This window comes from Streptomyces sp. AC627_RSS907, assembly GCF_019049165.1.
On the sequence record NZ_JAGMUE010000042.1, the window covers coordinates 1 to 55,603 of the forward strand.

Here is a 55,603-nt window from a genome sequence, read left to right on the forward strand (position 1 = left end):
GTGGCCATGTGCGCGGGTGGGCGGGGCGGGGCCTGGTCGGGCGCGGGCTGGTGGGGCGCGGGCTGGTGGGGCGCGGACAGGCGGAGCGCCGGCTGGTGGGGCGCGGACAGGCGGAGCGCGGACAGGCGGAGCGCGGGCTGGTGGGGCGCGGGCTGGTGGGTTTCGCCCCCGCCGCCCCTTCCCGTCCCTCCCGTCCCTGGGGGCTGCGTCCCCGGACCCCCGCTCTCGGCCCCGAGGGCCTCGTCCTCGAACGCCGGACGGGCTGGACGGATTGGACGGGCTGGACGGCGGGCCGGCTAGTCGGCCGTCGTCGCCTTCAGGGCCAGCCACAGCTCCATGCGCACGTCCGGGTCGTCCAGGGAGCGGCCGAGGATCTCCTCCACCCGCCGCATCCGGTAGCGCAGCGTGTGGCGGTGGACGCCGAGGTCGGCCGCCGCCGCGTCCCACTGGCCGTGGCGGGAGAGCCAGGCGCGCAGGGAGGCCACCAGGTCGCCCCGGCCGGTCGCGTCGTGGTCGCGCAGCGCCCGCAGCAGGCCGTCGGCGAAGGCGCGCACCGCGTCGTCCGCGAGCAGGGGCACGACCGATCCGGTCGCCAGCTGTTCGTGCTCCACGCAGACGCGTCCGCGTCGGCGGGCCACCGACAGTGCCTGTTCGGCCTGCTTGTAGGCGGCGGACGCGGCGATGGGTCCGGACGGGGCGGACAGGCCGACGACCAGTTCTTCCTCGTCCTGGCCCGGCGTCGGCTGCGGGGCCGGGCGGCGGCTCTCCAGCGCCGCCGCGTACTCGACGCAGGCCGCGACGGCCGCGCCCTGGTCCGTGGCCAGTACCACCAGCCGCTCCCCCTCGGGGACGACCAGCACCGCCTCGCCGGACCGGGACGCCGCCGACTCCACGACCTCGGCCAGCACGTCGAGCGGGTTCCCGCCAGGGTCGGCGGCGGGAGGCTTGGTCCTGGCGGCGCCCGCGTGCGCGGCGGCGCCCGCGTGCGCCCGGGCGGCGGACGCCGACGCCGGCTCGGCGACGATCATCCGGAAGGGCGCGTCCAACAGGCCGCCGTACAGGTCACCGGCGACCGCGCGCGCGTGGTCCGGCTCGCCGGCCAGCAGCATGCGCAGCACGGCGGCGTCGATGCGCTGGCCCGCCGCGTGCAGGGAGCGCGAGCGCTCCGTGGTGAGCGTCAGGAGGGCGATGGCGGAGTGGACGGCGTAGCGCTCGGCGGTGCCGAGGGCCGCGGCCGTGCCGACGGCGAGGGCCGAGCGGGGCCGGCGGGAGGTGCCGAGGGAGTGGAGTTCGACCCGGTCGGCGTTCTCGGCGGGCTCGGCGTTCTCGGCTCCGCCGACGACGGAGGAGGCCGGTGCGGGGCGTTCGCGCAGCCGCCGCACGTCCGCGGTGAGCCGTGCGGCCCTGCGGCCCGCCCACTCGGGCGCCGCGGCGACGACGGCGCCCGAGGCGTCGTACAGCGCCGCCCAGCCGTCGACCTGCGCGGCGAGCGCGGCCAGCAGGCCCTCCGGTCCGTCGGACAGCGCCCGCCTGGTCAGCTCGCGCTGGGCCGCGAACCCCGCCGTGACCGCCCGGTACTGGTCGGCGGCGATCGCGGCGGAGACGGCCTTGCTGATGGCGAGGAAGGGTGTGCGGCGCGGCACCTCCAGCAGCGGCAGGTCCTCCCGCCGGGCGGCTTCGACCAGCGCCTCGGGGATCTCGTCGTAGTTGACCCCGACGGCGAACCCCAGCCCCACCACCCCGGCGCCCGCCAGCCGCTTCACGTACCGGTGCATCGCCTCGGGGTCCTCGGCGTCCAGCTTGAGCGCGGTGATCAGCAGCAGCTCCCCGCCCTCCATGTAGGGCACGGGGTCGGCGAGCTCGCTGACGTGCGCCCAGCGCACCGGCACGTCGAGGCGGTCCTCGCCCGCGCGCACGGTCAGTTTGAGCGCGGAGTGGTGGACGAGCGAGGCGAGCGTGGGGGGCATGGGGGCCTGGGCCTTCGGATCTTCGTCAGGGGTGGGTGCGGTGTCTGCGGTGTGAGACGTCCGTGATCTTTTGGCCGCCGCGTATGAACGGCCTGTGTCGATTCTGCCTCACCGTAGGGTTCCGGGTGGCCGCCCCTGACGGGTCAGCCGCGCAGGTCCACCAGCAGCGGCGGGGCGTGCTCCCCCTTGACGGTCGTCAGCGACAGCACGGCGTGACCGGCGGGCACCGCGTGCGCCAGCTCGGAGGCCGACCAGCGCTCCCGTTCGACCTGCCGCACGGTCACCGCCCGCGCGGTGGGCGCCTTCCCGGTGATCACCCGGCGCAGCAGGTGCACGGCCTTGCCCGCCGGGGTCTCCGCGATGATCTGCCGGTCGGTGACGTCCCGGGCCTCGGTCCACTCCTTGCCCCACACCTCGGCGAAGTCCTGCCCGTCCCAGGGGGTGAGCCCGGACAGCGCCATCCGGCACCCGATGGCCCCGAGCAGCGGGCCGCGCAACGGGCGCGGTACGTCGTCCAGGGTGCGCAGGGTCAGGACGACGCCCGCGCCCGCGGAGCGCAGCCGCTGCACGCCCCGCACGGCCTGGGGTGTCACCACGCCGCTCGCGTCGTCCAGCACCAGGCAGGCGAACAGCGACCGGTCCTCCCGTACCGAGACGCTCGCCGTGAACTGGGCGAGCACCAGGCGGGCCAGCATCCGCGAGGCGTCCGCGTGGCCGCGTTCGGGCAGGTCGATGCGGACCCGCACCGGGTGGTCGAGGGCCTTGAGCGAGAAGGGCCGCGACTGGCCCGAGGTGTCGAAGAAGGAGGCGAAGGCGGGCCGGTCCAGCAGCGCCACCCGGTCGGCCAGCACGCCGCCCACGTCCCCGGGGTGCCCCATCTGCCGCTCGCGTGCGTCCAGCTCGCGCAGCAGCGACTCCTGTCCGGCCTCCCTCAGCCCCTGGCGCAGCTCCGCCAGGGGCTCGGGCGTACCGTCGAGCAGTCGGCGCAGCTCCGGCACGCCGGGGAAGCGTCCGTGCACCGCGCGGAAGGGGCCCAGGAGCTGGGCGAGGACGGTGGTGGAGCGGCGGGTGTCGCTGCCCGGGTGCGGGTCGGCCAGGTCGCCGACGAGGGCCTCGGCGAGCACGGCGGCGGCCTCGTCGGGGTCGGTCGTGCCGCCGTACAGGTCCAGGTCGTAGACGGAGTCCGGGTCGCCGATGCGTACGACGACGTCGTAGGCGTCGGCAGGGCCGATCCCGGCACCCGCCGCGCCGACGACGACGACCGCGGCCCGCCCGGCGAGGGCGTGCAGGCACAGCGACTCGGTGAGCGGCCGGACGAGGCTGCCGGTCTTGCCGGAGCCCGCCGGTCCCACGGCGAGCAGGGAGGTGCCGAGCAGGTCGGGGCCGAGGGCGAGGCCGGTGCCGCGGTAGGCGTAGGGGTTGCGGACGTCGTCGGCGGTGGTGCCGATCCGCACCTGACCGGTGACCAGGTCGTGCCGGGCCTGCCGGACGGGCAGGTCGCGGGCGCCGGAGGGGTGCGGGCAGGCACCCGCGCCGCGGCTGAGCACCGCACTTGTGAAGGTGGTGAGGCTGTGCCGGCCGCCCACGACGCCCTGCCAGGCACGGGTGATGCGGGCGTGGTCGACGTCCCGCATGAGCCCCGCGCGGGCGTCGGCGGCGAGCCGCTCGGCGGCGTCGACGGCACCGGCCGCGCGCAGCGCGGGCCAGGCGGCGGGGTCCTCCTCGGCGGCGGGCGGGGGCCCGCCGCCGGGGGCGGCGCGGCGCCAGGCGGGCGGGCCGTAGCGCCGCCAGACCTCACTCCAGCGGCCGAGCCGGCCGACACCGACCATGATGATGCCGGCGACCAGCACGTAGTAGGCGTAGACGACCACGACCGCGCCGATACTGTGCGGCTCGGCCCAGGAGCTGGGGACCATCGCGTAGAGGGGCAGCAGCCACCAGCCGCCCAGGTAGCCGTTCCACAGCAGGGACCAGATCAGCCAGCCGACGAGGAAGGCGATCAGCGCCCCGCTCAGCAGCTGCCGGCCGGGAATCCGTTCGGGCTCCTGCGCCGCCCGCGGCCGGTGTCCGAACCGCCACACGCCGGGCGGCGCCTGCGGGCGCGGGGTGCGCAGCCAGGACAGGAACGCCGAGCCGTCCGGCAGCGGCGGCACGCCCGGCGGCGCCGGTGTCCCGGGTGCCCGTGCCGGCCGCGGCGGCACCGGGGGCGCGTCCGCGGGCACCTCGAAAGGCCCCGCCGGACGCGGCACAGGATTCGCGTGCGTACCCCGCGTGTCCCGCATTCCGTCGCCGTCCATCGCCTGCCCCCTGACCAGCCGCTCCGTCCACCGTCAGCGAGTCAATCTAACGCCCTCCCCAGGGGAGTTCACCGCTTACGCGGCCGGGCACGCGTCGACGGGCCCCTGGGCCTGTCGTTCGGACCAGGCCGGCCGAGGGTGACTCCGCCTCTCGGCCGAGCCGCTCGGGTCGGCGTGATCGGGACGGCAGACCCCGGGCCGCCCCGTCCGCCACCTGTCCATGACGGACAACCGACGCCGCGGACAACGCCCACATGGAGCATGCCCACCCCACCCGGCCGGTCCTAGCCTGCGAGAAAAGAAGGCAAGCGTCCGCAAGATCCCGCAAGACCCAGGAGCCCTCATGACCGCACTTCCGCAGGAGCGCCGCGTCGTCACCGCCATCCCCGGCCCGAAGTCGCAGGAGCTGCAGGCCCGCCGCACGGCCGTGGTCGCCCAGGGCGTGGGCTCCGTCCTGCCCGTCTTCACCGCGCGCGCGGGCGGCGGGATCATCGAGGACGTCGACGGCAACCGCCTGATCGACTTCGGTTCCGGCATCGCCGTGACCTCTGTCGGCGCCTCCGCCGAGGCCGTCGTGCGCAAGGCCTCCGCGCAGCTCGCCGACTTCACCCACACCTGTTTCATGGTGACGCCGTACGAGGGGTACGTCGCCGTCGCCGAGGCGCTGGCCGAGCTGACGCCGGGCGACCACGCCAAGAAGTCGGCCCTGTTCAACAGCGGCGCCGAGGCCGTCGAGAACGCCGTCAAGATCGCCCGCGCGTACACCAAGCGGCAGGCGGTCGTCGTCTTCGACCACGGCTACCACGGCCGGACCAACCTGACGATGGCGCTGACCGCGAAGAACATGCCGTACAAGCACGGCTTCGGTCCCTTCGCCCCCGAGGTGTACCGCGTCCCGGTCGCCTACGGCTACCGCTGGCCGACCGGCCCGGAGAACGCCGGCCCGGAGGCCGCCGCCCAGGCGATCGACCAGATCACCAAGCAGATCGGCGCCGACAACGTGGCCGCGATCATCATCGAGCCGGTGCTCGGCGAGGGCGGCTTCATCGAGCCGGCCAAGGGTTTCCTGCCCGCGATCAGCCGGTTCGCCGAGGACAACGGCATCGTCTTCGTCGCCGACGAGATCCAGTCCGGCTTCTGCCGCACCGGCCAGTGGTTCGCCTGCGAGGACGAGGGCATCGTCCCGGACCTGATCACCACGGCGAAGGGCATCGCGGGCGGTCTGCCGCTCGCCGCCGTCACCGGTCGCGCCGAGATCATGGACGCCGCGCATTCCGGCGGCCTGGGCGGCACCTACGGCGGCAACCCGGTGGCCTGCGCGGGCGCGCTCGGTGCCATCGAGACGATGAAGGAGCTGGACCTCAACGCCAGGGCGAAGAACATCGAGGCGATCATGAAGTCGCGCCTCACCGCCATGGCCGAGAAGTTCGACATCATCGGCGACGTCCGCGGCCGCGGCGCGATGATCGCGATCGAGCTGGTCAAGGACCGTTCCACCAAGGAGCCGAACCCCGAGGCGACCGCCGCGCTCGCCAAGGCCTGCCACCAGGAGGGCCTGCTGGTGCTGACCTGCGGCACCTACGGCAACGTGCTGCGCTTCCTGCCCCCGCTGGTGATCGGCGAGGACCTGCTGAACGAGGGGCTCGACATCATCGAGCAGGGGTTCTCCAGCCTCTGACCACACCCGCCGGACGTACCCGGGCGAGCACCTGAACGCACGCCCGAACGCACGTCTGAGCTGCGGTTCGCACGCCTGGCGCAGCGAACCGCAGAGGGTGTGAAGAAGGTGTGCGGGGTGGATGTCAGGAAGCCGATGGCCCTGTCCTGAGCCCACCCCCTGCCGTAGGTTCTAGGCAGATGAGAGATACACCCCGCCCACAGGGGACTGTGGGCGGGATCTCAGGCCGGGGCCTCCCCAGCTTCGACCTGGTCGTGCCTCGCGCACACGACCGGAGCCCGTGGGTTCCGGTCACCTCACCGATCGGACGGTCGCTCGCCCCAAACCCCCCGGGGCGCGCGACGTTCCGGTCACGACGCCGCCTCGGTACCCGGGACGGTGATCATCGAAGGGCCGGCACACTCCCCCCCTTGTGCCGGCCCTTCGGTGTTCAGTCGCCGGGCCCCTCGCCGGTGACGCGGCCGAGCAGGGTGCGGGCCTCCCGGATCCGCGGATGGGCCGGATGCAGGTGCCGCTCGCAGTCGGCCAGCGCCCGCCGGACGGCCGCCTCCGCCTCGCCGCGACGCCCCAGGCCGTGCAGGGCCTCGGCCGTGACCAGATCCAGCAGTCCGCTGTCCCTGCGGTCCTGGTGCGGTGGGTCCCGGCGGGCCTCGGCCAGTGCCTCCTCGTGCCGGCCCTGACCGTTCAGACTGCGCACCAGCACGGCGTGCAGCCCGGCGAGGGCCGGTTCCGCGGCGCGGGGCAGGTTCCCGCGGGCGATGGCCTCCGCCTCCTCGTGGCGGTCCTGCCCGCACAGCGCGACGGCCAGGGCTCCCAGGGCACTCAGCTCCATCCGCCACAGCGGGGTGAGGTGGGCCAGCCGGGTCACGTCGCGCAGGATGCCGAGGGCCTCGGTCTCGGCATCCTCGTACCGCTCCTGGCCGTTGAGGACCGTCACGCGGTTGTTGCGGACGATCAGCCGCAGTACGTGCGCCTCGGGGTCGACCGGCTCCAGCTCGTCGATCAGCGCCTCCAGCTCGGGCAGCACCTCCGTCCCGCGCCCGTGTGCGACGGCCACCCCCGTGGCCAGGACCCTCGCCTGCCACTGCGGAAGGGGCCGCCGGCGCCGGGAGTGACGCCGGGAGGCCGCGGCGAGCGCGCGTGCCTCGGCCTCGACCTCCTCGTACTCACCGGCGCGGTACTTGCGTTCGAGCCTCGCGAAGGTCTCCCGCCGCCCGCGCTCCCGCGCCGCCCGTATGCTCATCACGGGCGATGAGACTACGCGACGGCGGGCCTGCGAAGCTGGGCGTCATGCCGCTCTCCCCTCCTCGCGCGCTCCCCGCCCCCGTGGGGCTCCTCGCCCTCGTCGGGCTGTCCGTCCTCCTCTTCGCGCTGATCACCTGGCAGGTCGTCACCGACGGTCCGCTGATCGGGGCGGACGAGCGGCTGAGCAGGGCGCTCGTCCACCCGGACCGGTTCTCGGAGCTGCTGGCCGACCTCGGCAACGTGCAGGTGGCGGTGCCCGTCCTCGTCGCCGCGCTGGCGTACGCCGCGTGGCACGGGCGTGCCGGAGGCGGGGCCCCCTGGTGGCCGGGGCCCCTCGCCGGGGGCCTGGCCATGGTGCTGGTGCCGGTGCTGGTCGTCCCGCTGAAGGAGTGGACCGACCGCCCCGGCACCCCGGCCGTGCCTCCGGCCGTCGGCTACTACCCCTCCGGCCACACCTGCACCGCGGTCGTCGCGTACGGCGCGGCGACGCTGCTGCTCCTCGGGTCGCTGCGTTCCCCGGCCGTCCGCCGCGTCCTCGTCGCGCTCTGCGCGGTACTCGTCCTCGGCGCCTCCTACGGGCTGGTGCGCCGGGGCTATCACTGGCCGCTGGACGTGGTGGCCGGCTGGTGCCTGGGGGCGGTGCTGCTGGCCGGGGTCCGGCTGGCGGTCAGCCGGAGCAGGGGGCGGCGTTCCTCCGGAACTCCCGGCCTCCGTACCGGTCCCGGCTGATCGCGACGGCACGGCACCGGGCCGCGCGGCGCCGGCCCGGTGCCATGGGTGGCCAGGCGTACGAGCCGGTGTCGGTCTTCCTGGCCGGGCGGTTCCGGGCCCGTGGAGGCCGGCCTGTCGATCGCCACCTCGATCGCGTCGTCCACGCCGCACGTGGGTCGAGCCCTCACGTGGGTCGACCTCCCGCGCGGGCCGACCTCCCGCGCGGGCCGACCTCCCGCGCGGGCCGACCTCCCGCGTGGGTCGACCTCCCGCGTGGGTCGACCTCCCGTGCGGGTCACCCCCTCGCGTGGATCACCCCCTCGCGTGGCCGGCTCGCCCCTCGTCCTCCTCCGCCGCGAGCCCCGCCGCCGCCTCGTGCATCGCCAGTTCGAGGAGCGCCGGATCGGTGAGGGTGCCGTTCCCGTCGGGCGGGACCAGCCAGCGGACCGGGCCCGACGACAGCCCTCCGGGGTGCGGCACCACGATCCAGGTCCCGAGACCGGCGGTCCGGACGCCGGTGCCCAGCCAGCGGGCCGCCGTGCCGGGCGGCACGAAGAACCCCGTACGCCCGTCGGCGGAGTCGGCGAGCACCGGGCCGGGCCGGTCCAGGACCCGGAACAGTACGTCGAGGGTCGGACAGCCGAGCCGGCTCGGCAGGACGAGCACGTCCCAGGCCTTGCCCGCGGGCAGCAGCACGACCCCCAGGGGGTCGCGCTCCCACTCCTGCAGGCAGGACCCGGGGTCCGGCGCTACGGATGCCAGCCACGCGACCGCCGTCTTCGCACCAGGCATGTGAAACCTCCCTCTCGCTCGTGGACGCGGGGTGCGTCACGGGGGAGAGGGAGGTCTCCCGGCGGGCATTACGCGGGTCGGTGCGCCTCGTTGGAGTGAACCGGGACGCACGACGCCGGCCCGGCAGTCACGCAGGCGGGCAGGCGGGCAGGCGGGCACCAGCTGGGTGCACCTAGCTGTCGAAGCCCAGCCCCAGCCGGTCCAAGGTCCTCAGCCACAGGTTGCGCCGGCCACCGTGCGCGTCCGCGTGGGCCAGTGACCACTTGGTGAGCGCGATGCCGGCCCAGGCGAAGGGCTCGGGCGGGAACGGCAGCGGCTTGCGGCGGACCATCTCCAGTTCGGTGCGCTCGGTGCGCTCCCCCGCCAGCAGGTCCAGCATCACCTCGGCGCCGAACCGGGTGGCGCCCACGCCGAGGCCGGTGTACCCGGCCGCGTAGGCGACCTTCCCCTGGTGCGCGGTGCCGAAGAACGCGGAGAAGCGGGAGCAGGTGTCGATCGCGCCGCCCCAGGCGTGGGTGAAGCGGACACCCTCCAGCTGCGGGAAGCAGGTGAAGAAGTGCCGGGCGAGCTTGGCGTAGGTCCGCGGGCGGTCGTCGTACTCGGCGCGCACCCGGCCGCCGTACGGGTAGATCGCGTCGTAGCCGCCCCACAGGATCCGGTTGTCGGCGGAGAGACGGAAGTAGTGGAACTGGTTGGCGCTGTCCCCGAGGCCCTGCCGGTTCCTCCAGCCGACCGACGCCAACTGCCCGGCGGTGAGCGGCTCGGTCATCAGGGCGTAGTCGTAGACCGGGACGGTGTACGAGCGCACCCGTCTGACCAGGTTCGGGAAGACGTTGGTGCCGAGCGCGACGGTGCGGGCGCGGACCCCGCCGTACGGCGTGCGCACGGCCATGCCGCCGCCGTACGGCCTCAGGGTGAGCGCCGGGGTGTGCTCGTGGACGCGTACGCCGAGGTCGAGGCAGGCGCGCTTGAGGCCCCAGGCGAGCCTGGCGGGGTTGACCATGGCCACGCCCCGGCGGTCGTGGAGGCCCGCCCGGAAGGTCGGGGAGTCGACCTGCGCGCGCACCGCCTCGGCGTCCAGGTACTCGACCCCGTCCGCGAGGCCCCTGGCGCGGATCTCCTCGTACCAGTCCCGGAGCGCACGGGCCTGGTAGGGCTCGGTCGCGACGTCGATCTCGCCGGTGCGTTCGAACTCGCAGTCGAGGCGGTGGCGGACGACCGCCGCCTCGATCGCGTCGAGGTTGCGGGCGCCGAGCTCCTCCAGCTTGTGGATCTCGTCCGGCCAGCGGGTGAGGCCGTTGGCCAGGCCGTGGGTGAGGGAGGCCGCGCAGAAGCCGCCGTTGCGGCCGGAGGCGGCCCAGCCCACCTCACGGCCCTCCAGCAGCACCACGTCCAGGCCCGGGTCGCGCTCCTTGGCGATCAGCGCGGTCCACAGTCCGCTGTAGCCGCCGCCGACGACCAGCAGGTCGCAGGTCGCGGCTTGGGTGAGGGCGGGCTCGGGCCGGGGTCGGCCGGGGTCGTCCAGCCAGTACGGGACCGGCTGGGCGTCGGAAAGGGATCTCGTCCAGTCGCTGCTGCGGCTCATGGCGCTCGGGGCCATGATCTCAACTCCCCACGAATGCACGACGTAGTGGCATTACGCCTTGCGGCGGTTGCGGCGGTTGCCTATGACCATGGAGGTCAGAACGAACAGCACGGCGATGACGAACATGGCCGTACCGACGACGTTGATCTGCACGGGCGTGCCGCGCTGGGCCGATCCCCAGACGAACATGGGAAAGGTGACGGTGGAACCCGCGTTGAAATTGGTGATGATGAAATCGTCGAAGGAGAGCGCGAAGGCGAGCAGCGCGCCGGCGGCGATTCCGGGGGCGGCGATCGGGAGCGTGACCCGGACGAAGGTCTGGAAGGGACCGGCGTACAGGTCCTGCGCCGCCTGTTCCAGCCTGGGGTCCATCGACAGCACGCGCGCCTTGACGGCCGTCACCACGAAGCTGAGGCAGAACGTGACGTGGGCGATGAGGATCGTCCAGAAGCCCAGCTGAGCGCCCATGTTGAGGAACAGGGTGAGCAGCGAGGCGGCCATCACGACCTCGGGCATCGCCATCGGCAGGAAGATCAGCGCGTTGACGGTACCGCGTGCGCGGAAGCGGTAGCGGGCGAGGGCGAAGGCGATCGCCGTGCCGAGGGCGGTGGCGCCGAGCGTCGCCCAGAAGGCGATCCGGAGGCTGAGCGACAGAGAGTCGCACAGTCCGGCGACGCCGCACGGGTCCTTCCAGGCGTCGGTGGAGAACTGCTGCCACGCGTAGTTGAAGCGCCCGTTCGGTTTGTTGAACGAGAACACCGTGACGACGACATTGGGAAGCAGGAGATAAGCGAGCGTCAGCAGTCCGGCGATCACGACCAGATTGCGCTTGAGCCAGTTGACGAAGGCCATTTACACCAGATCCTCCGTGCCGGACTTGCGGATGTAGACGGTGACCATGGCGAGAATCGCGGCCATGAGAAGGAACGAGAGCGCCGCCGCCGTCGGATAGTCCAGAACCCGCAGGAACTGGGACTGGATCACGTTGCCGATCATTCCGGTGTCGGCCGAGCCGAGCAGCGAGGCGTTGACGTAGTCGCCGGTCGCCGGGATGAAGGTCAGCAGCGTGCCGGAGACGACGCCCGGCATCGACAGCGGGAAGGTGACCTTGCGGAAGACGGTGGACGGCTTGGCGTACAGGTCGCCCGCCGCCTCGTGCAGCCGTCCGTCGATGCGCTCCAGCGACGTGTACAGCGGCAGGATCATGAAGGGGAGGAAGTTGTACGTCAGGCCGCACACCACCGCGAGCGGTGTGGCCAGCACGCGGTCGCCGGCCGTCCAGCCGAGCCAGCTGGTGACATCCAGGACGTGCAGCGTGTTCAGGGCGCCGACGACCGGGCCGCCGTCGGCGAGGATGGTCTTCCAGGCAAGGGTGCGGATCAGGAAGCTGGTGAAGAAGGGCGCGATCACCAGGACCATGATCAGGTTGCGCCAGCGGCCCGCGCGGAACGCGATCAGGTAGGCGAGCGGATAGCCCAGCAGCAGGCACAGCACGGTCGCGGAGGCGGCGTAGGCGACCGAGCGCAGGAACTGCGGCCAGTACTCGGACAGCGCGTCCCAGTAGGTGGCGACGTGCCAGGTGACCTCGTAGCCCTCCTCCAGCGAGCCCGTCTGCACGGAGGTGGAGGCCTGGTAGACCATCGGCGCCACGAAGAAGACGCCCAGCCACAGGAGGCCGGGCAGCAGCAGCCAGTACGGCGTGAGACGGCGCCTCCCGCGCGAGGGCTTCTGCTCCGGCGCGAGCGGGGTGAGCGGGGTGAGCGGCGGTGGCGCCTCGGTGGGGGCCTGCATCAGGCGCTCTCCTCCTCGGCCACGCCCGCGTCGTCCGTCGTCCCGGCGAGCGGGGACTGGGCGGCGTCCAGCCCGAAGGTGTGCGCCGGGTTCCAGTGCAGGACGACCTCGGCGCCGGGCACCAACCGGGCGTCACGGTCGATGTTCTGGGCGTAGACCTCGAACTCGGGGCAGGCCGCGCAGTCGACGACGTACTGCGTGGAGACGCCGATGAAGCTGGTGCCCGTGATCCGGCCGGTGATCCGGTTGCGTCCCCCGGGGACCGATCCGGCCTCGTCGGCGTGGGTGAGGCCGATCTTCTCCGGGCGCACCCCGACCAGCACCTTGCCGCCGGCCGCGGCCGGTGCCGGACACCGGGCGCGGGGCAGGCGCAGCCTGTCGCCGGCCGCCCTCACCACGATGTCGTCACCGCCGGTGGCCTCGACCTCGGCCTCGAAGAGGTTGGAGGTACCCAGGAAGTTGGCGACGAAGGTGGTCCGCGGGTTCTCGTACAGGTCGGCCGGGGCACCCAGCTGTTCCACGCGGCCCGCGTTCATCACGGCGACCTGGTCGGCCATCGTCATGGCCTCCTCCTGGTCGTGGGTGACGTGCACGAAGGTGATGCCGACCTCGGTCTGGATGCGCTTGAGCTCCAGCTGCATCTGGCGGCGCAGCTTGAGGTCGAGCGCGCCGAGCGGTTCGTCGAGGAGCAGCACCCTGGGGTGGTTGATCAGGGCGCGGGCGACCGCGACGCGCTGCTGCTGGCCGCCGGAGAGCTGGTGCGGTTTCCTGCGCGCCTGCTCGCCGAGCTGGACGAGGTCGAGCATCTCCCCGACCTGCTTCTTCACCGACTTGATGCCACGCCGGCGCAGACCGAAGGCGACGTTCTCGAAGATGTCGAGGTGCGGGAAGAGGGCGTAGGACTGGAAGACCGTGTTCACCGGCCGTTTGTACGGCGGGAGCGCGGTCACGTCCTGGTCGCCGAGGTGGACGGTGCCGGTACTGGGTTCCTCCAGCCCGGCGATCATGCGCAGGGTGGTCGTCTTGCCGCAGCCGGATGCGCCGAGCAGGGCGAAGAAGGAGCCCTGCGGCACGGTCAGGTCGAGCGGGTGCACGGCGGTGAAGGAGCCGTAGCTCTTGCTGATCCCGGCGAGGCGGACGTCACCGCCGCGGTCCGCCGCGTCCGTCTGCGCGTTCATCTTGTTCGTCGCATTCGTCGTGTTCTTCGTGGTCGGCGTGTTCTTCGTGGTCGGCGTGTTCTTCGTGTTCGGCGTGTTCTTCGTGTTCGGCGTGGTCGGCGTGTTCGGCGTCGTCATCGTCGTCACGCCCCCGTGAGCTTCGCGAACTTCTCTTCGTAGGCCGTCTCTTCCTTCGAGCTCAGCGAGCGGAAGGCGTGGGACCGGGCCTGCATGGCCTTGTCGGGAATGATCAGCGGGTTGTTCGCCGCGTCCTCGTCGATCTTCGCCAACTCCTCCTTCACCCCGTCGACGGGGCAGACGAAGTTGATGTAGGCGGCGAGTTCCGCGGCCGGGCCCGGCTCGTAGTAGTAGTCGATGAGCCGTTCGGCGTTCGTCTTGTGCCGGGCCTTGTTGGGGATCAGCATGCTGTCGCTCGACGTGACGTAGCCGCTGTCCGGGATGACGAAGTCGACGTCCGGGTTGTCGGCCTTGAGCTGGACGACGTCTCCGGCCCAGGCCAGACAGGCCGCGAAGTCGCCCTTGGTGAGGTCGGAGGTGTAGTCGTTGCCGGTGAAGCGGCGTATCTGGCCGCTGTCGACGCCCTTCTGGAGACGGGCGATCGCCGCGTCGTAGTCGTCGTCGGAGAAGCGCGCCGGGTCCTTGCCCATGTCGAGCAGCACCATGCCGACGGTGTCGCGCATCTCGGTGAGGAAGCCGACGCGCCCCTTGAGCTTCGGGGTGTCGAGCAGGTCGGAGACCGACTTCACCTCGGTGCCGTCCAGCGCCTTCCTGTTGTAGGCGATGACCGTCGAGATGCCCTGCCAGGGGTACGAGTAGGCGCGGCCCGGATCCCAGTCTGGGCTGCGGAACTGGGGGGACAGGTTGGCGAAGGCGTGCGGCAGGTTGGCCGGGTCCAGCTTCTGGACCCACCCGAGGCGGATCAGCCGGGCGGCCAGCCAGTCGGTGAGGACGACGATGTCACGGCCGGTCTCCTGGCCCGCGGCGAGCTGTGGCTGGATCTTGCCGAAGAACTCGGCGTTGTCGTTGATGTCCTCCGTGTACGTGACCTTGATGCCGGTGCGTTCGGTGAACGCCTCCAGCGTCGGGTGCCGCCGGCCGCTCTCGTCGACGTCCATGTACTCGGTCCAGTTGGAGAAGGCGACCCGCTTCTCCCGGGCCGACCGGTCCTCGGCCGAGACACCGCCCTCGGTCTTGCCGGCCGCCGGGATGCCGCAGGCGCTCAGCGTGCCGAGTCCGCCGAGGGCGAGCGCGCCGCCCGTGGAGGCACGCAGCAGCGAGCGGCGGGTGAGGGCGGCCCTGCCGTTGGTGTAACTGCGCCGCATGGCGGCCACTTGGGCCGGGGACAGGCGGTCGGGCTCGTACTGCTCCATGCGCGTGGTTGCCCTTTCGGGTGCGGTCGGCCGTGGTCGGCGGCCTGTCGTGATGGCTATCGGTCCCCGAAGACAGTGCGGTGCCAGTCCTTGCGGACCACCGCGGTGTTGTCGAACATGACGTGCTTGACCTGTGTGTACTCCTCGAAGGAGTAGGCGGACATGTCCTTGCCGAAGCCGGATGCCTTGTAGCCGCCGTGCGGCATCTCGCTGATGATCGGGATGTGGTCGTTGATCCACACGCAGCCCGCCTTGATCTCGCGGGTGGCGCGGTTCGCCCGGTACACGTCCCGGCTCCAGGCGGAGGCGGCGAGTCCGTACGGCGTGTCGTTGGCCAGCCGGATGCCCTCGTCGTCGCTGTCGAAGGGCAGCACGACCAGGACGGGCCCGAAGATCTCGGACTGGACGACCTCGCTGTCCTGCGGCGCGTCGGCGATGAGGGTGGGCCGGTAGTAGGCACCGTCCTCCAGGTCGCCCAGGGGAACCTCCCCGCCGGTCACCACGCGCGCGTAGGAGCGGGCCCGGTCGACGAAGCCGGCGACGCGGTCGCGCTGGACGTGCGAGACCAGCGGACCGAGGTCGGTGCCGGGGGCGAAGGGATCGCCGACCCGGACGGTGTCCATGAGGGCGGCGGTCCGCTCGACGAACGCCTCGTACAGGGGCCGCTGGACGTACGCGCGCGTGGCGGCCGTGCAGTCCTGGCCGGTGTTGATGAGCGCGCCCGCGACCGCGCCGTGGACGGCGGCGTCCAGGTCGGCGTCGTCGAAGACGAGGAAGGGTGCCTTGCCGCCGAGCTCCAGGTGCAGGCGTTTCACGGTGGCCGTGGCGACCTCGGCGACGCGCCTGCCGACGGCGGTGGAACCGGTGAAGGAGGTCATCGCCACGTCGGGGTGGCCGACGAGGTGCTCACCGGCCTCCCGCCCGGTGCCGCTGACGATGTTGACCACCCCGTCCGGGATGCCGGCCGCGGTCGCGGCCTGGGCGAACATCAGGGAGGTCAGCGGGGTGGTCTCGGCGGGCTTCAGCACGATGGTGTTGCCCGCGGCGATCGCCGGGAGGATCTTCCAGGCGGCCATCTGGAGCGGGTAGTTCCAGGGCGCGACGGACCCGACGACACCGATCGGCTCGCGGCGGACGTACGAGGTGTGGTCACCGGAGTACTCCCCCGCCGACTGCCCCTGCAGATGCCGGGCGGCACCGGCGAAGAACGCCGCGTTGTCGACCGTGCCCGGCACGTCGAACTCGCGGGTCAGCTTCAGCGGCTTCCCGCACTGGAGCGACTCGGCGCGGGCGAGGTCCTCGGCCTGCTCGGCGAGCACGGCGGCGAACCGGTGCAGGGCGTCGGAGCGCTCGCCCGGGGTGGCGGCCGACCAGCCGGGGAACGCCTCGCGGGCGGCGGCGACGGCCGCGTCGACGTCGTCCGGCCCGGCGAGCTCGTAGGTGAGGACGCCCTCGCCGGTCGCCGGGTCGACGACCGTGTGCGTGCGTCCCGAGGTGCCCTTCGTCGGACAGCCCGCGATGTACTGGGCCCCGTCCGCGAAGCGGTCCTGGGCCGGAAATCGGTCCGGGGTGGCGTTGCCCGGGATGTGCATGTCGGCTCTCCTCGGTCTCCCCGGGGTGGGGGCCGGTGTGGCTCGGGCTCGATGTGAGTGCCGATCCTGACAGAGCACTAGACCCCCAACAAGTGATTCCGTTGTTGCCATTTGGTTACGCGACGGAATCTGTCGACCAGTTGTCGAGTCGCCGCAGAAAAGGGCGGACGCGGTGTCAGTGGCGCGTGCCAGACTCGCGTGCATGGAGAGGATCACGGGGGCGATGGAGAGGATCACGGGGACGGCAGTGGGGACCGTCGACAGCAGGGAGGCACTGCTCGCGCGGATCCGGGAGGGTGCCCGGATCCGGTATCTGTACTTCTGGGGGCACCGGCCGAGGCCCGACGGCCGGATCGGGCCGAGTTGTCTGAGTCAGTGGTGGCCGTCGCCGTTCACCGTGGCAGGGGTGGAGTACGCGACGGCCGAGCACTGGATGATGGCGGGCAAGGCGAGGTTGTTCCGGGACGCGGAGGCCGAGCGGCTGGTGCTGGCCGCGGGTCATCCCGCCGAGGCCAAGAAGGCGGGGCGGCTGGTGCGCGGCTTCGACGAGGCGGTGTGGGAGCGGGAGCGGTTCCGGATCGTCGTCGAGGGCAGCGTCCACAAGTTCGCCTCGGATCCGGCTCTGCGCGCCTTCCTGCTGGGCACCGGTGACAGGGTGCTGGTGGAGGCGAGCCCCGTGGACCGTGTCTGGGGCATCGGCCTGGCCGCGGACGACGAGGCGGCGGCGGACCCGGAGCGGTGGCGGGGGCCGAACCTGCTGGGGTTCGCGCTGATGGCGGCGCGGGAGCGGCTGCGGGAGGGTGACTGAAGGGGGCGGCCTTCGAGGCCGCCCCCTGTGTCGCCGACTTGTCACCGGCGTTGTCACCGGCCTTGTCTCTGGCCTTGCCACCGGTCTTCTCGCTGGCCTTGATCGCTCCACAGCGCTCGGAGAGCGCTCGGACGGCTCTCGGAGGGCGCTCAGACGGCGCTCAGACGGCGCTCATGAGGCTCGCGAAGACGAGGAAGCCGAGCAGCGGCAGGATCACGGTGGCCACGATGCCGCAGACCAGTCCGGCGGTCGCCGCGCCCTTGTTGGTGGCCTCGCCCCGGGTGGCCTTGCCGCGGCCGATCGCGCCGAAGATTATGCCGAGGATGCCCAGGATGACTCCGAAGAACCACAGGAAGAAGGTCAGGCTGCAGACCACGCCGATGATGCCCAGCACCAGCCCCGTGGTCCCCATGCCGTTGCTCGGCTGCATCGGCATCGCGTACCCGGGCGCCTGGGGGTAGCCCACCGGCGGAGCGGCGGGGTACGACTGGCCGGGGCTCGGGTAGCCGTAGCCGGGGGGCGCGGACTGCGGGTACGCGTACCCTCCGGCGGGCGGCTGGGCGGGCTGCGGCGGCCCGAATCCGTCGGGACCGGGATTGGTGTGCGACATGAACTGCTCTCCCCTCGTTGAAGTTCGACATCGTAATCGCCCTGATCGCCGAGGACGAAGGGGAGTTCAGCTCCACGCCGCCGCGGAGGCCGGCACCGGGCGCGAGGCCCCGTAGTAGGGGTCGTCGTAGTCCGAGTCGTCGTTGACCGCCGCGGTGATCCCGATGGCGACCAGGGCGATCACGACGATGCCGAGGACGATGCCGACGATGCCCATGACGAAGCCGGCCTGCGCCTGGCCGTGGTTGGTGGCCTCGCCCCGCTCGGCCCTGCGGCGGCCCTTGATCCCGAAGACCAGGGCGAGGATGCCGAGCACCACGGAGACCACGCCGTACAGGCAGAACAGGCAGCAGGCGAGGATGCCCAGCACCATCGCCGCGGTGCCCATGCCGTTCTGCGGAGGCATCGCGCCCCCGGGCCAGCCGTAGCCCTGGGGGTAACCGGGGTAGCCGTACCCGACCTGGACACCCGGGCCACCGGGCGCGATCGGCGGGGGCGGCACCGCGAAGTCGGGAGCGGTGAACCCGGCGGCGGGCATCGAGGTGACCGTGGCCTGATCGTGCACGGACGGCGGCTGCTGCCCGGGCCACGCGTCGACGGCCGGCGGCCGGCCCTGCTCCCGCCCCGCACCGGCCCCGCGGCCCTTGTCCGGCGACGGCCTGCTCTCCGGGGGCGCCCAAGGGTCGTAACCGCCGGCGGAGTCCCCGCCCGGCCGTGGTGCGTCCGTCATCGCGTCCCCCTGGGTCGGTCGTCCCGCCATGCTACGGGCCCCGACCGCCCGGCGCGGGACCGGCCTACGATGATCCCCGAACCACCGATCAGCCGATCACCCGCGCTCCGCCGCCGCACCGCCGGCCCGGGACGCCGCTTTGGGGAGGAACCCTTGACCGAGCACCTCGTCGACCCCGCCGTCCCGCGCGACCTGCACGCCTTCATCGCGGGACTGCCCAAGGCCGAACTGCACGTCCACCACGTCGGCTCCGCCTCCCCGCGCATCGTCTCGGAACTGGCCGCGCGCCACCGCGACTCCAAGGTCCCCACCGACCCCGAGGCCCTGGCCGACTACTTCACGTTCACGGACTTCGCCCACTTCATCGAGGTGTACCTGTCCGTCGTCGACCTGATCCGCACCCCGGAGGACGTGCGGCTGCTGACCTACGAAGTGGCCCGGGACATGGCCCGGCAGCAGGTGCGGTACGCCGAGCTGACCGTCACCCCGTTCTCCTCCACCCGGCGCGGCATCGACGAGGGCGCCTTCATGGACGCCATCGAGGACGCCCGCAAGGCGGCCGAGGCCGAGTTCGGGACCGTGCTGCGCTGGTGCTTCGACATTCCGGGCGAGGCCGGCCTGGAGTCCGCCGAGGAGACGACGCGGCTCGCCACCGACGACCGGGTGCGTCCCGAGGGCCTGGTCTCCTTCGGGCTCGGCGGACCGGAGATCGGGGTGGCGCGACCGCAGTTCAAGCCGTACTTCGACCAGGCGATCGCCGCCGGACTGCACTCGGTGCCGCACGCCGGCGAGACCACCGGTCCGCAGACGGTGTGGGACGCGCTCACCCACCTGCGCGCCGAACGCATCGGGCACGGCACCAGCTCCGCGCAGGACCCGAAGCTTCTGGCGCACCTCGCCGAGCGGCGCATTCCGCTGGAGGTGTGCCCGACCTCGAACATCGCCACCCGCGCGGTGCGCACCCTGGACGAGCACCCGATCAAGGAGTTCACGCGGGCCGGCGTCCTGGTGACCATCAACTCCGACGACCCGCCGATGTTCGGCACCGACCTCAACAACGAGTACGCCGTCGCCGCCCGGCTCCTCGGCCTCGACGAGCGCGGGCTCGCCGACCTGGCGAAGAACGGGGTCGAGGCGTCCTTCCTCGACGCGCCGGGCAAGGCGCGGATCAGGGACGAGATCGACGCCTACACCGCCGCCTGGCTCGCCTCCTGAGACGGCCCGCGACCATGGCCCCCCTGCGCGACGTGACCGCCGTGGCCCACCGCGGCGACCCGTACCGTTTCCGCGAGAACACGATCCCGTCGCTGCGCTCCGCGCTCCGGTGCGGCGCGGACGCGGTCGAGACCGACGTACGCCTCACCCGGGACGGCGTACCGGTGCTGCTGCACGACGAGACGCTGAAGCGGCTGTGGCAGCGGGACCGGCCGCTGCGTGCCCTGTCGGTGGAAGAGGTACGCGGCCTGACGTCGGGCCGGGTGCCGACGCTCGCGGAGGCGCTCACCGCGACCGACGGCAGCCGGTTGATGCTCGACCTGCCCGGAACGCCGGACGAGCGGGCGGCCCGGCGCATCGTGGACGTCGTCCGCGAGTGCGGGGCGCGGGACCGTGTCTACTACTGCGCGGGGGCCGTCACCATGCTCGCCGTGCGCGCCGCCGACCCGGCCGCCGAGATCGCCCTGACCTGGACGACGGCGGCGCCACCCCGGCCCGCACTGCTGACGGCGGTGCGGCCGCGGTGGCTCAACTACCGCTTCGGGCTGGTGGACCGGGCGCTGGCCGAGCGCGTCCACCGCGACGGTCTGCTGCTGTCCGTGTGGACCCCCGACACCCGGCGCTCCATGCGCCGGCTGATCGCCCTGGGCGTCGACTCGATCACGACCAACCGCATCGACACGCTGTGCGCCCTGCGCGCCGGCGGCGGCCCGCTCCCGTAAGGGCGATCACGCACGGGTCCCGTCGCCTCGGCCGCCGGGCGGGGTCCTCGTCGTCGGTGTCGATGGAGAGCGGCCAGCTCGTAGAACGGCCGGTTCGCCCGGACCAGCCGCCTGTCCCGCGCGGAGCGGTCGGCGGCGGCCCGGTCCCCGGGTGCCACGTACGCGGCGGGCACCCCGCACCCGGCCGGCCCGCCGGGCAGCGCGGCCGTGCCGAGGAGGAGAGAACGACGGGACGGGGAGCGTGATCGCAACGGCATCCCGGCAGCATGCCGCCGTACCGGACGCCGTCACCATCGACGCCCCGCCGAGCGGGCCCCCACGCCGACACCCTGCCGGACTCCGCGAGGCAGACGCACCCGACGGGGCGGCGGGGAACCGCGCGACCGGCCACGACGGACCGGGCCGCCCACGGTCTCCCGCCGCCCGCGGCGGACCGGCGTATCAGGCGTCCAGCGACGTCATCACGTGCTTGATCCGCGTGTAGTCGTCGAAGCCGTACGACGACAGGTCCTTGCCGTAGCCGGACTTCTTGAAGCCGCCGTGCGGCATCTCGGCGACCAGCGGGATGTGGGTGTTGATCCACACACAGCCGAAGTCCAGCTTCTTGGACATCCGCATGGCCCGGCCGTGGTCCTTGGTCCACACCGAGGAGGCCAGCGCGTACTCGACGCCGTTGGCCCACTCCACCGCCTGGTCCTCGTCACGGAAGGACTGGACGGTGATGACGGGGCCGAAGACCTCCTTCTGGATGATCTCGTCGTCCTGCTTGAGGCCGGAGACGACCGTCGGGGCGTAGAAGTAGCCCTTGTCGCCGACCTGGTGGCCGCCGGCCTCGACCTTGGCGTGGGCGGGCAGGCGCTCGATGAAGCCCGCGACCTGCTTGAGCTGGTTGGGGTTGTTGAGCGGGCCGTACTTGACGTCCTCGTCGTCCGGCTGACCGGTCTTGATCTCGGACGCGGCCTTCGCGAGCGCGCTCACGAACTCGTCGTGGATCGACTCGTGGACCAGCACGCGGGTGGCCGCCGTACAGTCCTGGCCGGCGTTGAAGTAGCCCGCCTCCGAGATGCCCTCGACGGCCTTGGGGATGTCGGTGTCCTCGAAGACGACGACCGGCGCCTTGCCGCCCAGCTCCAGGTGCACCCGCTTGAGGTCCCTGGACGCCGACTCGGCGACCGACATGCCGGCCCGCACCGAGCCGGTGATGGAGGCCATCGCGGGGGTCGGGTGCTCGACCATCAGACGGCCGGTGTCGCGGTCGCCGCAGATGACGTTGAAGACGCCCTTGGGCACGATCGAGCCGATGATGTCGGCCATCAGGACGGTGGACGCCGGGGTGGTGTCGGACGGCTTCAGGACGACCGTGTTGCCCGCGGCGAGCGCCGGGGCGAACTTCCACACGGCCATCATCATCGGGTAGTTCCACGGCGCGACCTGCGCGCAGACGCCGATCGGCTCGCGGCGGACCATGGAGGTCAGGCCCTCCATGTACTCGCCCGCGCTGCGCCCGTCCAGCATCCGCGCCGCACCCGCGAAGAAGCGGATCTGGTCGACCATCGGCGGGATCTCCTCGGACCGGGCCAGCCCGACGGGCTTGCCCGTGTTCTCCACCTCGGCCGCGATCAGTTCCTCGGCCCGCTCCTCGAACGCGTCCGCGATCTTCAGCAGGGCCTTCTGCCGCTCGGCCGGGGTGGTGTCGCGCCAGGCCGGGAAGGCCGCGGCGGCGGCGGCCATGGCGGCGTCGACGTCCGCCTGCCCGGACAGGGGCGCGGTGGCGTAGGCCTCGCCCGTGGCGGGGTTGACCACCTCCGTGGTCCGTCCGTCGGCGGCGTCCCGGAACTCACCGTCGATGTAGTTGCGCAGACGACGCAGCTCGGTGCTCACTGCCGGCCCTCCAAGTTCGATGTCTACTTCGGATCTCTTGCGGATCTCTCGGGTTCGGACCGCTCAGCTGTCCAAACACTGAGACACCCACCCTAGACGGAGACCCGACGTTTTCAACACCCCCACTCCCCTCTCGATTGCGAAATCCGCAGCCTGAAAGGACGCGCACAACGGATTTCATCGGTTCGACCTTGCGAAACTGTCGATACGTCGTGCACAGTGGAGTCGTGGCCAGTCGAAGCGCAGACCAGAGGGACTCCCGCGAGTCCAGGAACGGCGGTCCCCAGTTGGACGCCGTCTCCCTCGCCATCATCGAGCAGCTCCAGGAGGACGGCCGCCGGCCGTACGCCGCCATCGGAAAGGCCGTCGGCCTGTCGGAGGCGGCCGTGCGCCAGCGCGTCCAGAAGCTCCTCGACCAGGGCGTGATGCAGATCGTCGCCGTCACGGACCCGCTCACCGTGGGCTTCCGCCGCCAGGCGATGGTCGGTGTCAATGTGGAAGGCGACGTGGAGTCCGTCGCCGACGCGCTGACGGCCATGTCCGAATGCGAGTACGTGGTGATGACCGCGGGCTCCTTCGACCTGATGGTGGAGGTCGTCTGCGAGGACGACGACCACCTTCTGGAGGTCATCAACCGACGCATCCGGGCCGTCCCCGGAGTGCGCTCCACCGAGAGCTTCGTCTACCTGAAGCTCAAGAAGCAGACCTACATGTGGGGAACCCGATAATCGTGAGTACCGACAACCCCAAGGACCTCAGCCGGACCGCGTACGACCACCTGTGGATGCACTTCACCCGCATGTCGTCGTACGAGAACGCCCCCGTCCCCACCATCGTCCGCGGTGAGGGCACCCACATCTACGACGACAAGGGCAAGCGCTACCTCGACGGCCTCGCCGGCCTCTTCGTGGTCCAGGCCGGACACGGCCGCCACGAGCTGGCCGAGACCGCCATGAAGCAGGCTCAGGAGCTCGCCTTCTTCCCGGTGTGGTCCTACGCCCACCCGAAGGCAGTCGAGCTGGCCGAGCGCCTCGCGAACGAGGCCCCCGGCGACCTCAACAAGGTCTTCTTCACCACCGGCGGCGGCGAGGCCGTCGAGACCGCCTGGAAGCTCGCCAAGCAGTACTTCAAGCTGACCGGCAAGCCCACCAAGCACAAGGTCATCTCCCGCGCGGTCGCCTACCACGGCACCCCGCAGGGCGCCCTGTCGATCACCGGTCTGCCGGCCCTGAAGGCCCCCTTCGAGCCGCTGGTCCCCGGCGCGCACAAGGTGCCGAACACCAACATCTACCGCGCCCCGCTCTTCGGCGACGACCCGGAGGCCTTCGGCCGCTGGGCCGCCGACCAGATCGAGCAGCAGATCCTGTTCGAGGGCCCGGAGACGGTCGCGGCCGTCTTCCTGGAGCCCGTGCAGAACGCCGGCGGCTGCTTCCCGCCCCCGCCCGGCTACTTCCAGCGGGTGCGCGAGATCTGCGACCAGTACGACGTCCTGCTCGTCTCGGACGAGGTCATCTGCGCCTTCGGCCGCCTCGGCACGACCTTCGCCTGCGACAAGTTCGGCTACGTCCCGGACATGATCACTTGCGCCAAGGGCATGACCTCGGGCTACTCCCCGATCGGCGCCTGCATCATCTCCGACCGCCTGGCCGAGCCGTTCTACAAGGGCGACAACACCTTCCTGCACGGCTACACCTTCGGCGGTCACCCGGTCTCCGCCGCGGTCGGCGTCGCCAACCTCGACCTGTTCGAGCGCGAGGGCCTCAACCAGCACGTGCTCGACAACGAGGGCGCCTTCCGCGCCACCCTGGAGAAGCTCCTCGACCTGCCGATCGTCGGCGACGTGCGCGGCAACGGCTTCTTCTACGGCATCGAGCTGGTCAAGGACAAGAACACCAAGGAATCCTTCAACGACGAGGAGACCGAGCGCGTCCTGTACGGCTTCCTGTCGAAGGCGCTCTTCGACAACGGCCTGTACTGCCGTGCCGACGACCGCGGCGACCCGGTCATCCAGCTCGCCCCGCCGCTGATCTCGAACCAGGAGACCTTCGACGAGATCGAGCAGATCCTGCGCGCGACGCTGACGGAGGCGTGGACGAAGCTCTGACCACGGCGAAGCCCCGATCATCCTTCTGGATGATCATCACCGGCCCCGGTGCCGTCCGTTCGAGTGAGAACGGCGGCCCGGGGCCGCGTGCTGTCCGGCTTCCCTCGCGGCGACTCCATACCGTGCCCGTGACTCCTCCTCTCTCGTCGGACGACAGGGATCCCTGTCGGAAAGCCCGGTCGGCACAAGTGCCCTGCAGGCAGCAACCAGGACCGTGACCGCCAGTCCTCGCCTTCGTTCCCCCGTACGGGGGAATCAGTACGGTATTTCTGATCAGAACCGAGGTGTACGCCCATGGAGGCTCCGCCGGACAACGACGTGCTCTGGGCCCGTGCCCTGCGCTTCCAGCACCACGACGGCTCCCCCGCGCTGCAAGGCGTGTCGATCGGCGTCCACGAGGGCGAGATCCTCGCCGTGACCGGCCCGCGCGGCAGCGGCAAGACCACGCTGCTGCGGTGTCTGGCCGGGCTGACCAAGCCGCAGGACGGTGAGGTGTGGTTCAACAGCGTGCCGGTGCACACCATGCGACCGCTCCGCCGGGAGCGACTGCGCCGCGACCGCTTCGGCTGGATCGACCCCGCCCCCGTCCTCGTCCCGGAACTCGACGTCTGGGAAAACGCCGCCCTCCCTCTGATGCTGCGCGGCACGGGCCGGCGCCGGGCCAAGACCTCCGCCCTGGAGTGGCTGGAGCGCCTCGACGTCGGGGACAAGGCCCGCCGACGCCCCCACGAACTCCAGCAGGCCGAGCGGCAGCGCGTCTGCATCGCCCGCGCGCTCGCCGTCGCCCCCGCGGTCCTCTTCGCCGACGAACCGACGGCCCCCCTGCACCTCGCCGACCGCGCCCACGTGCTGCGGACGCTCACCACGGCGGCCCGCTCGCACGGCATCACCGTCGTCCTCGCCACACACGACGCGCAGACCGCCGCCCTCGCGGACCGCACGGTGGCGCTGCTGGACGGACGGCGGGTGCGGACCGTGCACCTGCCCCCGGTCACCGGGGCCGCGCAGGACACGGGGGCCGCCGACACCTCCGGAACGGAAGGCCGGGCGGCGTGCTCGCTCTCCGCCTGATCCGCGCCGCCCACCTCGCCGTCCAACTGCGCCGCTTCCTCGTCACGGTGGCCTCGGCGGGCACGGGCTTCCTGCTGCTGTGCGCCCTCGGCCACGCGATGAGCCACCCCGACGCGCCCGGCCCCTCCGCCCTCCGGCTGGCCTGGTGCGCGGCCCCCCTCACCGCCACGGTGTACCTCGCCGTCGCGGTGGCCCGCGCCGATCCCGGCGCCCGGCCCCGCCCCGGTCTCTCGGCGGTCGGCCTGGGCCCCGGCCGGCTGATGGCCGTCTCGGCGACGGCCACGGCCCTGGCCGGCGCGCTCGGCTCGGCGTTGGCCCTGCTCCTCTTCCTCCACCTGCGCGGCGACCTGACGGGCAGGCCCCTCGACGGCACCGTGCCCGACGCCCTGGCCGTCGGCCTGCCCCTCCCCTTCCCCGCGGCTCTGACCCTGCTGGCCCTGGTACCGGCGACCGCGTCGGCAGCCGTGGCCCTCACCCTGCGCCCCCGAGAGGCCCGGCCCGTCCCCGCCACCCGGACCCGCGGCTACGGCCGCTTCGGCGCGTACGGCTGGAGCGCGGCCCGCGAGACCTTCGGCGCGTACGGCCGCTTCGGCGCCCGCCAGGCCCCGGCACCCGCGCGCGGCGAGGCCGCCCGGCCCGACGCCGGGGATGCCTCCCCCGAGGAAGGCACGCTGCGGACGCGGACCGACCGCCCCCCTGCCCGGGCCGCGACGGACGTGCCACGGCCCGCGCCGGACGCCGGGGCCGGCCCCCGGCCCACGACCCGCCCCCAGAACAGCACCACCCTCCCCTGGGGCATCGCCGTACTCACCGCGGGCCTGTCCGTGGAGAGCTGCGCCGGCAACACGGCCGCCCCCGCCCCCGGCACCACCGCTTCCGCCGGCGTCCTCATCGGCTGGGCGCTCACCGCCCTGGGCCTCGCCCTGGCCGGCCCCGGCCTCACCCACCTGTGCGGCCGCGTGCTCCAGGCAGGCCGCCCCGGCGCCCTGCGCCTGCTGGCCGGCCGGGTCCTCATGGAGGAGTCGAGCCGTATCGGCCGCCCGCTGGGCGTCGTCTGCGCCGTGGCGTCCGTGGCCTGCACGGCGGCCCTGCTGTACGAGTCGGACGGAGCGGCCCTCGGCCCGCTGAGCAGCCTCGGTGCCCTCCTCGTCGCGGGATGCGCGGTGGCCACCCTGCTCACGGCGGCCGTCGAGACCAAGCAGGCCCGCACCGACACCACTCAGGCCCTGCTGCGGCTGGGCGCACCCCGGGCCGTGCTGCGCGGCGCCGCCGCCGTACGCGCCGGGTCGCTGCTCGTCCTGTTCGGCCCCCTCACCCTGATCGTCGCGGCACTGGCCTCCCTGCCGCTGATCCACTGACGGCGCACCCGGCGCCGCGGTGCGGCGGTGCCCCGGTGCGGCGGGAAAAGAATTTCGAAGAAATCCCCGAACCCGCGATGAGTTCCGCGCGCCGCTCCCGTCCTACCTTGCGAACGGCGTCACACCAGCGTGACCCCGACGGGAGAGGCCCCCATGTACCAGCAGATGATCTTCGTGAACCTGGCCACCAACGACCTCGACGCCTCGAAGAAGTTCTTCACCGACCTCGGCTACGAGATCAACGCCGAGTTCAGCGACGACACCACCGCGTCGATCCCGCTCAGCGAGACCATCGTCGTGATGGTGCACACGCCCGAGAAGTACCGGATGTTCACGAAGAAGGAGATCGTGGACTCCACGAAGTCCAGCGAGGTGCTGATCGCGCTGAGCGCCGAGAGCCGCGAGAAGGTCGACGAGCTGGTGGAGAAGGCGGTCGCGGCCGGCGGCACGGTCAGCGGCGAGACCCAGGACCACGGCTTCATGTACGGCCGCGCCTTCGACGACCTCGACGGTCACACCTGGGAGGTCGTGTGGATGGACCCGGCGGCCGTCCAGGGCTGAGACGCGGGCACGCCCAGCACGGGCGGGGGACACGATGCCGGGGGAGTCCCGATCGCGCCGGTCGGCTCGAGGGGCTCCCGCATCGATGAAACGTATCGGCGGTTAATAAGACGGCAAAGTCAACGTCCTGGGCAGGCATATGCGTTGACACTGCTTATGCACCGCTTATAGACCGGAGTCTCGTGGGCGTGCTGACGCCACATCACCACGCGTCAGCACCCTCTCCACCCCCCGCTTCTTGCTTCTCCCGTAAAGGACAAACGTGGCAGTCCTGTCCAGAATCAGCCGCACGGCGTCACGCCGTAGCGTTCGCGCCCTCGGCGTCGCCTCCGCCTCGGTGGCCCTGGCGCTCGGCGCCGCCGGCAACGCCCTCGCCTGCGACATCAGCGAGTTCTCCGCCGCCGCCAAGTGCGAAGGCGACAAGGGCGTCATCACCGTCACCGACGTGGACCCCGCGGGCATCCCCGCCACCGTCACCGTCTACCTGCGGAACAACGGCACCGACGAGAAGATCGGCGAGCAGACGGTCAAGGGCTCGCGCGAGGGCACCACCATCACCTTCGCCGCGGACTGGAAGCCGAACGCCGAGTACCGCATCCATGTGAAGGCCGACAAGTACGTCGACGAGGACATCAAGCCGAACCTCGTGACCCCGTCGACCCCCTGCAAGACGGAGGGCACGCCGAGCCCGTCCCCGTCGGAGAGCTCCTCGACCCCGGCCGAGGAGACCACGGCGCCGGCCCCGTCGCCGTCCGCCCCGGAATCCTCGCCGAGCCAGAGCACCGTCCCGGAGTCCTCGCCGAGCCAGAGCACCGCGCCCGCGGCCGTGACGAGCAACGCCCCGTCCCCGGCGGCCGGTGACTCCAGCCTCGCCGAGACCGGTGCGAACTCGAACACCGGCACGATCGTCGGCATCGCGGCGGCCCTGGTCGTCGTCGGTGGCGGCGCGGTCTTCTTCGGCCTGCGCCGTCGTGGAGCGAACAGCAGCCGCTGACGCCCCGCACATCGGTCCGTCACCGCGGTGGCCCGTCCCCGGCCGGGGGCGGGCCACCGCGGTTTCAGCCGAACTTCGCCTTCTCCAGCCAGAGTTCCAGCAGCTCGCGGTCGCCGACCACCTGGAGTTCCGGGGCGGACAGCGGCAACCGGCCGTAGAAGGCCAGCAGGACGGAGGTCAGCGGCCCCCGCAGCGTCACGGACGCCTTCTCGTGGCCACGGCGCCAGGTGACACCGTCCTCGGGTAGCTCGATCACCCTCCCCCACCCCTCGGACGCGGGGACCCCCGCACCGCTTCGCCCGGCATCGAGACCGACGGCGGTGTCGGTGGCGTGCAGGTGGATGCTCCGGCCCGGAGCCCGCAGCTCCCGCGCCGGCGCGTCCGGAAGGACCCGCTGCACGAACCGCACGATCTCCAGCCACTCGTCGACCGCGTCGGCCGCCACCTCGGCCGCGACCGCCTCGAACGGCCGGCCCGCCGCGAGGGCCGCGTCCGCCCCGTGGACGACGAGTTCGTGCGTCACCCGACGGGCCCAGAAGCCCGCGTTGTCGATCCCGGCCCACGACCACGCCCGCGCGTCCGGGCCCGCCTCCCGCAGCGTGTCGACGACCGCCGATCCCGACTCCGCCAGCCAGGCGTCCAGCGCGGTGGCGTCCCCTTGCGCCCCGGGGCCCGCCGATCCCGGCGCCCGGTCGAGCGGAACGTCCTCCTCGGCGCGGGTACGGACGATCAGTTCCGTCCAGCGCAGGGCACGGCCCACATGACGTACCAGGTCCTCCAGGGTCCAGTCCGGGCAGGTCGGCACGGTGGCGGACAGGTCGGCGCCGGAGGTGAGCACGGTCCGCAACCGCCCTACCTGGCGGGCGATCTCGTCGCAGTACCGATCGTGTGCGAGAAGCGTCATGGCCGTCAGCCTACGAGCGGCGACCTCACCCGAGCACGACGATTTCCGCCGGGTCGAACTCCACCCCGAGCGCGTCCCCCACCTCCGGCGCCGACCGCAGCGCGCACGCCGCCTCCAGGCGCGGCGCACCCTCGGGCTGGAGGTGCACGGCGACATGGGTGCCCCGGAAGGTGCGGGCGGTGACCGTGCAGCGCAGGCCCGCGTCGGCGGGCACCAGGCGTACCCCGGCGGGCCTCACCAGCAGGGTGTGCGTTCCCTGCGGGGCGTCCTCGGGGACCGGCACCTTGCCCCAGGGGGTGTCCGCGGCCTGCCCGGTGACGGTCGCCCCGACCACGTTGTCGAAGCCGAGGAAGCGGGCCACGAACGCGTCGGCGGGCCGCTGCCAGACCTCCAGGGGCGTCCCCGACTGGGCGATCCGCCCGTCCCGCATCACCACGACCCGGTCGGCCAGCGCGAAGGCCTCGCCCTGGTCGTGCGTCACGGCGAGCACCGTGGTGCCCAACCGGCCGAAAAGCTCCCGCAGTTCCACCACGAGCCGCTCCCGCAGCGAGCGGTCGAGCTGGCCGAGCGGCTCGTCCAGCATCAGCAGCCGGGGCCGGGGCGCGAGGGCGCGGGCCAGCGCCACCCGTTGCTGCTCGCCACCGGAGAGCGCGGCGACCGACCGGCGGGCGGCGCCCGGCAGCCCGACCAGCTCCAGCAACTCCGCCACCCGCTCGTGCTGCTCGGCACGGGACGCGCCGCGCACACGCGGCCCGAAGGCGACGTTGCCCGCCACGTCCCGCTGCGGGAACAGCTGGTGGTCCTGGAACATCAGCCCGACCTCGCGCCGGTGCGCGGGCACCCCGGACTGGTCCCGCCCGTCCAGCGTCACCCGCCCGGCGTCCAGCGGCTGGAGTCCGGCGACCGCCCGCAGCAGCGTCGACTTGCCGCTGCCGCTCGGCCCGAGGACGCAGACCACCTCGTGCTCGGCGACCTCCAGGTCGACGGCGTCCAGCACGGCCCGCGCGCCGAAGCGGACAGTAGCGCCCCGCAGGCTCAGCAGCATCCCTAGAACTCCCCGCTCCGGTCGGTCCGCAGCCGCTCCAGTACCACCAGGGCCACGGCGCACACCACCATCAGAATCGTCGACAGGGCCATCGCCTGCCCGTAGTTCATGTCCCCGGGCCGCCCCAGCAGCCGCGCCACGGCGACCGGCAGCGTCGGGTTGTCGGGCCGCGCGATGAACACGGTCGCCCCGAACTCCCCGAGCGACACGGCGAAGGCGAACCCGGCCGCGACCAGCAGCGCCCGCCGCACCATCGGCAGGTCGACCTCCCGCCACACCCGCCACGGCGACGCCCCGAGCACCGCCGCCGCCTCCCGCAGTCGTACGTCCACCGCGCGCAGCACCGGCAGCATGGTCCGTACGACGAAGGGCACGCCGACCAGCGCCTGGGCGAGCGGCACGAGGATCCAGGAGGACCGCAGATCCAGCGGGGGCTCGTCCAGCGCGATCAGGAACCCGAAGCCGACCGTCACGGCGGACACCCCGAGCGGCAGCATCAGCAGCGCGTCGAAGCCTCGGACGAAGCGGCCCGCGTCGCGCCGGGTGAGCGCGGTGGCGGCCAGCGCGCCGATCACCACGGCGATGGCGGTGGCGGCGACGGCGTACTGGAGGGAGTTGCCGACCGCCTCGATCGGCGGGACGAGGAACGCGCCGCCGTCCTCCCGGGTGAGCGCCCGGTAGTAGCCGAGGCCGGGCGCGCCCAGTGACCGCTCGACCAGCACGGCGAGCGGCAGCACCAGCAGCACGGCGACGGTGACCAGGACCCCGGCGAGCAGCGCCCACTGGCCGGTACCGCGCGGCCGGCGCGCGGTACCGGCGGCGTCCACCAGCCTGAGGGCCGTCTCCCGCCGCCGGACCGTCCAGGCGTGCACGGCGAGGATGGCGCAGACCGCCGCGAACTGGATCAGCGTCAGCACGGCGGCCGTGGACAGGTCGAAGACCTGCGAGGTCTGCCGGTAGATCTCCACCTCCAGGGTGGAGAAGGTCGGCCCGCCGAGGATCTGGACCACCCCGAAGGAGGTGAAGGTGAACAGGAACACCATCAGCGCCGCGGCGGCCACGGCGGGCGCGAGCGCGGGCAGGGTGACCTGCCGCCAGGCCCTCAGCGGGGACGCTCCGAGCATCCGCGCCGCCTCCTCCTGGCGCGGGTCGAGCTGCGCCCACAGTCCGCCGACGGTGCGCACCACGACGGCGTAGTTGAAGAAGACGTGGGCGAGCAGGATCGCCCACACGGTGGTGTCCAGCCGTACGCCGCCCAGCTCGTCGAGGAGCCCGCCGCGCCCGACCAGGGCCAGGAACGCCGTGCCCACGACGACCGTCGGCAGCACGAACGGCACGGTCACCACGGCCCGCAGCACCTGCTTGCCGGGGAAGTCGAAGCGCGCGAAGACGTACGCGCCGGGCAGGGCGATCAGCAGCGTGAGCGCGGTCGAGGCGAGCGCCTGCCAGGTGGTGAACCACAGCACGTGTCGGACGTCGGGCTGTGCCAAGACGTCCGCGATGCGCCCGAACCGCCAGGCCCCGTCCACCTCCAGTCCTCGCGCGAGGATGGCGGCGACGGGGTAGGCGAAGAACACCGCGAAGAACGCGACGGGCACGGCCATCAGGGCGAGCCGCGCCGCGCTCCCGCGCCACCGGGCGGTGGCGGTCTTGTCCTTGGTCACTTCAGGAGGAGCGAGGTCCACGACTTGACCCACTGGTCACGGTGGTCGGCGATCTTCTGCGCGTCCATGGTCTGGGGGTTCTCGGCCTGCGGCCCGTACTTCACGAACTCCGGCGGCACCTGCGCGGCCTCGCGCACCGGGTAGACGAACATGTTCAGCGGCATGTCGTCCTGGAACTCCTTGCCGATCAGGAAGTCGAGCAGCGCCCTGCCGCCCTCGGGGTTCTTCGCGTTGGTCAGCAGGCCCGCGTACTCGACCTGGCGGAAGCAGGTGCCGGCGGCGACGCCCGTCGGCGCGGTGTCCGGCTTCGGGTCGGCGTAGACCACCTCGACGGGCGGCGAAGAGGCGTAGGAGACGACGAGCGGGCGGTCGCCGCCGGCCTTCTTCCCGCCGGCCGAGCCGGAGAACTCCTCGTTGTAGGCCTGCTCCCAGCTGTCGACCACCTTGACGCCGTTGGCCTTCAGCTTCTTCCAGTACTCCTCCCAGCCCTTGTCGCCGTACTTCGCGGCGGTGCCGAGCAGGAAGCCGAGGCCGGGCGAGGAACTGCCGGCGTTCTCGGTGACGAGGAGGTCCTTGTACGCGGGCTCGGCGAGGTCGTCGAAGGAGTCGGGCGGGGTCAGCCCGTGCTCCTCGAAGTACGCCTTGTCGTAGTTGACGCAGATGTCGCCGGTGTCGATCGGCGTGACGCGGTGCTTGCCCTGGTCGACCCGGTACTCGGGGAGGATCATGTCGGAGCCCTTGGGCTCGTACGACTGGAACAGGCCGTTGTCGAGCGCCCGTGACAGCAGCGTGTTGTCGACGCCGAAGAAGACGTCGCCCTGCGGGTTGTCCTTGGTGAGGATGGCCTTGTTGACGGCCTGCCCGGCGTCGCCGTCCTCCAGGACCCTGACCTTGTAGCCGGAGCTCTTCTCGAAGGCGGCGATGACGTCCTTCGACGCGGCCCACGAGTCATGGCTGACCAGGGTCACCGTCTTGGGGTCGCCGGAGCCCTTGCCGTCGCCGTCGGACGACGATCCACAGGCGGCCAGGCCGCCGACCATGCCGAGCCCGACGACCAGGGCGGCGGCCTTCTTGGTGATGCTCACTGAATTCCTCCTGGGTGACCAGGAGAAGACGCGGCCCTGCCCGGAACCCCTGGTGAGGGTCCCGGGCAGGGCGCAACAGCTCGAGTGATGACCGATCTCCCTACCCAGAATGACCTGGGCCAGGTTCGGAGGGTCTGCGGCCGGTGCCGCACTCTCAGCGCTGTGGCGCTCCCCTGTCGGAATATGAAGATGTACTTCGGAATATGAAGTTGTACTGATGCCCGTCAGGTTACCGCTCGCTCGCGGCGAGCTGACCGCACGCCCCGTCGATCTCCTGCCCACGGGTGTCCCGGATCGTCACCGGCACACCGTGCGCCGCGATCGCCTCCACGAACGCCTTCTCGTCCTCGGGCCGCGACGCGGTCCACTTCGAGCCGGGCGTGGGGTTGAGCGGGATGAGGTTGACGTGCACGGGCCTGCCCTTGAGCAGCCGCCCGAGCCGGTCACCGCGCCAGGCCTGGTCGTTGATGTCGCGGATCAGCGCGTACTCGATCGACAGCCGGCGCCCGGACTTCGCCGCGTACTCGAACCCGGCGTCCAGGACCTCGCGCACCTTCCACCGCGTGTTGACGGGCACGAGCGTGTCGCGCAGCTCGTCGTCGGGCGCGTGCAGCGAGATGGCGAGGCGGCACTTGAAGCCCTCGTCGGCGAAGCGGTGGATCGCGGGGACGAGGCCGACCGTGGAGACCGTGATGCCGCGCTGGGAGAGCCCCAGTCCGTCCGGCTCGGGGTCGGTGAGCCGGCGGACGGCGCCGACGACGCGGTTGTAGTTGGCCAGGGGCTCGCCCATGCCCATGAACACGATGTTGCTGAGCCGGGCGGGTCCACCGGGGACCTCGCCGTCGCGCAGCGCCCGCATCCCGTCCACGATCTGGTGCACGATCTCGGCGGTCGACAGGTTCCGGTCCAGGCCGGCCTGGCCGGTGGCGCAGAACGGGCAGTTCATGCCGCAGCCCGCCTGGGAGCTGATGCACATGGTCACCCGGTCCGGGTAGCGCATCAGCACGGACTCGACGAGCGTCCCGTCGAACAGCTTCCACAGCGTCTTGCGCGTGGTCCCCTCGTCGGTCGACAGATGCCGGACGACCGACATCAGCTCGGGAAGCAGCGCCTCCTGGAGCCCCTGGCGGGAGCCGGCCGGGATGTCGGTCCACTGCTCGGGGTCGTGCGCGTACCGCGCGAAGTAGTGCTGCGAGAGCTGCTTCGCACGGAACGGCTTCTCACCGATCGCGGCGACAGCCTCCTTCCGCTCGGCGGGCGTGAGGTCGGCGAGGTGCCGCGGCGGCTTCTTGGCTCCGCGCGGGGCGACGAATGTGAGTTCTCCGGGCTTAGGCATGACCCAACCAGTGTCGCAGATCCACACGGGTGGCCGGTCGGCCCATGATCCGGCAGGTGTCACCCTTGGCCCTGGAGCCCCGTGGGCCGGACAGCGGTCGGGCCCCCGTCCCGCAGGAGGACGAGGGCCCGGCACGGTCGCGCGCGAGGTCAGCCCGAGCCGACGAAGATCACCAGCAGCAGCCACACCACCGGCGCCGTCGGCAGCAGTGAGTCCAGCCGGTCCATGATGCCGCCGTGGCCCGGCAGCAGCGTGCCCATGTCCTTGATGCCGAGGTCTCGCTTGATCATGGATTCGCCGAGGTCACCCAGTGTGGCGCTGACGGCGACCGCGAGGCCGAGCAGCAGGCCCTGCCACCAGGTGCCGTCGTCGATCAGGAACTGCATGCACAGCGCGCCCGCCGCCATCGCGAACGCCACCGCTCCCAGCAGACCCTCGCGGGTCTTGCCGGGACTGATGCGCGGGGCGAGCTTCGTCCTGCCGAAGCGCCAGCCGACGGCGTAGGCGCCGGTGTCGCTGACGACCGTCAGTATCAGGAAGACCAGGACCCGCCACGGTCCGTCGTCCGCCATCAGCATCATCGCGACGAACGTGGCCAGGAACGGCACGTAGAACGCCGCGAACAGGCCGGCCGTGACGTCCTTGAGGTAGCCCTCCGGCGGTGCGGTCATCCGCCACACGAGGACCGCCAGCGCCGTGAGCGCCATGGCGACCCACGCGCCCTCGGAGCCGCGCACGTACCCGGCGACGACCATCGCCGCGCCGCCGACCGCGAGCGGCACGAGGGGCGCCTTGATGCCCTTGCGTTCGTCCAGCCGCTTGGTCAGCTCCCACAGGCCCACCACGACGGCTATCGCGATGACACCGACGAAGGCGGCCTTGACGACGAACAGCGACGCGACGATCACCACGCCGAGCCCGACACCGACCCCTATCGCGGCACCCAGGTCGCGCCCCGCGCTCTTCTTCTGCGGCTGCGGCTGCGGGGCGTCGGGCATGGGCTCCGGATTCTGCGGCACCGCCCCATACGGCTGGGCCGACGGGTTCGCGCCGCGGTGCGTGTCGTCGCGCGACGGCTCGTCTCGGAACAGGGGACCGCTCAGCCGAGCGGCCCCCCGGTCGTCATCCTGGTCTCCGCCGTGGTCGGGTACGTCGGGCACTACGGGCATGGGGCGAGTCTGCTGCGCGTAGTGCGCATCGTACGCGGGACCCGCCGGGGCAACGCCCTGGACGGGTCCCTGGTCGGACGGCCCCCAGTACCCGGCTTGTGGCGGCGCTCCCCAGGAAGAGTCGTTCATCAGACCTCGAGCAGCTCCGCTTCCTTGTGCTTCAGGAGCTCGTCCACCTGGGCGACGTACTTGGCGGTGGTGTCGTCGAGCTCCTTCTCCGCACGGCGGCCCTCGTCCTCGCCGACCTCGCCATCCTTGATCAGCTTGTCGATGGCGTCCTTGGCCTTGCGGCGCACGGAGCGGATGGACACCTTGGCGTCCTCGCCCTTGGCCTTGGCGACCTTGATGTAGTCGCGGCGGCGCTCCTCGGTGAGCTCGGGGAACACCACCCGGATGATGTTGCCGTCGTTGCTGGGGTTGACGCCCAGGTCGGAGTCGCGGATGGCCTGCTCGATGTTGCGCAGCGCGCTCTTGTCGAAGGGCGTCACCACGGCCATGCGCGGCTCGGGCACGGAGAACGAGGCCAGCTGGTTGATCGGCGTCACCGCGCCGTAGTAGTCGGCCACGATCTTGTTGAACATCGCCGGGTGCGCACGACCGGTGCGGATCGCGGCGAAGTCCTCCTTGGCGACCACGACGGCCTTCTCCATCTTCTCCTCGGCCTCGAGGAGGGTCTCTTCGATCACCACTTGCTCCTGCGTGTCTTGAGTAGGCCCGGCTGCGGTTCCCTCTCGGGGCTGCGGCCGGCTGCGTCGCGTTCTTCCTGCACGGTTCCCGACCGGCGGGACATTGTCCATCCCCCGGCCCGGCCCCGTCCCGTCCGTCCCCCGGACAGGTGGCGTCCGCGGACAGGGGGTGGTTCTCCGGTCAGTCCCGGCTGCCTTGGTCACCCACAAGCGTGCCGATCTTCTCACCCTTGACGGCGCGGGCGATATTGCCCTCCTTCAAAAGCTCGAAGACCACGATCGGGAGGCTGTTGTCGCGGCAGAGCGTGACGGCCGTGGCGTCGGCGACCTTCAGGTCACGGGTGATGACCTCGCCGTACCCGAGCGCGTCGAACTTCACGGCGTCCGGGTTGGTCTTCGGGTCGGAGTCGTAGACCCCGTCCACACCGTTCTTGCCCATCAGCAGCGCTTCCGCGTCGATCTCGAGGGCGCGCTGGGCGGCGGTGGTGTCCGTGGAGAAGTAGGGCATGCCCATACCGGCGCCGAAGATGACCACGCGGCCCTTCTCCAGGTGGCGCACGGCGCGCAGCGGGATGTACGGCTCGGCGACCTGGCCCATGGTGATGGCGGTCTGCACGCGGCAGTCGACGCCCTCCTTCTCCAGGAAGTCCTGGAGGGCCAGGCAGTTCATCACGGTGCCGAGCATGCCCATGTAGTCGGAGCGGGCACGGTCCATGCCACGCACCTGCAGTTCGGCGCCGCGGAAGAAGTTGCCGCCGCCGATGACGACGGCGATCTGCGCGCCGTCGCGCACGACGGCCGCGATCTCGCGGGCGATGGCGTGCACCACGTCGGGGTCGACGCCCAGGCCCCCACCGCCGGAGAAGGCCTCTCCGGACAGCTTCAGCATGAAGCGGCCGCGTACTTTGCCGTCGTCGCTCTTCTCGGCCTTGGTGGTCATGGGAATCTCGCCTCTTTTACGTGGGTCACACACACGAAGAAGGCCACTGCCGGTGGGGGGCGTGATCGCATCCCATACGCGGCAATGGCCTCCTCGTCAGTTCTGCTGTCGCCCGCCGCCGCGCGCGGGTGCGCGGCGGCGGACGGCAACGGCGCGGACGACTGCTGTCGACCCTACCGGGGTCGCGCGTCCGTCGCGGTACGGACTCAGATGCCGACCTTGATGCGCGTGAAGCGCTTCAGGGTGACACCGGCCTCGTCCAGCACCTTCTGGACGGACTTCTTGTTGTCGAGCGCGTAGGGCTGGCCCAGCAGCGTGGCGTCCTTGAAGAAGCCGTTGAGGCGACCCTCGACGATCTTCGGCAGGGCGGCCTCGGGCTTGCCCTCGGCGCGGGTGGTCTCCTCGGCGACGCGGCGCTCGGACTCGACGACCTCGGCCGGGACGTCCTCCTTGGAGAGGTACTTCGGCGCGAAGGCGGCGATGTGCTGGGCGACGCCCTTGGCGATCTCGGGGTTCGGCTTGTCCAGCTCGACGAGGACACCGATCTGCGGGGGCAGGTCGGGCATCGTGCGGTGCATGTACGCGGACACGAAGCCGCCGGAGAACTGCGCGAAGCGGTCCAGGACGATCTTCTCGCCGAGGTTGGCGTTGGCCTCGTCCACGAACGCCTGGACGGTCTTGCCGGGCTCGATCTCGGAGGCGAGCAGCGCCTCGAGGTCGGCCGGGGCGGCCTTGGCGACGTGCTCGGCGATGGCCGTGGCGACGTTCTGGAACTTCTCGCCCTTGGCGACGAAGTCCGTCTCGCACTTCAGCTCGACGAGGACACCCGAGGTGTTGTCGTCGGCGATGATCGAGACGACGGCACCGTTCTCGGCGGAGCGGCCCTCGCGCTTGGCGACGCCCTTCTGGCCCTTGATGCGGAGCGCCTCGACGGCCTTCTCGACGTTGCCCTCGGCCTCGTCCAGCGCCTTCTTGCAGTCCATCATGCCGGCGCCGGTGAGCTCACGAAGCTTCTTGACGTCGGCGGCGGTGTAGTTCGCCATGATTCCGGAATCTCTCTCGAAGTCGGAAGATCTACGGGCCGACGGCGGGGGCTGGTGGGCCCCCGCCGTCCAGTACCCGAAGGGGGTGAGGGGTCAGGCCTGCTCGGCGTCCGCGGCAGGCGCCTCGGCGGCAGCCTCGGCAGGGGCCTCGGCGGCGGCCTCAGCCGGAGCCTCGGCGGCCTCGGCCGGCTTCTCGGCGGCACCCTCGGCGTCCGCCTTCTTCTCGCCCTCGAGCAGGTCGCGCTCCCACGCGGCCAGCGGCTCGCCCGCGGCCTTGTCGCCCTTGCCCTCGGTGGCGACACCGGAACGGGCGATGAGGCCCTCGGCGACCGCGTCGGCGATCACACGGGTGAGCAGGGTGACGGAGCGGATCGCGTCGTCGTTGCCCGGGATCTTGTAGTCGACCTCGTCGGGGTCGCAGTTGGTGTCGAGGATGGCGACGACCGGGATGTTGAGCTTCCGGGCCTCACCGACCGCGATGTGCTCCTTCTTGGTGTCCACGATCCAGACGGCGCTGGGCACCTTGGACATCTCGCGGATACCGCCGAGGGTCTTCTCCAGCTTGGCCTTCTCGCGGGAGAGGACCAGCAGCTCCTTCTTGGTGAGGCCGGAGGCGGCCACGTCCTCGAAGTCGATCTGCTCGAGCTCCTTCAGGCGCTGCAGGCGCTTGTAGACGGTCGAGAAGTTGGTGAGCATGCCGCCCAGCCAGCGCTGGTTGACGTAGGGCATGCCGACGCGGGTGGCCTGCTCGGCGATGGCCTCCTGCGCCTGCTTCTTCGTGCCGACGAACATGACCGTGCCGCCGTGGGCGACGGTCTCCTTGACGAACTCGTAGGCGCGGTCGATGTACGACAGCGACTGGAGCAGGTCGATGATGTAGATGCCGTTGCGCTCGGTGAAGATGAAGCGCTTCATCTTCGGGTTCCAGCGACGGGTCTGGTGACCGAAGTGGACGCCGCTTTCCAGCAGCTCCCGCATCGTGACGACGGCCATGGCCGTATCTCCTTGAGTTCTCGGTTGTGCCGCGCGAGCCGGACGGCTCCCGCGCCTGACGCCCGCGATGCGCCGTGCCGCAAGGGACCGAGGGGCGCTGACACGGACCTGGAACGGCCTCGTGTCGGGGCGTGCGAAGTCGACCCGGTGACCCGGATCGCCATCAGAAGTGTACGGGACCCGCGGGGTACCGGGTGACGCGGCTGTCCACAACCGGGGCGCGGTCCACAGCGCCGGGTGGTGACGGCCCCGGTCGCGCAAGGGTTCTCCCATGCGTGTGAGGCGATGTGCGAGTGCGTGTTCAGGGGTGGCGCTGCTGCTGACCGTCCTGGCTCCGGGCCCGCTGCGACCGCCGCCGACGGTGCCCGCGGTGGCGGCGGCGGTGTCCGTGCCGGTCACGGGCACCGGGCGGGTGCCGGACCCGGCGGTGCCGGCCGTGGCCCGCCACTGGCCTGTCGGCACCCGGCCCGCGGTCACCCGGGGGTGGGAACCCCCGGCTACGCCGTACGGCCGGGGCCACCGCGGCGTGGACCTCGCCGCGGCGGCCGGAGCCCCGGTACGGGCGGTGGCGGCGGGAAGGGTGTCGTTCGCGGGGCGGGTGGCGGGGAGGGGCGTCGTCTCGCTGGAGCTGACGGGAACGGGGACGGGGACGGGCGAGCCTCCTCTGCGGACGACGTACGAACCCGTCGAGGTGTCGGTGGCGAAGGGCGACGAGGTCGCGGCGGGCGAGGTGCTCGGCACGGTCGGGGCGACGGGCTCCCACTGCGTGGGCTGCCTGCACTGGGGCCTGCTGCGGGGCGACGTCTACCTCGACCCGCTGTCCCTGCTCCCGCCGTGGCTGCTGAACGGGGGGCCGTCGAGACTCCTGCCGGTCCTGGGTGTGCCCTTGCCCGAGCGGCCGCGGGCCTGACCGCGGCCTCTCCCCCGCGCCCGAACAGCTTGCGAGGTCCCCGTCGGCGGCCCGGTCCCCAGCGGCGGCAGGAGGCCGGCGCGCTCGGCACCCCGTGGCGCCGGGCCGCTCCCCCGCCCCGGGACGAGGACACCGGGCGCGCGGCCGGCACGCAGGGCGTCAACCGCCCTCCGGGTGGTCAGCCCCGCACGCCCCGCAACGCCATGGAGACCGCCGCCCGCGTGATCTCCGTCGGCTCCTCCGCCGCCCCCAGCTCGATCCGCCGCACGGCCGCGTCCACGACCCCCTGCAGCAGCATCGCCGCGAGTCGCGGCTGGGCGTGCCCCATCTCCCCCAGTGCCTCGACGATCATCGCGATCAGCCCGCCGTGCGCCGCCCTGATCTTCTCGCGCGCGCCGGCGTCCAGCTCGCTCGCGGAGATGGCCACGACGGCCCGGTGCCGCCGGTCCCCGACGAGGTCGAGCTGCTTGCGCACGTACGCCTCGACCTTCCCCTCGGGCGTCGTCTCACGCTCCATCGCCGCCTCGACCTCCGCGGCCCAGACCGGGAAGTCGACGGCGCACAGCTCCTCGACGACCGCCGCCCGCGACCGGAAGTACTCGTAGACGGACGACCGGGCAAGACCCGTCCGTTCGGCGAGGGCGGGGAAGGTCAGCGCCTCCGTTCCGCCGTCGGACAGCAGGGAGCGTGCCGCGTCCAGCAGGGCGGCACGCTGCATCGACCGGTGCTCGGCCACGGAGGCCGCTCGAATCCTTGGCACGTCACCACTTTACGGACGCGCCACCCCGCACGGGAGTCACTCACCCGGCGGCACGACCGCCGAACGACCGTCGAACGACCCCGGAAGGAGACCCCGACGGGGGCGCCGACCGGGCTGGCCGTCGGCCGTAATAGCAGGTCAGCGACCGAATCCCGCCAGCTTGGCCCGCAGTTGCAGCACCGACTTGGTGTGGATCTGACTGACCCGGCTCTCGGTGACGCCCAGCACGTTCCCGATCTCGGCGAGCGTCAGCCCTTCGTAGTAGTACAGCGTGACGACGGTCTTCTCCCGGTCGGGCAGCGTGTTGATCGCCCGCGCCAGGAAGCGCCGCAGTTCCCGGTCCTCGGCGATCTCGACCGGGTTGTCGGCGGCGGTGTCCTCCAGCGTGTCCATGAGGCTCAGCCGGTCCCCGCCCTCGCCCCCGGCGTGCAGCAGCTCCTCCAGCGCCACCACGTTGGCCAGCGACAACTGGCTGAAGACCGCGTGGAGCTCCTCGACCGCGATCCCCATCTCGACGGCCACCTCGCCCTCCGACGGGGTCCGCCGCAGCCGGGCCTCCAGGGTCGCGTACGCGCGCTCCACGTTCCGCGCCTTCTGCCGCACCGACCGGGGGATCCAGTCCAGTGCCCGCAGCTCGTCGATCATCGCGCCCCGGATCCGGGTGATCGCGTACGTCTCGAACTTGATCTCCCGGTCGATGTCGAACTTCTCGATCGCGTCGATCAGTCCGAACACGCCCGAGGAGACGAAGTCCGCCTGCTCCACGTTGGGCGGCAGCCCCACGCTGACCCGGCCCGCCACGTACTTCACAAGGGGCGAGTAGTGCAGGATCAGCTGTTCCCGCAGCCGCTCGTCCCCCGTCGCCTTGTACGACCGCCACAACTCGTCGAGCGTCAAGGGGGCGGACGGTCGCACGTTGCCACCGTCGCGGGCGGCTGGGGGGATCGCCGCCCGGTCGGACCCGGAGGTGTGCTGGGGCATTCGTCGCCTTGTGCCGTTCTGCCGTGATGTGCCTGGATGAGGCCGGTGGTCTGCTGTCTCGTTGTCGCCTGCTGTCGGCTCTCTGCGTCGGAATCCTCGTGAGCGTAGCGTGACTGGACCGTCGCGGTGTGCGAAGAGCGAGGCGGTGACCCTACGCAGATACGTTCCGCTGAACGCTCTACAGGGGGGACGATGATCGCTCTGGGTGATCATTGGAATACCCCAACTGCCAGAAAACCCAAGGGCGTAGGGGTTCCCCCAGACGGCCGAACACGCTGGGTCATCACCGGCTCCGGCCGCCGCGGACCGAGATCACCGTCTGGCGTGTCAACATCCAGCCATCGCCGTGTCGTTCGACGTAACCAAGTGCTCGAAGCTCGTACAGTCTCGCGATCGCGTCGTCCTCCGTGGTCTGGGCGCGTCGCGCCACCTCGGCCGCGGTCGCCGCGCCGCGCGCCGGGAGCCCGGCCAGCACCTGCCGGGCCCGAGGTTCCAGCAGGTCGGTGGGGAGCACCGGTCCGCGCCGGTCCGGGGGCAGCTCGCCCATGTCGCCGACCAGTTCGACGACCTCGTCGGCGTCGGTGACGAGCACCGCGTCTCCGCGCAGCAGCTCGTGCACCCCCGCGGACAGCGCGCTGGTGACCGGCCCGGGCACCCCCATCGTGTGCCGTCCCAGGCGCTGGGCCGCCCGCGCGGTGACCAGCGAGCCGCTGCGGTAGGCGGCCTCGACGACCACGGTGCCCCGGGTCAGCGCGGCGATCACGCGGTTGCGCAGGATGAACCTGCTCGGTGTCGGATGGTCGCCCGGCGCCAGTTCCCCGACGACCAGTCCCTGTTCGGCGATCCTGGTGATCAGTCCGGTGTGTCCGGGCGGGTAGGGACGGTCGACGCCGCAGGCGAGGACCGCGGCGGTGGCGCCGCCCGCCCCGAGGGCGCCCCGATGGGCGGCGCCGTCGACCCCGTAGGCGCCGCCGGACACCACGACCCAGCCGCGCTCGGCGAGGCCGGCGGCGAGGGTCGCCGCCATGTGGGCGCCGTACTCGGTGCAGGCACGGGCACCGACGACCGCCACCGACCTCAGCGCCCACATGCGCAGACTGGGCCGGCCGCGCACCCACAGCCCGAGGGGCCGGGCGTCCCCCAGGTCGTCGAGCTGCCCCGGCCACTCGGCCGTCCCGGGTGCCACGAAGCGTGCTCCCGCCGCCCGTGCGACGGCCAGGTCCCTGCGGGGCTCGGCCTGCGCGGCCCGGGCACACAGCCCGGCCCACCGCTTTCCGCTCACCCCCGGAAGCGCGCGCCCGCCCTCCCGCAGCCGCCGCGCCACCTCCACGACGCCGCGCTCCCGCACCCACCGTCCACCGGCCTCGTCGCCGGGCTCGATGACCCGGGTGAGGAAGACCCGGCCGAGCAACTCGTCGTCCACCCGGCCGTCCCGTCCCCTGCCCCCGCTCCCCGGCAGGTCGTCCCCGAGCACGCCATCGCCCCGGGGCACACCGTCCGTGGTCATGCCGTCACCTCCGTACGCACCGCCGCCCCCGGCCGGGCCGGCTCCCTCGCTCGCGCCCGCCTTGCCGGTCACGTCCGCCTTGCCGGTCATGTCCGCGTCCCCGGTCGGACCACCGCCGGGGGGCGGGCCGGCCCCCGGCTGTGCACCACCGCACCCGGACGCCTCCGCGTCCCGGACGGCGTCGCCGTCCCTCGTCACGTCACCGTCCCCGGGCCCCTCACCGATCCCGGCCCGGTACCGGGTCACGCCGGGACGCCCAGGGCCATGGGGACGCCTCGCGGCACCCCGGTGCGCAGTTGCAGGGCGAGGGCGACGTCCTTCGCGTCGGGCCGGTCGTGGCCGACCAGGTCGGCGACGGTCCAGGCGACCCGCAGGACCCGGTCGAGGCCGCGGGCGGTGAGCACGCCCCGTTCCAGGCCGCGTTCCGCTTCGTCCAGCGCGCCGGGCGCGGCGTGCCAACGGCTGCGCAGTTCCCGTCCGGGCACCTCGCTGTTGGACCGCCACGGGGTGCCCGCGAGGCGCGCGGCCGCCCGTTCCCGAGCCGCCCGCACTCGGTCGGCGACCGTGGCGGTGGTGGCGCCCCGGGTGCCGTGGCCGGCGAGTTGGCTGCGCGTGACCCGGTCCACCTCGACCCGGAGGTCGACCCGGTCGAGCAGCGGGCCGGACAGCCTGGCCTGATAGCGGCGGATCGCCGAGGGCGGGCACTCGCACAGGTCCTCCTTCCCCGAGAAGCGCCCGCACGGGCAGGGGTTGGCGGCGAGCACCATCAGGAACCGTGCCGGGAACCGCACCACACCCGCGCTGCGTGCGATGACGACGTGCCCGGCCTCCAGCGGCTGGCGCAGGGCGTCCAGCGCATGGCTGCTGAACTCCGGTGTTTCATCCAAAAACAGGACACCTCGGTGTGCCAGCGACACGGCACCGGGCCGCGCGATGCCGGGGCCGCCCCCGACGAGCGCCTGCATCGTGGCGGAGTGGTGCGGCGCGCAGTAGGGAGCGGCGTCGATCAAGGGCTTGCCGGGCGGTAGCAGGCCCGCCACCGAGTGCACCGCGGTGACCTCCAGCGACTCCGACCGGTCGAGCCGGGGCAGGATGGCGGGCAGCCGCTCGGCGAGCATGGTCTTCCCGGCGCCGGGCGGCCCCTCCAGGAACAGGTGGTGGCGGCCGGCCGCGGCGACCTCCACCGCGGTGCGTGCCGAGTCCTGGCCCACGACGTCGGCGAGGTCGTGGCCGTGGTCGTGCTGGGCCGCTCCCATGGCGTGCATTCCGGTGGCGGCGCCCGTGCCGGGCATGCGCAGGCCCGCGAGGAGGGGGTCGGGCCGGCCCTGCTGGTCGGGCTCCTCCTCCGGTACGGGTTCGTCGGCGAGGACGGCGATCAGCTGTCGCAGGCTCCGCACGCCGAGTACCGACACGCCGGGCACCAGGGACGCCTCGGCGGCGGCGCATTCCGGCACGACCACCTGTTCGTACCCGGCGTCCGCCGCGGCCAGCACCGCCGGCAGGATGCCGCGCACCGGCCGGACCCGCCCGTCCAGGCCCAGCTCGCCGATCATCACGATGTCGGCGAGCACCCGCGGGTCGATCCGCTCGGCGGCTCCGAGCACGGCCGCGGCGACCGCGAGGTCGAATCCACTGCCGCTCTTGGGCACCGACGCCGGGCTGAGCCCCACCGTCAGCTTCTTCTGCGGCCACTCCGCGCCCGAGTTCACCACCGCGGCCCGCACCCGGTCCCGGCTCTCGGTCAGGCTCTTGTCCGGCAGCCCGACCAGCGTGAACGCGGCCACGCCCGGTTCGAGATCGGCCTGGACCTCGACCACCACGCCCTCGACGCCGACGAGGGCCACGGAGCACGTGCGCGCGAACCCCATCACGCCACCCCCCGCGCGTGCTCGACGACGGGGGCGCCGCGCCGCGGGAGGAGCACGCCGACCAGGTCGATGCGGACGCCGCCGGGCGGGGCTCCCCCGTGGGTCTGCGCCCAGCGGTCGGCGAGCCGCCTCAGTCGCTCCGCCTTCTCGGGGGTCACCGCGGCCATCGGATGCTCGAAGGAACCTCCCCTGCGGGTCTTGACCTCGCAGACGACCAGGGCGTCCCCCTCCCGGGCGACGATGTCGATCTCGCCGGTCCGGCCACAGCGCCAGTTGCGCTCCAGGACGGTCATCCCGGCCTCGGACAGCTGGCGGACGGCGAGCGTCTCGCCGTACTTGCCCATCGCACCTCGTGCGTTCATGTCGGCACCACCTCCGGCGCCAACGATGAGGGCAGCTCAGCGAACTTTTGGATCTTGGTGGACGGTCGGGCGGCTGTGGAAAACCCGATCACCCGGACAGGGGACGTCAGCCTCCCGGAAGCTCCAGGTCGCTCTTGTTGAGCTCCTCGATGTTCACGTCCTTGAACGTCAACACACGCACCTGCTTCACGAAGCGAGCCGGCCGGTACATGTCCCACACCCAGGCATCAGCCATGGTGACCTCGAAGAACACCTCACCCTGGACCGAGTGCACCTGCATCTCGTAGTCGTTGGTGAGGTAGAAGCGCCGCTCGGTCTCGATCACGTATTTGAACAGACCGACGACATCGCGGTACTCCCGGTAGAGCTTGAGCTCCATCTCGGTCTCGTACTTCTCGAGGTCCTCGGCGCTCATGGCATGTTCCCCTTCAGCCGTGCGGTCCCACCATTGTGCGCCAGTCCCGTGAGCCCCTAGACGATTTCGGTGTCCAGGGTCACCGGCCCGGCGGGGGGTCCCTCGTCGAGCAGCGTGCGCAGCAGCCCGGCGAGTCTGGTCGGATACACCGTCTCACGTGCCCGGGACAGTTCCTCACACGTCCACCAGCGCGCTCCGACGACGCTGCGCCGCTCCAGCTCGGTCAGACCGGCGGCCTCGGTCGTGGTCTGGGTGGTACGGGCCAGGTAGTACCACTCGTCCTGGTCCCAGCGGCGGCCCGCGAAGGGGAAGGAGCACCTGCGGCGCCACAGCACCGGGCCGAGCTCGACGTCGGTGATGCCGGTCTCCTCCGCGAGTTCCCGCCGGGCGGCCTCCTCGCGGGTCTCGTCGCCCTCCACCCCGCCGCCCGGGGTGAACCACCAGTCGTCGGCCGGATCGTCCGGCTCATGGCCGTGCAGCAGCAGGATGCGGTCCCCGGGGTCGAGCAGCACCACCCGGGCGACCTTGCGCAGCCCGCCCTCGTGGGCATCCCGCCCCTCCCGGGCCGTCTCAGCGGCCACCGGCGGGCTCCGTCCCGGCCCGGACGCGCGAGGCCGTCGCCCGCTCGGCGAGCGGCCCGTACGCGGCGCCGCCGATGATCAGCACGATGCCGGCGATCACCAGCGCGACGACGGTCCGCAGAGGGCCCGGCGAGGAGAGGCCACCCAGCGCCTCGAAGCCGGCCGGCCGCTCCAGCATGCCGCTCATGGGCCAGACGACGGCGTCCACACGGCCGTCCACCGCGTCGCGCGCCACGGTGCCGCCGGCGGCGTCGGTGAGGTGGGCGGTCGAGTCCAGGGAGCCGCTGCGCTCGTCGCCGAGCAGGAAGAGGCGGCCCTCGGGTACGGACACGGCCGGGAAGCCGCTGGACTCGGCCGGCGTGCCGGCGGGCAGGTACGACTCGTCGATCACCTTGCCGTTGACCTTCAGCCGTCCCTCGTGGCAGCAGGAGACGGTGTCCCCGCCGACGGCGACCACACGTTTGATCATGGGGGCGTCGGCCCAGGTCTTGTCCTTGAAGACGACGACGTCGCCGCGGCGGACGTCGGTGCCGTCGACGCGCTGCGCCAGCACCCGGTCACCGGCGTCGATCGTCGGCGTCATGGAGCCGGTCGGCACGGTGTAGGGGCGGTACACCACCGCCGCCCAGGCGAATCCGCCGAGGAACAGCGCCAGGCCCAGCGCCACGGCGAGGCCGGACAGCCGCTGCCCGGTCCGGCTGCCCGCCGGGCGCTCGTCCGCGCCGCCGCCACGCGGGGCCGTACGTGTCGTGTTCTCGCCGCCCATGGACCCGCACCCTACCCGGGGGTACCCCAGCGGGGCAGCCCTTCCGGCGCCCGGGATCACCACCGGTGGAGGCACGGCACGCGGCCCTGGGCGGTCGGGCGCCGGTGCACGCCCCCCTGCCCCCGGCGGTCGGGCACCGGTGCACGCACGCCCCCTGCCTCCGGCGGTCGGGCGCCGGTGCACCCCGCTGTCTTCTTCGCGGTCCTGCAAGAGGCCGCTGGCCTCCGGGCCCGGCATCGCTGGTCCCCCTGTCGACCGGAAGACGCAGACCTGGGGGGTGGTGCAACCGTCCCCCCAGCCCTTCGGCAGTCGGACGCGGGCGCACGCACCACCCCGGCGGCCTCGGGGTCAGGCACCGGCGGACGCACGACCCCCACCTCTGGGCGGCCAGGTTCCGGCGGACGTACGACCCCCGCCTCTCGGCGGCCAGGTTCCGGCGGACGCACGCCCCGCCCCTCGACGGCCAGGTTCCGGCGGACGCACGCCCCGCCCCTCGACGGCCAGGTTCCGGCGGACGCACGCCCCGCCCCTCGACGGTCAGGCGCCTCGGTGGGTCTCGGTGGGGGCGGTGCGCCGTCGGCGCCACCAGACGACCGGTACGACACCGGCGAGGGCCAGGCCCTGGGGCGCGACCGTCAGCGCGGCGGCGGCCGACGACCGGGCGCTCAGACCGGCCTGGTCGAAGGTGTCGGGGACCGGCAGGGTGTCCCAGTGGTTCATCGGCCAGGCGACCACGATGGCACGGCCGACGACCTCCTTCACCGGGACCATGCCGCCGTTCTCGTCCGACTGGTTGTAGCGCGAGTCCCGGGAGTTCTGCCGGTGGTCGCCCATGACCCAGATGGAGCCCTCGGGGACCTTGACCTTGAACTGGCCGCCCTGCTCGTCGACGCTGCACGGCGTGTTGCCGGGGTAGACGTACTGCTGCTCGTTCAGCGCCTTGCCGTTGACCATCAGCGGGCCGGTGCCCTTGCACTCGACCGTGTCGCCGCCGACCCCGATGACGCGCTTGATGAGGTCCTTCTCGTCCGCGGACGGCATCAGGCCGATCCAGCTGAGGACCGTCTGCAGCGCGTTCGGTTCCGGCGTCGGCTCGCCCGCCAGCCACTGGTCCGGATCGTGGAAGACGACGATCTCGCCGCGCTCGGGCTCCGAGCCGAACCAGGGGGTGAGCTTGTCGACCAGGACCCGGTCACCCTCGACGAGGGTGTTCTGCATCGAGGCGGACGGGATGGAGAACGCCTGCACCAGAAACGTCTTGATGAGCAGCGCCAGCACCAGCGCGATGCCGATCAGGATCGGCAGTTCCTTCCAGAAGGAACGCTGCTTCTTGGCCGCGGGGGGCGTCGCGGGAGGCGTCCCGCCCACTCCCTCGTCCTGTGGTCCGTTCTGTTCGTCCGTCACCCTGCCGTCCTCGGTCGCGGAGTCCTGTCCGAAGGCCTGGGCGCCGTCCGCGGCCGGGCCGGCCTCCTCCACGGGGCGTCCGCGGTTCTCCTCGCCGTCGTGTCCGGACCGTGCGCCAACCGCCACATCCCCCACGCCAACTCCTCACTCTCTGCCGCCGCCTGCCCCGTACACGGCGCAGGCCCACCACTCCCATAACGAGCGGGAGTTCCGCAGGGGTCGGGAGTTGAATCATCGTGTTCGGATCGTCGGGGGCAACCCTATGCGACTGCCGGGGAGCGGCGGCCGATCCCGGGGACGAGTCGGACAAGGACGCATACGTTTTCGGTTCGTCCAGGGTGGCCCAGTGGCCGAACGGCCAGGCGATCACCATGGCGCGCCCCACCACCTCGTCCTCGGAGACCGTGCCGTGGTCGGTCTCCTGGTGGGCGCGGGAGTCAGCGGAGTCGGACCGGTGGTCGCCCATCACCCAGAGCCGTCCCTCGGGGACGGTGACGTCGAACGGCGTCCTGGAGGGGACGTCGCCGGGGTACAGGTAGTCCTCGGTCAGCGGAACGCCGTTGACGGTGACCCGTCCCTGGGTGTCACAGCACTTGACGTGGTCCCCGCCCACGCCGACGACCCGTTTGATGAGGTCCTTCTCGTCGTCGGACGGCAGCAGCCCGATGAAGGCGAGAGCCTCCTTGACCTGCTTGACGACGACGGGGTCGTCCTTCTTGGTGGTCTGCTCGCCCCGGAGCCAGCCGCCGGGGTCGCGGAAGACGACGACGTCCCCGCGCTCCGGCTCGGCGCCGAACCAGGGGGTGAGCTTGTCCACCAGGACCCGGTCCCCGATCCGGATGGTCTGCTCCATGGACCCCGACGGGATCACGAACGCCTGGACGAGGAAGGTCTTCAGCACCAGTGCGATGAGGACGGCGACGCCCACGAGAAGGGGGATCTCCTTGACCGCTCCGCGTCTGCGGCGCCGTTTGACCTTGCGCTGGAGCTTGCGCCGCTCGGCACGGGACCGGCCGCCGGACGGCGCTCCGGTGCGGCGGGAGCCGGTGGGCAGCGGGGTCTTCGCGGGGCTGCTGTGCGCCCCGCGTGGTTTGCCCCGGCTACCCATCGGCGCCCTTGACGGGCTCCGGCCCGGGCGCCTCACTGTCCGGCACGCGCGCGTAGGCGTCGGGACGGTCGAGGTGGGTGGCGTGGCCGAGGGGCCAGGCGATCCAGTCGGCGCGGCCGATCACCGCGTCCAACGGCACCATGCCGCCGCCCGGAGAGCCCAGGTGGTCGCGGGAGTCGCTGGAGTCGTCGCGGTGGTCGCCGAGGACGAAGAGGGTGCCGTCGGGGACGACGACGTCGAAGCGCACCGTGGACGGACGGTCGCCGGGGTGCAGGAAGGCCGACTCGTCGACCGACTGGCCGTTCACCCGGATCCTCCCCTCGCTGTCGCAGCACACCACGTGGTCCCCGCCCACACCGACAACGCGTTTGATGTAGTCGCCGTGCCCGAAGAGGCCGGTGCCGTCGAAGACGACGATGTCGCCCCGCTGCGGCCGGCCGTCGAAACGGTACGCCAGCTTGTTCACGAGAACCCGGTCGCCGATCCTCAGTCCCCGCTCCATCGAACCACTCGGGATCTGGAACGGCTGCAGCACGAAGGTGCTCAGCAACAGGAGGAACAGCAGAAGGACCAGGAGAGTCACGGTGATCCGGCCGCCCGGCACCCAGTCCGCGATCCACCCCGCGAACGCGGAACGCGACCGGTCCTCCGGCCCCTGCGGATCCGAGGGCTGCTCGGGTCCGGAAGGGCTGGAGGAGCGGTCGCGCTCCGTGGGCTGTGCTTCGGTGTCCATCGGGGCCAGATGCTATCCGGCCCCGCTGTGGACCTCGGAGGGCGCTCAGCTCTCGCGCTTCTCCTTGATCTTCGCCGCCTTGCCGCGCAGCTCGCGCAGGTAGTACAGCTTGGCGCGACGGACGTCACCACGGGTGACGAGCTCGATCTTCTCCACGATCGGGGTGTGCACCGGGAAGGTGCGCTCGACGCCGACGGAGAAGGAGACCTTGCGGACCGTGAAGGTCTCGCGCACGCCGGCACCCTGACGGCGGATGACCACGCCCTTGAACTGCTGCACACGGGAGCGGTTGCCCTCGATGACGCGGACGTGCACGTTGACGGTGTCGCCGGGGCGGAAGGCCGGGACGTCGCTGCGCAGCGACGCGGCGTCGACGGAGTCGAGCAGGTGAGACATTTCGTCTGCTTTCTTCGCTGATGCCACAGGTCATCAACGGAACTAGAGGTTTCGGAATCAGGGCAGTGCGGGTCGGGACGGGCGTCGTGTCCCCCTGTGGCAGGGGCGCGCTCCGGACGGACGCACAACAGCCGCCTATTCTTCCATGCCAGGCGTCCTGCGCCAAAATCGGCCGTACGGCTCGCCCTGGGGGTCGGGTTCCCAGCCGAGGATGGAGAGCATCTCGCGGTCCTTCTTGTCGAAGGCCTTGGGATCGCACCGCTCGATCAGGTCGGGCCGGTTGACCGTCGTGCGCCGCAGGGCCTCGTCACGGCGCCAGCGGGCGATCTTCCCGTGGTGGCCGCTGAGCAGCACGTCCGGGATGCCGCGCCCGCGCCACTGCGGCGGCTTGGTGTGGACGGGACCCTCCAGAAGGTTGGCCATGGCTCCGGGGGCGAAGGAGTCGTCCCGGTGGGACTCGGCGTTGCCCAGGACGCCGGGCAGCAGCCGCGCCACGGCCTCGGTGACGACGAGCACGGCCGCCTCACCGCCGGCGAGGACGTAGTCACCGATGGAGACCTCGTAGACGGGCATCCGGGTCGCGTACTCGTCGACGACACGGCGGTCGATGCCCTCGTAGCGGGCCGGTGTGAAGATCAGCCAGGGTCGCTCGGAGAGGTGGACGGCCAGCTCCTGGGTGAAGGGCCTGCCGCTGGGCGTGGGCACGATCAGGGCGGGCTCACCGGTGCCCGTCTCGTAGCCGTCGGCCAGGACGGAGTCCAGCGCGTCGCCCCAGGGCTCGGTCTTCATCACCATGCCGGGGCCGCCGCCGTACGGGGTGTCGTCGACGGTGTTGTGCCGGTCGTAGGTCCAGTCGCGCAGGTCGTGCACGTGGACGTCCAGCTGTCCACGCGCGCGTGCCTTGCCGACGAGGGAGACGTTCAGCGGTTCCAGGTACTCGGGGAAGATCGTGACGACGTCGAGCCGCATCACGCACCGTCCTCGGCGGCGTCGCGCGAGGAGGCGATCTCGGCCCGGTCGTCGATCAGACCGGGCGGCGGGTCGATGACCGCACGCTGCTCGTCCAGGTCGATCTCGGAGACGATCTCGGAGACGAACGGCACGTAGACCTCGCTGCCGTCGGGGCGCTCCACGACGAACAGGTCCTGCGTGGGCAGGTGCGAGATCTCGGTGATCCGGCCGACCGCGGTGCCGTCCACGGTCACCACGTCGAGGTCGATCAGCTGGTGGTCGTAGTACTCGTCCTCGTCCTCGGGCCGCTCGTCCGGGTCGACGTCGGCGATCAGGAGGGTGTTGCGCAGCGCCTCGGCGCCGTTGCGGTCATGGACGCCCTCGAAGCGCAGCAGGAGGCGGCCGCTGTGCACCCGGCCGGTCTCGATGGTGAGCGGCCCGACGGATGCGGGGTCGGTGGTCAGTACGGCACCGGGGCCGAGCCGCAGCTCGGGCTCGTCCGTGCGGACCTCGACGGTGACCTCGCCCTTGATTCCATGGGCGCGGCCGATACGCGCGACTACCAGCTGCACTGTGCTTGATCTCCTGTCGGAACTGCGACGAGCCGGTCACGGCTCCTACGACTGCGGGCCGGGGACGGCCCAGTGGCCCTCCCCGGCCCGAGCCGGTGCTGCGTTTGGCGTCAGCGGACGTGGTCCACGTCGACGAGGTCGACGCGGACACCGCGGCCGCCGATGGCGCCCACGACGGTGCGCAGAGCGCGTGCGGTGCGGCCGTTGCGGCCGATCACCTTGCCGAGGTCGTCGGGGTGGACCCGGACCTCGAGCACGCGCCCGCGGCGCAGGTTGCGCGAGGCGACCTGCACATCGTCAGGGTTGTCGACGATGCCCTTCACGAGGTGCTCGAGAGCCTCCTCGAGCATGCTCAGGCCTCGGTCGACTCGGAGGAAGAGGACTCAGCGGCGGCCTCGTCCTTCTTGTCGGCCTTCTTCTTCTGGGTGATCGCCTCACCCTTGCCCTCGTCGTCGCCACCGATCGCCTCGAAGGACGGACGGGCCGACTTCTCGGCCGGCTGCAGCAGCGGCGCCGGGGCGGGCTCGCCCTTGAACTTCTGCCAGTCGCCGGTCTTCTTCAGGATGGCGAGCACGGGCTCGGTCGGCTGGGCGCCGACACCGAGCCAGTACGCGACACGCTCGGCGTCGACCTCCATCACCGACGGGTTGTACGTCGGGTGGTACTTGCCGATCTCCTCGATGGCCCGGCCGTCACGGCGGGTACGGGAGTCGGCGACGACGATGCGGTAGTGAGGCGAACGGATCTTGCCCAGACGCTTCAGCTTGATCTTGACTGCCACGGGAGTGGGTTCTCCTGGAATTGACGTGGTTGGGCACGGCGAGAGAGCCGCGTGGGGTTGCGGTACCCGAGTGCCCGATGGACGCGTCAGCCGGAGGAGAGAGGGGTCCTGTGCGACTGTCGAGTACAGCTAGCCATTCTGCCACACGCGGGCAGGCCCTTCGGACCGAGGGCACTCCGTCCGGATCCGGCTGCCACGAGCAGCCGGATCGTCAGCTCGCCGCCGCGCCGACCACCTCCGGGATCCGGAACGGCTTGCCGCAGCCGCCGCACATGATCGGCGCCTGGGCCAGCACCGACGGGACGACCCGGACGTTGCGTCCGCAGTCGCAGACCGCCTTCACGCGCACCCCTCCCCCGGAGGAGCCGTGGCGGGCGGCCGGGCCGCGGAAACTGCGGGCCGAGTCGGTGGCCGTCGCGGCGGTGTGGGCCTTCAGCGCGCGCTGGAGGCGCTCGATCGTCGGGCGGTAGCGGCGCTTCGCCTCGGGGGTGAGCGTGACCAGCGAGAAGCCACTGCTGGGATGCGGCTCCTCGGGGTGGTCGAGGCCCATCTCCTCGGCGATCGCGAGGAATCGACGGTTGTGGTAGCGGCCCGCGCGGGAGGTGTCGCGTACTCCTCGCGCGGCGGCGATGCCGTGGACTGCCTCGTGAAGCAGTCGCTCGAAGGAGAGCTCGTGCCCGCAGGCGGACGACGACTCTCCGATCAGGGACTCGGGCGCGGCAAGATCCGGCAGCTCGGTGTGGTGCCGCTGAATGTCGGCCCACGCCTGCGCCAGCTCTGCGGCGAGAACAGGTGGTGTCGTGCTCACGTAATGACAACGAGCCGGAGTGCCGCTGTGTTCCTATTCCGGGGCATCCCAAATAATTTGCACGTACCAGTCAGTTGCCCCTGATGCGTCCCGACGAGGGCGGGTGCGCTGATCTGCGGAGAAGCCTCGCAGCTCGTACCAAGCTGGTGCGTAGTCCACGGTACGCGCCGACGCGTAGCCCCCGTCCACGCACCGGGGTCTGTGGGGCTCGCGGATGCACAAGGGGCGTTTCGGCCGCTGTCGCGCCGGAAGGACGCCACCCGGCTGCCCCCTTCGCCGGGCACGTTCCGGCGGGCGAGTCGGTCAACACCGCGACCGGCACACCGACCGGCACACCGCTGTGCGCGAGGTTACCGCGTGCGCCACCCGCGCCCGGCACCGCCCCGCCCCTGCCGCTCCCCGTCGCGCGGCACGGCCGCCGGGCCCGCCGACCTTGGCCTGAAGCGCCGCGAAGCGCCGCGAAGCGCCGGGGCGGCGCCACCGCCACCCCCTGTCACCACCGAACGGCACGATCAGGCCATCCCCGAAAGGGGCCGTGCAGGGGGCGCCAAGGGACTACCGGGGGTACCGCGCGGCCAAGCCACATTGCCGGGAAGTGAAATCTCGCCAGGGGAGCCGGGACCGAGCAAACCGGGTCCCCCTACCACTGGACGACACGGCGAGCCCGGAGTTACCTGACATACGGGGGGAGTGCGAGCGCACTGCACGGGGGCCATGGAATCGGGCACGGCGGCAACACTCGGCGATTGGGGCGCTTTCCTATGACACCTACGCTCGTGCGGCAGCACTCATCTCACGCCGGGGCGAGCCCTCGCGTGGACCTGCGTGCACGCGCGCGTGACTGGTCCGAGATACAGGAGCGCATGCTCGTACCGCTCTACGAGGCCGTCTACGAGCGCCTGGACGTGGGCGGCGGCACACGGATGCTGGGGCTGGGCTGCGGTTCCGGGCTGGCCCTGCTGTTGGCCGCCACGCGCGGTGCCGCGGTGACCGGCGTCGACTCCCGCTCCCCGGACCACCTCGCCCTCGCGCGGGGGCGGCTGCTGCCCGAGGCGCCCGGGCGGAGCACGCGCGCGTGTGAGGACGCCCGGATCGTCGAGGGCTCGCCCGGGGACGCGCGGGACCCGTCACGGTCGGCGTTCACCCTGGTGACCGCCTTCGAGCCCATCGGGTGCCTCGCCGGCGACGCGGAGGGACTGGGTGACCTGCTCGCCCAGGCGACGCCGCTCGCCGGTCGCGGGGCGGCCGTGGTGCTGGCCGGCTGGGGACCGCCGGAGCGGTGCGCGACGACGTCGGTGCTGCGGGTGGCCGCCAAACTCGCGGACCCGACGCGCGGCGCGGGGTGTTGGCGCCCGGCCCTGCGCGACGACCTGGAGGAGGTCGCCCAGCGAGCCGGGCTCAGGCCGGACGGCTCGGGCCGGGTGGCGTGCCCCTTCGGGTACGCGGACGCCGACAGCGCGGTGCGCGGCCTGCTGTCCACCGGACTGTTCGACGCGGCTGTCGCCGCGACCGATCAGGAACAGGTCGACAAGGAGCTGGCGGAGGCCCTGCACCCGCACCAGCGGGCGGACGGGAC

At 72.1% G+C, this 55,603-nt stretch carries 52 protein-coding genes, 3 pseudogenes and 1 riboswitch (1 of these 56 cut by a window edge); of the genes and pseudogenes, 14 read left to right on the top strand and 41 right to left on the bottom strand.

Annotation, left to right across the window (positions count from 1 at the left end; translation table 11 throughout):
• Positions 1-296 precede the first annotated feature (296 nt).
• Positions 297-1,967 carry a PucR family transcriptional regulator gene (locus tag KUM32_RS11205; protein WP_217141704.1) on the bottom strand — a complete coding sequence of 557 codons (1,671 nt, stop codon included), beginning with the start codon at positions 1,965-1,967 and terminating at the stop codon, positions 297-299.
• A gap of 143 nt (positions 1,968-2,110) precedes the next feature.
• A complete protein-coding gene (locus KUM32_RS11210) occupies positions 2,111-4,264 on the bottom strand; it encodes an ATP-binding protein (protein WP_217141705.1) in 2,154 nt (717 codons plus the stop codon).
• Positions 4,265-4,607: 343 nt separating this feature from the next.
• On the opposite strand from KUM32_RS11210, the gene gabT reads away from it, so the two are divergent.
• Positions 4,608-5,942: a 4-aminobutyrate--2-oxoglutarate transaminase gene (gabT, locus tag KUM32_RS11215; RefSeq protein ID WP_217141706.1), complete on the top strand. Its 1,335-nt coding sequence runs from the start codon at positions 4,608-4,610 to the stop codon at positions 5,940-5,942.
• A gap of 430 nt (positions 5,943-6,372) precedes the next feature.
• Here gabT and KUM32_RS11220 read toward each other — a convergent pair whose 3' ends face one another.
• Entirely contained in the window at positions 6,373-7,185 is an 813-nt protein-coding gene (locus KUM32_RS11220) for a tetratricopeptide repeat protein (RefSeq protein ID WP_254405384.1), read from the bottom strand.
• 8 nt (positions 7,186-7,193) lie between these two features.
• Here KUM32_RS11220 and KUM32_RS11225 point away from each other — a divergent pair, with 8 nt between their 5' ends.
• A complete protein-coding gene (locus KUM32_RS11225; protein ID WP_374227502.1) occupies positions 7,194-7,916 on the top strand; it encodes a phosphatase PAP2 family protein in 723 nt (240 codons plus the stop codon).
• Positions 7,917-8,210: 294 nt separating this feature from the next.
• Here KUM32_RS11225 and KUM32_RS11230 read toward each other — a convergent pair whose 3' ends face one another.
• The 5 genes from KUM32_RS11230 to KUM32_RS11250 all read right to left on the bottom strand — a co-directional run bounded on the left by KUM32_RS11230 (position 8,211) and on the right by KUM32_RS11250 (position 13,244).
• Positions 8,211-8,690 (bottom strand): hypothetical protein, encoded by a 480-nt coding sequence (locus KUM32_RS11230; protein WP_217141708.1) that lies wholly within the window; start codon positions 8,688-8,690, stop codon positions 8,211-8,213.
• Positions 8,691-8,862: 172 nt separating this feature from the next.
• The gene (locus tag KUM32_RS11235; protein ID WP_217141709.1) at positions 8,863-10,290 is read right to left on the bottom strand and encodes an FAD-binding oxidoreductase; all 1,428 of its coding nucleotides are present in this window, start codon (positions 10,288-10,290) and stop codon (positions 8,863-8,865) included.
• Between the two features lie 36 nt (positions 10,291-10,326).
• Positions 10,327-11,127 (bottom strand): ABC transporter permease, encoded by an 801-nt coding sequence (locus KUM32_RS11240; protein WP_217141710.1) that lies wholly within the window; start codon positions 11,125-11,127, stop codon positions 10,327-10,329.
• Positions 11,128-12,066, bottom strand: coding sequence for an ABC transporter permease (locus tag KUM32_RS11245; protein WP_217141711.1), 939 nt, complete (start codon positions 12,064-12,066; stop codon positions 11,128-11,130).
• Positions 12,066-13,244: an ABC transporter ATP-binding protein gene (locus KUM32_RS11250; protein ID WP_217141712.1), complete on the bottom strand. Its 1,179-nt coding sequence runs from the start codon at positions 13,242-13,244 to the stop codon at positions 12,066-12,068. Before KUM32_RS11250 ends, KUM32_RS11245 begins: the two co-directional genes overlap by 1 nt.
• A gap of 1 nt (position 13,245) precedes the next feature.
• Here KUM32_RS11250 and KUM32_RS44695 point away from each other — a divergent pair, with 1 nt between their 5' ends.
• Entirely contained in the window at positions 13,246-13,380 is a 135-nt protein-coding gene (locus tag KUM32_RS44695) for a hypothetical protein (RefSeq protein WP_302185132.1), read from the top strand.
• On the opposite strand, the gene KUM32_RS11255 is transcribed toward KUM32_RS44695, so the two are convergent.
• Together KUM32_RS11255 and KUM32_RS11260 are read right to left on the bottom strand one after the other, a co-directional pair.
• Positions 13,367-14,614: a PotD/PotF family extracellular solute-binding protein gene (locus KUM32_RS11255; RefSeq protein WP_217141713.1), complete on the bottom strand. Its 1,248-nt coding sequence runs from the start codon at positions 14,612-14,614 to the stop codon at positions 13,367-13,369. The genes KUM32_RS44695 and KUM32_RS11255 overlap by 14 nt on opposite strands.
• Positions 14,615-14,670: 56 nt before the next feature.
• The gene (locus tag KUM32_RS11260; protein WP_217141714.1) at positions 14,671-16,206 is read right to left on the bottom strand and encodes a gamma-aminobutyraldehyde dehydrogenase; all 1,536 of its coding nucleotides are present in this window, start codon (positions 16,204-16,206) and stop codon (positions 14,671-14,673) included.
• A gap of 202 nt (positions 16,207-16,408) precedes the next feature.
• Here KUM32_RS11260 and KUM32_RS11265 point away from each other — a divergent pair, with 202 nt between their 5' ends.
• Positions 16,409-17,014, top strand: coding sequence for an NADAR family protein (locus KUM32_RS11265; protein WP_217141715.1), 606 nt, complete (start codon positions 16,409-16,411; stop codon positions 17,012-17,014).
• A gap of 160 nt (positions 17,015-17,174) precedes the next feature.
• Here the strand turns inward: KUM32_RS11265 and KUM32_RS11270 are convergent, their stop codons facing one another.
• Both KUM32_RS11270 and KUM32_RS11275 read right to left on the bottom strand, forming a co-directional pair.
• A complete protein-coding gene (locus KUM32_RS11270; protein WP_217141716.1) occupies positions 17,175-17,624 on the bottom strand; it encodes a DUF4190 domain-containing protein in 450 nt (149 codons plus the stop codon).
• 66 nt (positions 17,625-17,690) lie between these two features.
• Positions 17,691-18,353: a DUF4190 domain-containing protein gene (locus KUM32_RS11275; protein ID WP_217141717.1), complete on the bottom strand. Its 663-nt coding sequence runs from the start codon at positions 18,351-18,353 to the stop codon at positions 17,691-17,693.
• Positions 18,354-18,448: 95 nt separating this feature from the next.
• On the opposite strand from KUM32_RS11275, the pseudogene KUM32_RS11280 reads away from it, so the two are divergent.
• Both KUM32_RS11280 and KUM32_RS11285 read left to right on the top strand, forming a co-directional pair.
• Positions 18,449-19,568: pseudogene (locus KUM32_RS11280) on the top strand (adenosine deaminase).
• A gap of 14 nt (positions 19,569-19,582) precedes the next feature.
• Complete coding sequence (locus tag KUM32_RS11285; RefSeq protein WP_217141719.1) at positions 19,583-20,290, top strand: glycerophosphodiester phosphodiesterase; 708 nt, start codon at positions 19,583-19,585, stop codon at positions 20,288-20,290.
• Between the two features lie 28 nt (positions 20,291-20,318).
• Here the strand turns inward: KUM32_RS11285 and KUM32_RS43405 are convergent.
• Positions 20,319-20,547: pseudogene (locus KUM32_RS43405) on the bottom strand (spermidine/putrescine ABC transporter substrate-binding protein); the annotation flags it as partial.
• A 184-nt stretch (positions 20,548-20,731) separates the two neighbouring features.
• Entirely contained in the window at positions 20,732-22,171 is a 1,440-nt protein-coding gene (locus tag KUM32_RS11290) for a gamma-aminobutyraldehyde dehydrogenase (protein WP_217141720.1), read from the bottom strand.
• A gap of 212 nt (positions 22,172-22,383) precedes the next feature.
• Here KUM32_RS11290 and KUM32_RS11295 point away from each other — a divergent pair, with 212 nt between their 5' ends.
• The 6 genes from KUM32_RS11295 (at position 22,384) to KUM32_RS11320 (ending at position 28,259) form a co-directional block, all read left to right on the top strand.
• The gene (locus tag KUM32_RS11295) at positions 22,384-22,899 is read left to right on the top strand and encodes an Lrp/AsnC family transcriptional regulator (protein ID WP_217141721.1); all 516 of its coding nucleotides are present in this window, start codon (positions 22,384-22,386) and stop codon (positions 22,897-22,899) included.
• Between the two features lie 2 nt (positions 22,900-22,901).
• Positions 22,902-24,275, top strand: a complete 1,374-nt coding sequence (locus tag KUM32_RS11300) for an aspartate aminotransferase family protein (RefSeq protein WP_217141722.1) — start codon at positions 22,902-22,904, stop codon at positions 24,273-24,275.
• A 294-nt stretch (positions 24,276-24,569) separates the two neighbouring features.
• Positions 24,570-25,346: an ABC transporter ATP-binding protein gene (locus KUM32_RS11305; protein WP_217141723.1), complete on the top strand. Its 777-nt coding sequence runs from the start codon at positions 24,570-24,572 to the stop codon at positions 25,344-25,346.
• Positions 25,328-26,704: a hypothetical protein gene (locus tag KUM32_RS11310; RefSeq protein WP_217141724.1), complete on the top strand. Its 1,377-nt coding sequence runs from the start codon at positions 25,328-25,330 to the stop codon at positions 26,702-26,704. Before KUM32_RS11305 ends, KUM32_RS11310 begins: the two co-directional genes overlap by 19 nt.
• Positions 26,705-26,857: 153 nt before the next feature.
• Positions 26,858-27,265 carry a VOC family protein gene (locus KUM32_RS11315; RefSeq protein ID WP_217141725.1) on the top strand — a complete coding sequence of 136 codons (408 nt, stop codon included), beginning with the start codon at positions 26,858-26,860 and terminating at the stop codon, positions 27,263-27,265.
• A gap of 262 nt (positions 27,266-27,527) precedes the next feature.
• Positions 27,528-28,259 carry an LAETG motif-containing sortase-dependent surface protein gene (locus tag KUM32_RS11320; protein ID WP_217141726.1) on the top strand — a complete coding sequence of 244 codons (732 nt, stop codon included), beginning with the start codon at positions 27,528-27,530 and terminating at the stop codon, positions 28,257-28,259.
• Between the two features lie 64 nt (positions 28,260-28,323).
• Here KUM32_RS11320 and KUM32_RS11325 read toward each other — a convergent pair whose 3' ends face one another.
• The 10 genes from KUM32_RS11325 to rpsB form a co-directional block, all read right to left on the bottom strand.
• Positions 28,324-29,163: a maleylpyruvate isomerase N-terminal domain-containing protein gene (locus KUM32_RS11325; RefSeq protein ID WP_217141727.1), complete on the bottom strand. Its 840-nt coding sequence runs from the start codon at positions 29,161-29,163 to the stop codon at positions 28,324-28,326.
• 25 nt (positions 29,164-29,188) lie between these two features.
• Positions 29,189-30,208, bottom strand: coding sequence for an ABC transporter ATP-binding protein (locus KUM32_RS11330; protein WP_217141728.1), 1,020 nt, complete (start codon positions 30,206-30,208; stop codon positions 29,189-29,191).
• Between the two features lie 2 nt (positions 30,209-30,210).
• Entirely contained in the window at positions 30,211-31,812 is a 1,602-nt protein-coding gene (locus KUM32_RS11335; protein WP_217141827.1) for an iron ABC transporter permease, read from the bottom strand.
• A 56-nt stretch (positions 31,813-31,868) separates the two neighbouring features.
• Complete coding sequence (locus KUM32_RS11340; RefSeq protein WP_217141729.1) at positions 31,869-32,957, bottom strand: thiamine ABC transporter substrate binding subunit; 1,089 nt, start codon at positions 32,955-32,957, stop codon at positions 31,869-31,871.
• Between the two features lie 79 nt (positions 32,958-33,036).
• A riboswitch (TPP riboswitch) is annotated at positions 33,037-33,142 on the bottom strand.
• A 44-nt stretch (positions 33,143-33,186) separates the two neighbouring features.
• A complete protein-coding gene (gene rlmN / locus KUM32_RS11345) occupies positions 33,187-34,293 on the bottom strand; it encodes a 23S rRNA (adenine(2503)-C(2))-methyltransferase RlmN (RefSeq protein WP_217141730.1) in 1,107 nt (368 codons plus the stop codon).
• A 149-nt stretch (positions 34,294-34,442) separates the two neighbouring features.
• A complete protein-coding gene (locus KUM32_RS11350; RefSeq protein WP_217141731.1) occupies positions 34,443-35,591 on the bottom strand; it encodes a phosphatidate cytidylyltransferase in 1,149 nt (382 codons plus the stop codon).
• On the bottom strand, positions 35,591-36,148 hold the full coding sequence (gene frr / locus KUM32_RS11355) for a ribosome recycling factor (protein ID WP_217141732.1): 558 nt from the start codon (positions 36,146-36,148) through the stop codon (positions 35,591-35,593). Before frr ends, KUM32_RS11350 begins: the two co-directional genes overlap by 1 nt.
• A 181-nt stretch (positions 36,149-36,329) precedes the next feature.
• Positions 36,330-37,088 (bottom strand): UMP kinase, encoded by a 759-nt coding sequence (pyrH, locus tag KUM32_RS11360; RefSeq protein WP_031039590.1) that lies wholly within the window; start codon positions 37,086-37,088, stop codon positions 36,330-36,332.
• 206 nt (positions 37,089-37,294) lie between these two features.
• Positions 37,295-38,131, bottom strand: a complete 837-nt coding sequence (gene tsf, locus KUM32_RS11365) for a translation elongation factor Ts (protein WP_217141733.1) — start codon at positions 38,129-38,131, stop codon at positions 37,295-37,297.
• A gap of 93 nt (positions 38,132-38,224) precedes the next feature.
• Positions 38,225-39,124, bottom strand: coding sequence for a 30S ribosomal protein S2 (gene rpsB, locus KUM32_RS11370; protein WP_217141734.1), 900 nt, complete (start codon positions 39,122-39,124; stop codon positions 38,225-38,227).
• Between the two features lie 271 nt (positions 39,125-39,395).
• Between rpsB and KUM32_RS11375 the strand changes: the two genes are divergently transcribed.
• The gene (locus KUM32_RS11375; RefSeq protein ID WP_217141735.1) at positions 39,396-40,034 is read left to right on the top strand and encodes a M23 family metallopeptidase; all 639 of its coding nucleotides are present in this window, start codon (positions 39,396-39,398) and stop codon (positions 40,032-40,034) included.
• A gap of 178 nt (positions 40,035-40,212) precedes the next feature.
• Here KUM32_RS11375 and KUM32_RS11380 read toward each other — a convergent pair whose 3' ends face one another.
• From KUM32_RS11380 to KUM32_RS11460, 17 genes and pseudogenes are all read right to left on the bottom strand, one after another.
• Complete coding sequence (locus KUM32_RS11380) at positions 40,213-40,770, bottom strand: TetR/AcrR family transcriptional regulator (protein ID WP_217141828.1); 558 nt, start codon at positions 40,768-40,770, stop codon at positions 40,213-40,215.
• Positions 40,771-40,932: 162 nt separating this feature from the next.
• Positions 40,933-41,775, bottom strand: a complete 843-nt coding sequence (gene whiG / locus KUM32_RS11385) for an RNA polymerase sigma factor WhiG (protein WP_217141736.1) — start codon at positions 41,773-41,775, stop codon at positions 40,933-40,935.
• Positions 41,776-42,058: 283 nt separating this feature from the next.
• Positions 42,059-43,372, bottom strand: a complete 1,314-nt coding sequence (gene dprA / locus KUM32_RS11390; protein WP_254405386.1) for a DNA-processing protein DprA — start codon at positions 43,370-43,372, stop codon at positions 42,059-42,061.
• A gap of 152 nt (positions 43,373-43,524) precedes the next feature.
• Positions 43,525-45,150 (bottom strand): YifB family Mg chelatase-like AAA ATPase, encoded by a 1,626-nt coding sequence (locus tag KUM32_RS11395; RefSeq protein WP_217141737.1) that lies wholly within the window; start codon positions 45,148-45,150, stop codon positions 43,525-43,527.
• Positions 45,150-45,512 (bottom strand): YraN family protein, encoded by a 363-nt coding sequence (locus KUM32_RS11400; RefSeq protein WP_217141738.1) that lies wholly within the window; start codon positions 45,510-45,512, stop codon positions 45,150-45,152. The genes KUM32_RS11395 and KUM32_RS11400 overlap by 1 nt, the downstream gene beginning before the upstream one ends.
• Before the next feature lie 106 nt (positions 45,513-45,618).
• Positions 45,619-45,927, bottom strand: coding sequence for a DUF2469 domain-containing protein (locus tag KUM32_RS11405; RefSeq protein WP_014675276.1), 309 nt, complete (start codon positions 45,925-45,927; stop codon positions 45,619-45,621).
• A gap of 56 nt (positions 45,928-45,983) precedes the next feature.
• Entirely contained in the window at positions 45,984-46,508 is a 525-nt protein-coding gene (locus KUM32_RS11410) for an NUDIX hydrolase (RefSeq protein WP_217141739.1), read from the bottom strand.
• Complete coding sequence (gene lepB / locus KUM32_RS11415; RefSeq protein WP_217141740.1) at positions 46,498-47,274, bottom strand: signal peptidase I; 777 nt, start codon at positions 47,272-47,274, stop codon at positions 46,498-46,500. Before lepB (KUM32_RS11415) ends, KUM32_RS11410 begins: the two co-directional genes overlap by 11 nt.
• 537 nt (positions 47,275-47,811) lie before the next feature.
• The gene (lepB, locus tag KUM32_RS11420) at positions 47,812-48,813 is read right to left on the bottom strand and encodes a signal peptidase I (RefSeq protein ID WP_308408641.1); all 1,002 of its coding nucleotides are present in this window, start codon (positions 48,811-48,813) and stop codon (positions 47,812-47,814) included.
• A pseudogene (lepB, locus tag KUM32_RS11425) lies at positions 48,704-49,786 on the bottom strand (signal peptidase I); the annotation flags it as partial. The gene lepB (KUM32_RS11420) and the pseudogene lepB (KUM32_RS11425), both read right to left, overlap by 110 nt.
• Positions 49,779-50,519, bottom strand: a complete 741-nt coding sequence (gene lepB / locus KUM32_RS11430; protein WP_217141743.1) for a signal peptidase I — start codon at positions 50,517-50,519, stop codon at positions 49,779-49,781. The gene lepB (KUM32_RS11430) and the pseudogene lepB (KUM32_RS11425), both read right to left, overlap by 8 nt.
• 45 nt (positions 50,520-50,564) lie before the next feature.
• Positions 50,565-50,915 (bottom strand): 50S ribosomal protein L19, encoded by a 351-nt coding sequence (gene rplS, locus KUM32_RS11435; RefSeq protein ID WP_016432403.1) that lies wholly within the window; start codon positions 50,913-50,915, stop codon positions 50,565-50,567.
• A 135-nt stretch (positions 50,916-51,050) separates the two neighbouring features.
• Positions 51,051-51,884, bottom strand: coding sequence for a tRNA (guanosine(37)-N1)-methyltransferase TrmD (gene trmD / locus KUM32_RS11440; protein WP_217141744.1), 834 nt, complete (start codon positions 51,882-51,884; stop codon positions 51,051-51,053).
• Positions 51,884-52,438: a ribosome maturation factor RimM gene (gene rimM, locus KUM32_RS11445; RefSeq protein WP_217141745.1), complete on the bottom strand. Its 555-nt coding sequence runs from the start codon at positions 52,436-52,438 to the stop codon at positions 51,884-51,886. The genes trmD and rimM overlap by 1 nt, the downstream gene beginning before the upstream one ends.
• A 110-nt stretch (positions 52,439-52,548) precedes the next feature.
• Complete coding sequence (locus tag KUM32_RS11450; protein ID WP_003973401.1) at positions 52,549-52,788, bottom strand: RNA-binding protein; 240 nt, start codon at positions 52,786-52,788, stop codon at positions 52,549-52,551.
• Between the two features lie 2 nt (positions 52,789-52,790).
• Complete coding sequence (rpsP, locus tag KUM32_RS11455) at positions 52,791-53,219, bottom strand: 30S ribosomal protein S16 (RefSeq protein WP_217141746.1); 429 nt, start codon at positions 53,217-53,219, stop codon at positions 52,791-52,793.
• 211 nt (positions 53,220-53,430) lie between these two features.
• On the bottom strand, positions 53,431-54,027 hold the full coding sequence (locus KUM32_RS11460; RefSeq protein ID WP_217141747.1) for a hypothetical protein: 597 nt from the start codon (positions 54,025-54,027) through the stop codon (positions 53,431-53,433).
• Between the two features lie 761 nt (positions 54,028-54,788).
• Here KUM32_RS11460 and KUM32_RS11465 point away from each other — a divergent pair.
• A protein-coding gene (locus KUM32_RS11465; RefSeq protein ID WP_217141748.1) for a class I SAM-dependent methyltransferase crosses the window boundary here: on the top strand, positions 54,789-55,603 show its 5' portion. 49 nt of this gene lie beyond the right edge of the window; only the first 815 of its 864 coding nucleotides appear in the window; its start codon is at positions 54,789-54,791; its stop codon lies beyond the right edge, outside the window.

Excerpts from the sequence above, each read along its gene's own strand:
- KUM32_RS11205 (WP_217141704.1), bottom strand. The coding sequence starts at position 1,967 with ATGCCCCCCACGCTCGCCTCGCTCGTCCACCACTCCGCGCTCAAACTG.
- KUM32_RS11210 (WP_217141705.1), bottom strand. The coding sequence starts at position 4,264 with ATGGACGGCGACGGAATGCGGGACACGCGGGGTACGCACGCGAATCCT.
- gabT (WP_217141706.1), top strand. The coding sequence starts at position 4,608 with ATGACCGCACTTCCGCAGGAGCGCCGCGTCGTCACCGCCATCCCCGGC.
- KUM32_RS11220 (WP_254405384.1), bottom strand. The coding sequence starts at position 7,185 with ATGAGCATACGGGCGGCGCGGGAGCGCGGGCGGCGGGAGACCTTCGCG.
- KUM32_RS11225 (WP_374227502.1), top strand. The coding sequence starts at position 7,194 with ATGAGACTACGCGACGGCGGGCCTGCGAAGCTGGGCGTCATGCCGCTC.
- KUM32_RS11230 (WP_217141708.1), bottom strand. The coding sequence starts at position 8,690 with ATGCCTGGTGCGAAGACGGCGGTCGCGTGGCTGGCATCCGTAGCGCCG.
- KUM32_RS11235 (WP_217141709.1), bottom strand. The coding sequence starts at position 10,290 with ATGGCCCCGAGCGCCATGAGCCGCAGCAGCGACTGGACGAGATCCCTT.
- KUM32_RS11240 (WP_217141710.1), bottom strand. The coding sequence starts at position 11,127 with ATGGCCTTCGTCAACTGGCTCAAGCGCAATCTGGTCGTGATCGCCGGA.
- KUM32_RS11245 (WP_217141711.1), bottom strand. The coding sequence starts at position 12,066 with ATGCAGGCCCCCACCGAGGCGCCACCGCCGCTCACCCCGCTCACCCCG.
- KUM32_RS11250 (WP_217141712.1), bottom strand. The coding sequence starts at position 13,244 with ATGAACGCGCAGACGGACGCGGCGGACCGCGGCGGTGACGTCCGCCTC.
- KUM32_RS11255 (WP_217141713.1), bottom strand. The coding sequence starts at position 14,614 with ATGGAGCAGTACGAGCCCGACCGCCTGTCCCCGGCCCAAGTGGCCGCC.
- KUM32_RS11260 (WP_217141714.1), bottom strand. The coding sequence starts at position 16,206 with ATGCACATCCCGGGCAACGCCACCCCGGACCGATTTCCGGCCCAGGAC.
- KUM32_RS11265 (WP_217141715.1), top strand. The coding sequence starts at position 16,409 with ATGGAGAGGATCACGGGGGCGATGGAGAGGATCACGGGGACGGCAGTG.
- KUM32_RS11270 (WP_217141716.1), bottom strand. The coding sequence starts at position 17,624 with ATGTCGCACACCAATCCCGGTCCCGACGGATTCGGGCCGCCGCAGCCC.
- KUM32_RS11275 (WP_217141717.1), bottom strand. The coding sequence starts at position 18,353 with ATGACGGACGCACCACGGCCGGGCGGGGACTCCGCCGGCGGTTACGAC.
- KUM32_RS11285 (WP_217141719.1), top strand. The coding sequence starts at position 19,583 with ATGGCCCCCCTGCGCGACGTGACCGCCGTGGCCCACCGCGGCGACCCG.
- KUM32_RS11305 (WP_217141723.1), top strand. The coding sequence starts at position 24,570 with ATGGAGGCTCCGCCGGACAACGACGTGCTCTGGGCCCGTGCCCTGCGC.
- KUM32_RS11315 (WP_217141725.1), top strand. The coding sequence starts at position 26,858 with ATGTACCAGCAGATGATCTTCGTGAACCTGGCCACCAACGACCTCGAC.
- KUM32_RS11325 (WP_217141727.1), bottom strand. The coding sequence starts at position 29,163 with ATGACGCTTCTCGCACACGATCGGTACTGCGACGAGATCGCCCGCCAG.
- KUM32_RS11330 (WP_217141728.1), bottom strand. The coding sequence starts at position 30,208 with ATGCTGCTGAGCCTGCGGGGCGCTACTGTCCGCTTCGGCGCGCGGGCC.
- KUM32_RS11335 (WP_217141827.1), bottom strand. The coding sequence starts at position 31,812 with ATGGCCGTGCCCGTCGCGTTCTTCGCGGTGTTCTTCGCCTACCCCGTC.
- rlmN (WP_217141730.1), bottom strand. The coding sequence starts at position 34,293 with ATGCCTAAGCCCGGAGAACTCACATTCGTCGCCCCGCGCGGAGCCAAG.
- KUM32_RS11350 (WP_217141731.1), bottom strand. The coding sequence starts at position 35,591 with ATGAACGACTCTTCCTGGGGAGCGCCGCCACAAGCCGGGTACTGGGGG.
- pyrH (WP_031039590.1), bottom strand. The coding sequence starts at position 37,088 with ATGACCACCAAGGCCGAGAAGAGCGACGACGGCAAAGTACGCGGCCGC.
- tsf (WP_217141733.1), bottom strand. The coding sequence starts at position 38,131 with ATGGCGAACTACACCGCCGCCGACGTCAAGAAGCTTCGTGAGCTCACC.
- rpsB (WP_217141734.1), bottom strand. The coding sequence starts at position 39,124 with ATGGCCGTCGTCACGATGCGGGAGCTGCTGGAAAGCGGCGTCCACTTC.
- KUM32_RS11375 (WP_217141735.1), top strand. The coding sequence starts at position 39,396 with ATGCGTGTGAGGCGATGTGCGAGTGCGTGTTCAGGGGTGGCGCTGCTG.
- whiG (WP_217141736.1), bottom strand. The coding sequence starts at position 41,775 with ATGCCCCAGCACACCTCCGGGTCCGACCGGGCGGCGATCCCCCCAGCC.
- dprA (WP_254405386.1), bottom strand. The coding sequence starts at position 43,372 with ATGACCGGCAAGGCGGACGTGACCGGCAAGGCGGGCGCGAGCGAGGGA.
- KUM32_RS11395 (WP_217141737.1), bottom strand. The coding sequence starts at position 45,150 with ATGGGGTTCGCGCGCACGTGCTCCGTGGCCCTCGTCGGCGTCGAGGGC.
- KUM32_RS11400 (WP_217141738.1), bottom strand. The coding sequence starts at position 45,512 with ATGAACGCACGAGGTGCGATGGGCAAGTACGGCGAGACGCTCGCCGTC.
- KUM32_RS11405 (WP_014675276.1), bottom strand. The coding sequence starts at position 45,927 with ATGAGCGCCGAGGACCTCGAGAAGTACGAGACCGAGATGGAGCTCAAG.
- lepB (WP_217141740.1), bottom strand. The coding sequence starts at position 47,274 with ATGGGCGGCGAGAACACGACACGTACGGCCCCGCGTGGCGGCGGCGCG.
- lepB (WP_217141743.1), bottom strand. The coding sequence starts at position 50,519 with ATGGACACCGAAGCACAGCCCACGGAGCGCGACCGCTCCTCCAGCCCT.
- rplS (WP_016432403.1), bottom strand. The coding sequence starts at position 50,915 with ATGTCTCACCTGCTCGACTCCGTCGACGCCGCGTCGCTGCGCAGCGAC.
- trmD (WP_217141744.1), bottom strand. The coding sequence starts at position 51,884 with ATGCGGCTCGACGTCGTCACGATCTTCCCCGAGTACCTGGAACCGCTG.
- KUM32_RS11450 (WP_003973401.1), bottom strand. The coding sequence starts at position 52,788 with ATGCTCGAGGAGGCTCTCGAGCACCTCGTGAAGGGCATCGTCGACAAC.